Source organism: Pseudomonas fluorescens Q2-87, assembly GCF_000281895.1.
Lineage (GTDB): Bacteria > Pseudomonadota > Gammaproteobacteria > Pseudomonadales > Pseudomonadaceae > Aquipseudomonas > Aquipseudomonas fluorescens_S.
The window spans coordinates 6136184-6193854 of sequence record NZ_CM001558.1; the positions used below are offsets into that span (position 1 = coordinate 6136184).

The 57671-nt window shown below is 61.3% G+C and carries 41 protein-coding genes, 1 tRNA gene and 3 pseudogenes (1 of these 45 cut by a window edge); 17 read left to right on the forward strand and 28 right to left on the reverse strand.

Annotation, left to right across the window (positions count from 1 at the left end):
- Positions 1 to 6811, forward strand: a pseudogene (locus PFLQ2_RS30780) (LapA family giant adhesin); the annotation flags it as partial.
- A gap of 120 nt (positions 6812 to 6931) precedes the next feature.
- Positions 6932 to 7270: a hypothetical protein gene (locus PFLQ2_RS00900; RefSeq protein WP_003186932.1), complete on the forward strand. Its 339-nt coding sequence runs from the start codon at positions 6932 to 6934 to the stop codon at positions 7268 to 7270.
- A gap of 194 nt (positions 7271 to 7464) precedes the next feature.
- Here the strand turns inward: PFLQ2_RS00900 and PFLQ2_RS28285 are convergent.
- From PFLQ2_RS28285 to lapG, 3 genes and pseudogenes are all read right to left on the reverse strand, one after another.
- A pseudogene (locus PFLQ2_RS28285) lies at positions 7465 to 7808 on the reverse strand (DUF6124 family protein).
- 1304 nt (positions 7809 to 9112) lie between these two features.
- Entirely contained in the window at positions 9113 to 11059 is a 1947-nt protein-coding gene (gene lapD / locus PFLQ2_RS00895) for a cyclic di-GMP receptor LapD (RefSeq protein WP_003186938.1), read from the reverse strand.
- A gap of 14 nt (positions 11060 to 11073) precedes the next feature.
- Positions 11074 to 11697, reverse strand: coding sequence for a cysteine protease LapG (gene lapG, locus PFLQ2_RS00890; protein ID WP_371261253.1), 624 nt, complete (start codon positions 11695 to 11697; stop codon positions 11074 to 11076).
- Positions 11698 to 11966: 269 nt separating this feature from the next.
- On the opposite strand from lapG, the gene PFLQ2_RS00885 reads away from it, so the two are divergent.
- The 5 genes from PFLQ2_RS00885 (at position 11967) to PFLQ2_RS00865 (ending at position 18986) form a co-directional block, all read left to right on the forward strand.
- On the forward strand, positions 11967 to 12659 hold the full coding sequence (locus PFLQ2_RS00885) for a GntR family transcriptional regulator (protein WP_003186941.1): 693 nt from the start codon (positions 11967 to 11969) through the stop codon (positions 12657 to 12659).
- Positions 12660 to 13348: 689 nt separating this feature from the next.
- Positions 13349 to 14125 (forward strand): DUF3050 domain-containing protein, encoded by a 777-nt coding sequence (locus PFLQ2_RS00880; protein ID WP_003186943.1) that lies wholly within the window; start codon positions 13349 to 13351, stop codon positions 14123 to 14125.
- Entirely contained in the window at positions 14122 to 15054 is a 933-nt protein-coding gene (locus tag PFLQ2_RS00875; RefSeq protein WP_003186946.1) for a diiron oxygenase, read from the forward strand. Before PFLQ2_RS00880 ends, PFLQ2_RS00875 begins: the two co-directional genes overlap by 4 nt.
- A 10-nt stretch (positions 15055 to 15064) precedes the next feature.
- Entirely contained in the window at positions 15065 to 18490 is a 3426-nt protein-coding gene (locus tag PFLQ2_RS00870) for a non-ribosomal peptide synthetase (RefSeq protein WP_003186948.1), read from the forward strand.
- Positions 18491 to 18521: 31 nt separating this feature from the next.
- Positions 18522 to 18986 (forward strand): SRPBCC family protein, encoded by a 465-nt coding sequence (locus tag PFLQ2_RS00865; protein ID WP_003186950.1) that lies wholly within the window; start codon positions 18522 to 18524, stop codon positions 18984 to 18986.
- Between the two features lie 203 nt (positions 18987 to 19189).
- Here the strand turns inward: PFLQ2_RS00865 and PFLQ2_RS28290 are convergent.
- Together PFLQ2_RS28290 and PFLQ2_RS00860 are read right to left on the reverse strand one after the other, a co-directional pair.
- Positions 19190 to 21069, reverse strand: a pseudogene (locus PFLQ2_RS28290) (methyl-accepting chemotaxis protein).
- A 179-nt stretch (positions 21070 to 21248) separates the two neighbouring features.
- On the reverse strand, positions 21249 to 22322 hold the full coding sequence (locus tag PFLQ2_RS00860; protein ID WP_003186957.1) for a fatty acid desaturase: 1074 nt from the start codon (positions 22320 to 22322) through the stop codon (positions 21249 to 21251).
- 100 nt (positions 22323 to 22422) lie between these two features.
- On the opposite strand from PFLQ2_RS00860, the gene PFLQ2_RS00855 reads away from it, so the two are divergent.
- Complete coding sequence (locus tag PFLQ2_RS00855; RefSeq protein ID WP_003186958.1) at positions 22423 to 23427, forward strand: AraC family transcriptional regulator; 1005 nt, start codon at positions 22423 to 22425, stop codon at positions 23425 to 23427.
- Between the two features lie 112 nt (positions 23428 to 23539).
- On the opposite strand, the gene PFLQ2_RS00850 is transcribed toward PFLQ2_RS00855, so the two are convergent.
- A complete protein-coding gene (locus PFLQ2_RS00850) occupies positions 23540 to 24226 on the reverse strand; it encodes a Crp/Fnr family transcriptional regulator (protein ID WP_003186960.1) in 687 nt (228 codons plus the stop codon).
- An 87-nt stretch (positions 24227 to 24313) separates the two neighbouring features.
- Between PFLQ2_RS00850 and PFLQ2_RS00845 the strand changes: the two genes are divergently transcribed.
- Positions 24314 to 24838, forward strand: a complete 525-nt coding sequence (locus tag PFLQ2_RS00845; RefSeq protein WP_003186961.1) for a DUF962 domain-containing protein — start codon at positions 24314 to 24316, stop codon at positions 24836 to 24838.
- Positions 24839 to 24940: 102 nt separating this feature from the next.
- Here the strand turns inward: PFLQ2_RS00845 and PFLQ2_RS00840 are convergent, their stop codons facing one another.
- The 5 genes from PFLQ2_RS00840 to oscA form a co-directional block, all read right to left on the reverse strand.
- A complete protein-coding gene (locus tag PFLQ2_RS00840) occupies positions 24941 to 25930 on the reverse strand; it encodes a sulfate/molybdate ABC transporter ATP-binding protein (RefSeq protein WP_003186962.1) in 990 nt (329 codons plus the stop codon).
- A 3-nt stretch (positions 25931 to 25933) separates the two neighbouring features.
- Entirely contained in the window at positions 25934 to 26806 is an 873-nt protein-coding gene (gene cysW / locus PFLQ2_RS00835; protein WP_003186963.1) for a sulfate ABC transporter permease subunit CysW, read from the reverse strand.
- Positions 26807 to 26818: 12 nt separating this feature from the next.
- Positions 26819 to 27637 (reverse strand): sulfate ABC transporter permease subunit CysT, encoded by an 819-nt coding sequence (gene cysT, locus PFLQ2_RS00830; protein WP_003186964.1) that lies wholly within the window; start codon positions 27635 to 27637, stop codon positions 26819 to 26821.
- 230 nt (positions 27638 to 27867) lie between these two features.
- Positions 27868 to 28881 (reverse strand): sulfate ABC transporter substrate-binding protein, encoded by a 1014-nt coding sequence (locus PFLQ2_RS00825; RefSeq protein ID WP_003186966.1) that lies wholly within the window; start codon positions 28879 to 28881, stop codon positions 27868 to 27870.
- 130 nt (positions 28882 to 29011) lie between these two features.
- On the reverse strand, positions 29012 to 29194 hold the full coding sequence (oscA, locus tag PFLQ2_RS00820; protein ID WP_003186967.1) for a sulfur starvation response protein OscA: 183 nt from the start codon (positions 29192 to 29194) through the stop codon (positions 29012 to 29014).
- Between the two features lie 485 nt (positions 29195 to 29679).
- Between oscA and PFLQ2_RS00815 the strand changes: the two genes are divergently transcribed.
- Positions 29680 to 30063, forward strand: coding sequence for a DUF6124 family protein (locus PFLQ2_RS00815; RefSeq protein ID WP_003186969.1), 384 nt, complete (start codon positions 29680 to 29682; stop codon positions 30061 to 30063).
- Positions 30064 to 30221: 158 nt separating this feature from the next.
- Here PFLQ2_RS00815 and dibA read toward each other — a convergent pair whose 3' ends face one another.
- Positions 30222 to 32123, reverse strand: coding sequence for a phosphodiesterase DibA (gene dibA / locus PFLQ2_RS00810; RefSeq protein ID WP_003186971.1), 1902 nt, complete (start codon positions 32121 to 32123; stop codon positions 30222 to 30224).
- A 146-nt stretch (positions 32124 to 32269) separates the two neighbouring features.
- Here dibA and desA point away from each other — a divergent pair, with 146 nt between their 5' ends.
- Both desA and PFLQ2_RS00800 read left to right on the forward strand, forming a co-directional pair.
- Positions 32270 to 33454, forward strand: a complete 1185-nt coding sequence (gene desA, locus PFLQ2_RS00805) for a delta-9 fatty acid desaturase DesA (protein WP_003186972.1) — start codon at positions 32270 to 32272, stop codon at positions 33452 to 33454.
- A gap of 320 nt (positions 33455 to 33774) precedes the next feature.
- Positions 33775 to 34764 carry a GGDEF domain-containing protein gene (locus PFLQ2_RS00800; RefSeq protein ID WP_003186973.1) on the forward strand — a complete coding sequence of 330 codons (990 nt, stop codon included), beginning with the start codon at positions 33775 to 33777 and terminating at the stop codon, positions 34762 to 34764.
- Between the two features lie 130 nt (positions 34765 to 34894).
- On the opposite strand, the gene PFLQ2_RS00795 is transcribed toward PFLQ2_RS00800, so the two are convergent.
- From PFLQ2_RS00795 to gabD, 3 genes are all read right to left on the reverse strand, one after another.
- Positions 34895 to 36112: an HDOD domain-containing protein gene (locus PFLQ2_RS00795; RefSeq protein WP_003186975.1), complete on the reverse strand. Its 1218-nt coding sequence runs from the start codon at positions 36110 to 36112 to the stop codon at positions 34895 to 34897.
- A gap of 140 nt (positions 36113 to 36252) precedes the next feature.
- Positions 36253 to 37530, reverse strand: coding sequence for a 4-aminobutyrate--2-oxoglutarate transaminase (gene gabT / locus PFLQ2_RS00790; protein WP_003186977.1), 1278 nt, complete (start codon positions 37528 to 37530; stop codon positions 36253 to 36255).
- A gap of 172 nt (positions 37531 to 37702) precedes the next feature.
- On the reverse strand, positions 37703 to 39145 hold the full coding sequence (gene gabD / locus PFLQ2_RS00785; protein WP_003186978.1) for an NADP-dependent succinate-semialdehyde dehydrogenase: 1443 nt from the start codon (positions 39143 to 39145) through the stop codon (positions 37703 to 37705).
- Positions 39146 to 39494: 349 nt separating this feature from the next.
- Between gabD and PFLQ2_RS00780 the strand changes: the two genes are divergently transcribed.
- Positions 39495 to 39571 (forward strand) — tRNA-Arg (locus PFLQ2_RS00780).
- A 94-nt stretch (positions 39572 to 39665) separates the two neighbouring features.
- Here PFLQ2_RS00780 and PFLQ2_RS28295 read toward each other — a convergent pair.
- From PFLQ2_RS28295 to PFLQ2_RS00760, 5 genes are all read right to left on the reverse strand, one after another.
- On the reverse strand, positions 39666 to 40190 hold the full coding sequence (locus PFLQ2_RS28295) for a type II toxin-antitoxin system VapC family toxin (protein ID WP_033046350.1): 525 nt from the start codon (positions 40188 to 40190) through the stop codon (positions 39666 to 39668).
- Between the two features lies 1 nt (position 40191).
- Positions 40192 to 40926, reverse strand: coding sequence for a hypothetical protein (locus tag PFLQ2_RS00775; protein WP_003186980.1), 735 nt, complete (start codon positions 40924 to 40926; stop codon positions 40192 to 40194).
- 135 nt (positions 40927 to 41061) lie between these two features.
- Positions 41062 to 41679, reverse strand: coding sequence for a hypothetical protein (locus tag PFLQ2_RS00770; protein ID WP_003186982.1), 618 nt, complete (start codon positions 41677 to 41679; stop codon positions 41062 to 41064).
- Positions 41676 to 42248 carry an RNA polymerase sigma factor gene (locus PFLQ2_RS00765; RefSeq protein ID WP_003186983.1) on the reverse strand — a complete coding sequence of 191 codons (573 nt, stop codon included), beginning with the start codon at positions 42246 to 42248 and terminating at the stop codon, positions 41676 to 41678. Before PFLQ2_RS00765 ends, PFLQ2_RS00770 begins: the two co-directional genes overlap by 4 nt.
- Positions 42249 to 42418: 170 nt before the next feature.
- Entirely contained in the window at positions 42419 to 44095 is a 1677-nt protein-coding gene (locus PFLQ2_RS00760; protein WP_003186985.1) for a vWA domain-containing protein, read from the reverse strand.
- 236 nt (positions 44096 to 44331) lie between these two features.
- Here PFLQ2_RS00760 and PFLQ2_RS00755 point away from each other — a divergent pair, with 236 nt between their 5' ends.
- On the forward strand, positions 44332 to 44895 hold the full coding sequence (locus tag PFLQ2_RS00755) for a hypothetical protein (RefSeq protein ID WP_371261254.1): 564 nt from the start codon (positions 44332 to 44334) through the stop codon (positions 44893 to 44895).
- 16 nt (positions 44896 to 44911) lie between these two features.
- Positions 44912 to 45499, forward strand: coding sequence for a hypothetical protein (locus PFLQ2_RS00750; RefSeq protein ID WP_003186988.1), 588 nt, complete (start codon positions 44912 to 44914; stop codon positions 45497 to 45499).
- 158 nt (positions 45500 to 45657) lie between these two features.
- On the opposite strand, the gene PFLQ2_RS00745 is transcribed toward PFLQ2_RS00750, so the two are convergent.
- Positions 45658 to 46659, reverse strand: a complete 1002-nt coding sequence (locus PFLQ2_RS00745; RefSeq protein ID WP_033046351.1) for a zinc-dependent alcohol dehydrogenase family protein — start codon at positions 46657 to 46659, stop codon at positions 45658 to 45660.
- 107 nt (positions 46660 to 46766) lie between these two features.
- Here PFLQ2_RS00745 and PFLQ2_RS00740 point away from each other — a divergent pair, with 107 nt between their 5' ends.
- Positions 46767 to 47645, forward strand: coding sequence for a LysR family transcriptional regulator (locus PFLQ2_RS00740; protein WP_003186991.1), 879 nt, complete (start codon positions 46767 to 46769; stop codon positions 47643 to 47645).
- A 32-nt stretch (positions 47646 to 47677) separates the two neighbouring features.
- Here the strand turns inward: PFLQ2_RS00740 and PFLQ2_RS00735 are convergent, their stop codons facing one another.
- The 3 genes from PFLQ2_RS00735 to PFLQ2_RS00730 all read right to left on the reverse strand — a co-directional run bounded on the left by PFLQ2_RS00735 (position 47678) and on the right by PFLQ2_RS00730 (position 49879).
- Positions 47678 to 48991, reverse strand: coding sequence for an MFS transporter (locus PFLQ2_RS00735; protein ID WP_003186992.1), 1314 nt, complete (start codon positions 48989 to 48991; stop codon positions 47678 to 47680).
- A 39-nt stretch (positions 48992 to 49030) separates the two neighbouring features.
- A complete protein-coding gene (locus PFLQ2_RS30520; protein WP_003186993.1) occupies positions 49031 to 49204 on the reverse strand; it encodes a hypothetical protein in 174 nt (57 codons plus the stop codon).
- 114 nt (positions 49205 to 49318) lie between these two features.
- On the reverse strand, positions 49319 to 49879 hold the full coding sequence (locus tag PFLQ2_RS00730; RefSeq protein ID WP_003186994.1) for a YbhB/YbcL family Raf kinase inhibitor-like protein: 561 nt from the start codon (positions 49877 to 49879) through the stop codon (positions 49319 to 49321).
- A gap of 138 nt (positions 49880 to 50017) precedes the next feature.
- Between PFLQ2_RS00730 and PFLQ2_RS00725 the strand changes: the two genes are divergently transcribed.
- A complete protein-coding gene (locus PFLQ2_RS00725) occupies positions 50018 to 51550 on the forward strand; it encodes an FAD-dependent oxidoreductase (protein ID WP_003186996.1) in 1533 nt (510 codons plus the stop codon).
- 132 nt (positions 51551 to 51682) lie between these two features.
- Here the strand turns inward: PFLQ2_RS00725 and pgaD are convergent, their stop codons facing one another.
- The 4 genes in view from pgaD to pgaA are tightly spaced (at most 12 nt apart) and all read right to left on the reverse strand, a layout consistent with a single transcriptional unit that may run on beyond the window.
- Positions 51683 to 52189, reverse strand: coding sequence for a poly-beta-1,6-N-acetyl-D-glucosamine biosynthesis protein PgaD (gene pgaD / locus PFLQ2_RS00720; RefSeq protein WP_003186997.1), 507 nt, complete (start codon positions 52187 to 52189; stop codon positions 51683 to 51685).
- Complete coding sequence (gene pgaC / locus PFLQ2_RS00715) at positions 52186 to 53541, reverse strand: poly-beta-1,6-N-acetyl-D-glucosamine synthase (protein ID WP_003186999.1); 1356 nt, start codon at positions 53539 to 53541, stop codon at positions 52186 to 52188. The genes pgaD and pgaC overlap by 4 nt, the downstream gene beginning before the upstream one ends.
- Position 53542: 1 nt before the next feature.
- Positions 53543 to 55540 carry a poly-beta-1,6-N-acetyl-D-glucosamine N-deacetylase PgaB gene (pgaB, locus tag PFLQ2_RS00710; RefSeq protein WP_003187000.1) on the reverse strand — a complete coding sequence of 666 codons (1998 nt, stop codon included), beginning with the start codon at positions 55538 to 55540 and terminating at the stop codon, positions 53543 to 53545.
- A gap of 12 nt (positions 55541 to 55552) precedes the next feature.
- On the reverse strand, positions 55553 to 57671 hold the 3' portion of the coding sequence (gene pgaA / locus PFLQ2_RS00705) for a poly-beta-1,6 N-acetyl-D-glucosamine export porin PgaA (protein ID WP_003187001.1). Its footprint extends 362 nt past the window's final position; only the last 2119 of its 2481 coding nucleotides appear in the window; its start codon lies beyond the right edge, outside the window; the stop codon is at positions 55553 to 55555.

Consider the following 57671-nt stretch of genomic DNA (forward strand, 5'->3'; position numbering starts at 1 on the left):
GTCTACAAGACGCCGGCAGGTGGAAGTCAGCATTGATAAAGCTGCCGGTGGCAACTTCGAGAACCTGGTTCCGAGTACCACTCCAGCTGTTACTGACGTAACCGATACCATCGACACTTCGACTGTCAGCCTGAGCGCAACGTCGACCGTTGCCGAAGGCGGTACCGTGGTTTACACCGCTTCGGTCAACGCCCCGGTTACTGGCGCTCCGCTCGTTGTGACATTGAGCAACGGCCAGACCATCACCATCCCAGTGGGCGAAAGCTCCGGCTCGGTGAACTTCGTCACGCAGGACAACGCCCTGGTAGGCGGCGATAACCTGAGCGTCAAAATTGACGATGCCAAAGGTGGTAACTACGAGAAGTTGGCTATCGATGAAAAACCGGCTGACACGTCGGTGACCGATACCCAAGACACCACCGGCCTCACTTTGAGTGCGACTGACACCGTTACCGAAGGCGGTTCGATTGTTTACACCGCCACCCTGACCAACGCCGCTGGTTCGCCCGTCACCGTGACCCTGAGCAACGGCGCGGTGATCAACATCGCAGCCGGCGCCACCACCGGCACCGTGACCGTCGACGCACCGAAGGACGACGTCTACAAAGACGCCGGCAAGGTGGAAGTCACCATTGATAAAGCTGCCGGGGGCAATTTCGAGAACCTTGTTCCGAGCACCGCCCCAGCTGTCACTGACGTAACCGACACCATCGACACTTCGACTGTCAGCCTGAGCGCAACGTCGACTGTGGCCGAAGGCGGCACTGTGGTTTACACCGCTTCGGTCAACGCACCGGTTACTGGCGCTCCGCTCGTTGTCACATTGAGCAACGGCCAAACCATCACCATCCCAGTCGGCGAAAGCTCCGGCTCAGTGAACTTCGCCACGCAGGACAACGCCCTCGCAGGCGGCGATAACCTGAGCGTCAAAATTGACGATGCCAAAGGTGGCAACTACGAGAAGTTGGCTATCGACGGCAAGACCGCCGACACCTCGGTGACCGATACCCAGGACACCACCGGCCTCACTTTGACCGCGACCGACACCGTTACGGAAGGCGGTTCGATTGTTTACACCGCCACCCTGACCAACGCCGCCGGTTCGCCCGTCACCGTGTCCCTGAGCAACGGCGCCGTGATCAACATCGCAGCCGGCGCCACCACCGGCACCGTGACCGTCGACGCGCCAAAAGACGACGTCTACAAGGACGCCGGCAAGGTTGAAGTCAGCATCGACAAAGCTGCCGGCGGTAACTTCGAGAATCTGGTGCCAAGCACGACTCCTGCGGTTACGGATGTCACAGACACCATCGACACTTCGACTGTCAGCCTGAGCGCAACATCGACCGTTGCCGAAGGCGGCACCGTGGTTTACACCGCCTCGGTGAACGCTCCAGTGACCGGCGCTCCGCTGGTCGTCACCCTGTCGAACGGCCAAACCATCACCATCCCGGTTGGCGAAAGCTCCGGCTCGGTGAACTTCGTCACGCAAGACAACGCCCTGGCAGGCGGAGACAACCTGAGCGTCAAAATTGACGACGCCAAGGGCGGTAACTACGAAAAACTGGCTATCGACGGCAAACCGGCTGACACGTCGGTGACCGATACCCAGGACACCACCGGTCTGACGCTCTCGGCGACCGACACTGTCGCTGAAGGCGGTTCGATTGTTTACACCGCGACCCTGACCAACGCTGCCGGTTCGCCCGTCACCGTTACGCTGAGCAATGGCGCGGTCATCAACATCGCAGCTGGCGCCACCACCGGCACCGTCACTGTCGACGCGCCAAAAGACGACGTCTACAAGGACGCCGGCAAGGTGGAAGTCACCATTGATAAAACTGCCGGCGGCAATTTCGAGAACCTGGTGCCGAGCACGGCTCCTGCGGTTACGGATGTCACAGACACCATCGACACTTCGACTGTCAGCCTGAGCGCAACGTCGACCGTTGCTGAAGGCGGCACCGTGGTTTACACCGCTTCGGTCAACGCTCCAGTGACCGGCGCTCCGTTGGTTGTCACATTGAGCAACGGCCAGACCATCACCATTCCGGTCGGCGAAAGCTCCGGCTCGGTGAACTTCGTCACGCAGGACAACGCCCTGGCAGGCGGAGACAACCTGAGCGTCAAAATTGACGATGCCAAAGGTGGCAACTACGAGAAGTTGGCTATCGACGGCAAGACCGCTGACACGTCGGTGACCGATACCCAGGACACTACCGGCCTCACTTTGAGTGCGACTGACACCGTTACCGAAGGCGGCCAGATCACGTACACCGCAACACTGACCAACGCTGCTGGTTCGCCGGTCACCGTGACCCTGAGCAACGGCGCTGTGATCAACATCGCAGCTGGCGCCACCACCGGCACCGTCACTGTCGACGCGCCAAAAGACGACGTCTACAAAGACGCCGGCAAGGTCGAAGTCAGCATTGATAAAACAACTGGCGGTAACTTCGAGAACCTCGTTCCGAGCACCACCCCAGCCGTCACCGACGTCACCGACACCATCGACACCAGCACTGTTTCGCTCTCAGCGACTTCGACCGTCGCTGAAGGCGGCACCGTGGTTTACACCGCTTCGGTCAACGCTCCAGTGACCGGCGCTCCGCTCGTTGTGACATTGAGCAACGGCCAGACCATCACCATCCCAGTCGGCGAAAGCTCCGGCTCGGTGAACTTCGTCACGCAGGACAACGCCCTCGCAGGCGGCGACCACCTGAGCGTCAAAATCGACGACACCAAGGGCGGCAACTACGAAAAACTGGCTATCGACGGCAAGACCGCCGACACCTCAGTCACCGACACCCAAGACACCACCAGCCTGAACCTGAGCGCCACCGGCACGGTCGCCGAGGGTGGCCAGATCACCTACACCGCCACCCTGACCAACGCCGCCGGCTCGCCGGTCACCGTGACCTTGAGCAACGGCGCAGTCATCACTATTGACGCCGGCAAGACCACCGGCACGGTGAGCGTCGATGCACCAAAAGATGACGTCTACCTGGACTCCGGCAATGTCGCCACAACCATCAAGACCGCCACCGGCGGCGGCTTCGAGAACCTCGTTCCGAACACCGCTGCGGCAGTTACCACCGTAACCGACACCGTCGACAACACCACCGTCAGCATCACCGGCAGCACATCGGTGACCGAAGGCCAGACCGCCACGTACACCGTCAGCCTGACCAACCCGGCGCAGACTGAAGTCACGCTCAAAATCGTCTACAGCGGCACCGCCGCAGACGGCACGGACTTCACCGGTGTCTACACCGTGAAAATCCCGGCCAACGCCACCAGCGCCACCTTCAACGTGGCGACGCTGGACGACAAGATCACCGAAGGCACCGAGAACATCGTGGTCAGGATCGACTCGGCCACGGGCGGCAACTTCGAGCACCTGGCAGTCAGCGGCACCAACGGCAGCGTCAGCACTTCGATCATCGACAACGACGCATCGCCGGTGCTCGACCTGGACGCCAACAACTCCAGCGGCAAGACCGGCGCCGATTACCAGGTGACCTTCACCGAAGGCACCACCGGACCGGGTGTGTCCATCGGCGACACGGACCTGAAAATCACCGACCCGGACAGCACGATGCTGACCGGCGCTACCATCGTGCTGACCAACCGTCAGCCCGGCGATGCGCTGAACCTGGGCAACAGCGTCAACGGCATCAGCATCAACGCCAACAGCACCGACGGCAAAGTCGTCCTGACACTGTCGGGCAACGCGACGCTGGCCGACTACATGCAGCAAATCAAGAACATCACCTTCATCAACACCAGTGAAGACCCGAGCACCGTACCGCGCATCATCACCGTGACGGTGACCGATGGCACCAGCTATTCCAACACCGCCACCACCACCGTGAACGTGGTCGGCGTCAACGATGCACCGGTGGCCACCGGCGGCGCGGTCACCGGCACCGAAGACACCGCGCTGGTTCTTGGCTGGTCGACTTTCGGCGTCAGCGACGTGGACAACTCCGCCGCCAGCCTGGGCGTAAAAATCACCGGGCTGCCGAGTGACGGCAAGCTGCAGTATCTGGACGGTGCAACCTGGAAGGACGTGGCCAACAACCAGACCTTCACCAAGGCTGACATCGACGCCGGCAAGCTGCGCTTCACCCCGGATGCCAACGAGTCCGGCGCCAATGGCAACCCGGCCGGCGTCGGCGATCAAAAGGCCGATTACGCACAGATCAGCTTCCAGCCAACCGATGGGCAGGCGCTGGGCAGTACCGGCACCGTGAAAATCGACATCACCCCGGTTGCCGATGCACCGAGCCTCAACGTCGCTGGCAACAACGTCACCTCCACCGGCCTGATCAAGGAAGTCTGGACCGGCCTTTCCGGCCTGGGCACCGATGGCAGCGGCGCGCCATCCGGCACGCTCAAGTCGGTGATCGATGCCGCCGGCGCGCCGAATAGCAGCACCAACGTGACCAACGTGCAGTCCGACAGCAACGTCAATCCTGGCACCGCATCGAAAACCTCGGGCCTGATTTTCCTCGAAGCCGGCAAGACCTACACCTTCAGTGGTGCCGGCGATGACAGCCTGTTGGTCACCATCGGAGGCAAGACTGCCGCGGCAACCACTTGGGGTGCGGGCGGCCAGTTGAACGGTTCGTTCACGCCGACCACCAGCGGCTACTACACGCTGGACATCTACCACCACAACCAGACCGGCCCGGGCAGCTACGACGTGAACCTGTCGGTCAACGGCAGCACCCCGGTCGACCTGAGCAGCGCCGGCGTGCCGCTGTACACCGGCGTGACCGACCTGGCGAATGCCGGCGTGACGGTTTCCGACCTGCACGGCACCAATGGCGAAGGTTACTACGACGGCTTCAAGCTCAACGAAGCCGCCGAAGGTACCAGCGTGCACCTGTCCAAGATCACCACCGGCCTGACCGACACCGACGGTTCGGAAAGCCTGAGCGTGAAGATCGGCGGCATTCCGGAAGGCAGCGTCCTGACCGACGGCGCCGGCCACACCGCGACCGTGGGCGCCAACGGCGAAGCCTTGGTCAGCGGCTGGAACCTGGGCAGCCTGACGCTGACGCCACCGACCTACTACAACGGCCAATTCAACCTGACCGTGACGTCCACCTCCACCGAAGCCCTCGGCGGCTCGGCAGTCACCACAGCGCAGATCCCGGTCACTGTGTACCCGGCGACCTACAACGCAATCACTGCCACCTCAGGCAATGACAACGTCACCGGCACCGATGGCAACGACATCGTGGTCGCTGACATCGGCGGGCTGACCGTGGTGCCGGGCGTCAACTACAACATCGCCTTCATGGTCGACAGCTCCGGCAGCATGAGTTCGTCGTCCATCACTGCGGCCAAGAACTCGTTGACCTCGGTGTTCGCCACCCTCAAGCAGAGCCTGGGCAGCAACTCCGGCACCGTGAACATCTTCCTGGCGGATTTCGACACGCAGGTGAACAAGAGCGTGTCGGTAAACCTCAACGACTCGAACGCGCTGACAATTCTGAAAAGCGTGCTCGATTCGATGGTTTCGGGCGGCAACACCAACTACGAAGACGTGTTCAAGACCACGGCGAACTTCTTCAATAGCACCCAGGCCCTGACCAACGCCGGTGCGAAGAACCTGACGTACTTCATCACCGACGGCCAGCCGAACCTTTACCAGTCCGGCGAACAGACGAACCCGACGTTGTACGGCACTGTGAAGCTCGATTCGGTTTTGAGCGCGGCCAACTACACCGTGGGCAAGTTCTACACCCAGACGATCGACAGCACGCACAAATACACCATCTATGAAGACGGTGAGATGTACCTGTCGACTAAAAACGGCAAGAACTGGAATGACAGTTATGTCGGCACGGTGCATGCCGAGGGCAACGGTACGTTTGAACTCTCCTATACGGACGGTGGGTATTGGGACGCGGCAGCTGGCTCGACCGCCAGCTTCACCCTACTCAAAGGGCTGAGCAACGTCGAAGCCATCGGCCTGAACAACGGCGTGACGCTGAGCGATCTCTCGCCGTACGACTCCGATGGCAAACCACAGACCAACATCGATCCCAAGGACCTGGCCAACTCGATCATCGGTCACACCGAAGCCACCCTGCCGGGCGCCGACACGGTCAACGGCGGTGAAGGCAACGATATTCTGTTTGGCGATCTGGTGAGCTTCAACGGCGTTGCCGGCGAGGGCTACCAGGCCATTCAGGCCTTCGTCGCCCAACAGAGCGGCGTGGACGTGAGCAAGGTCACCACCAGCAACGTGCACCAGTACATCACCGAACACTACACCGCGTTCGATGTGTCCGGTGCCCACGATGGCAATGACACCCTGCTCGGCGGCGGCGGCAATGACATCATTTTCGGCCAGGGCGGTAACGACTCACTCGACGGCGGCAAGGGCAACGACATCCTCCTGGGTGGCACGGGTAATGACACGTTGATTGGCGGTCTGGGCAACGACACCCTGATCGGCGGCCTGGGCGGCGATACCTTTGTCTGGAAATCCGGTGACACCGGCAACGATGTGATCAAGGACTTCAAGGCCAGCGAGGGTGACCGGATCGACTTGCGGGATCTGTTGCAGGGCGAAACCGGGAGCACCATCGACCACTTCCTGAAAATCAGCACGGTCGATGGCGTGTCCTCCTTGCAAGTCAGCACCACTGGCCAGTTCAACGGGGCCAATGGTGCAGCGGCCACGCCGGACGTGACGATCAAGCTGGAAGGCAACAACTGGTCGAACGTCAACCTGAACTCGTTGATCGCCGGCAGTGACCCGACCATCAAGGTCGATCACAACAACAGCTGAGCCTGACACGAACCCGTGGCAAGGGAGCAAGCTCCCTCGCTGCGGGATAAGTGTGCATACTCCCGCGCAGTTGGCCTATGCTGCCCAGCATGACGCCGCTTCATACATGAGGGATGCCCGATGTTTTATGTGCAACGCGATGCACAAGGCCTGCTGGTGCGCGTGGAAGCTGCCGCTTACGCCGAAGCCACCGAAACCCTGCCAGCCGACAACCACGAAATCCAGGATTGGTTCGCCAATCAAGCGGTAGAAAACAGCCTCAAGCAGCTCAAGCAGAGCGACCTGGAAATGATCCGGGTACTGGACGACCTGATCCAGGTGCTCACCACCAAAGGCGTAATCCGCGTCACCGACCTGCCACCGGCGGCCCAGGCCAAGCTGATGGACCGCAACCAGGCCCGGGAAGCGTTGGGCGGGTTGAGCCGGCTGATCGATGATGATGAGAAGGGGTTGATCTAGGCTGTACACAGCCTCCGTGGTGAAGGAGCTTGCTCCCGCTCGGCTGCGCAGCAGTCGCAAAACCAGGCAACGCGGTCTGCTTGAAGAACTGCTGGGGGCCTGCTGCGCAGGCCAGCGGGAGCAAGCTCCCTCGCCACGGGTCTTTGGTTGCCTGGGCTGCTCGCGATCGCGATCCTCAGTTCGTTACGGGCCTGTCAGCTCGGCGCTTGAACCTCCAGCCGATCCATCGCCCGCTCCACCAACAACTGCACCCCATCGGCCATCCGGCTGATCGCCAGGATCACACTGCGACGCGAGCCGTCGACGTCGTCAGCCAGGTCGGCGGCGATGGCGCTATGGACAGCAAGTCTTCGGAGGCGTTGGCCAGTAGGGTTTCGGTGTCGATGTCTGGGGAGACCATGAAGAGCTGGGCGGTTGGGGTTTTTCCCGGGGCTTCATCGGTTGGTTTGGGATTGAGGTAGTAGTCGAGGGCGCGCTCGGCGGCTTCGTCGAGTGTGTTGGAACTGTGTGAAGTGTGTTTCGTTTCCGCTGTTGTCATTGGGAACTCCTAAACGACTAGTAAGGAGCCTTTGCTACACAGCGAATCCAAAAATGAGATCGCTGAATGGCATGGGCCGTTTCGCCCTAAACAGATATTTCGGACTTGCACGTCCGTGTCACCGTTTTTTCGGTGACAAACCCAGACTAGCCACGAGGCAGATGCCGAACAAGTTCACTAAGTTCGCTACAACTCGAAGGAAATCTCCTAGGACCTTACTTTTAGAGGGGGGTGTATATCCGTTTCTGCGGTAACGGCCACTTAGGGTTCCGCCCTTACGGCGGCTCACTTTTGAGAAGCCTGCGCGGCCCGGCGAAAAGTAAGCAAAACGCTCTTGCCCCACCACTCGGCACCTCGCCTAGGCTCGGTGTGCCCTCACTCCGGCATTGCTCCGTGGGCCCGCCGCGAAGGGCCATCCATGGCCCAGCGCGGCTACCTCGGCATCCATGCCGAGGCGCCCACTGCGCAATGCCTGCGTTCGGCCAGCGTGGTTTAACGGGGCGCCCAAGATCAAAAGCCAGCGCGAGGCGGCCTGATAGCCGACCTGTTTCTTGGAGGGACCACGTTTCCCCTGTGGGAGCGGGCTTGCTCGCGAAAAGGCCGGCAAACCCAGCATCCATGTGACTGAACTACCGCTATCGCGAGCAGGCTCGTTCCCACATAGGTTTTTGGCCGTTTATAAGATCAGTGTTCACCGCCGGTCCCTGTGGGAGCCGAGCTTGCTCGCGATAGCGGTGGGTCTGCTTGTATCAATGCTGAATGTACCGCCGTCTTCGCGAGCAAGCCCGCTCCCACATGGTTTTTGGTCGTTTACAAGATCAGTGTCCACCGCCGATTACTGTGGGAGCCGAGCTTGCTCGCGATAGCGGTGGGTCTGCTTGCATCAATGCTGAATGTACCGCCGTCTTCGCGAGCAAGCCCGCTCCCACAGGGAAACGCGGTCCCCATCAAGAGCCAGGTCGGCTATAAGGCCGCCTCGCCGTGGACGTTGATCTCGGCGCCCCGTTAACCACGCTGGCCGAACGCAGGCATTGCGCAGTGGGCATCCCGGCATGGATGCCGGGATAGCTGCGCTGGGCCATGGATGGCCCTTCGCAGCGGGCCCACGGAGCAATGCCGGAGTGAGGGCACACCGAGCCTAGGCGAGGTGCCGAGTGGTGGGGCATAAAGCGTTGCTTACTTTTGCGCTTCTCAAAAGTGAGCCGCCGTAAGGGCGGAACCATAAGTCGCCGTTACGAAAAGAACGGATATGTACTCGGTCAACAACATCCAGGCCGGCTACCAGGCCGCCTCGTCAACAAGCCTCACCTCCAACGCCTAGGCTCCCCAACCAACTGCCCCTGCACCCCAAACAACCCCATCTCCCGAATCACCGCCAACTCCCCCTCAGTCTCCACCCGCTCAGCAATCAAAGGCAGGTCAATACTGTGAGCAGCACGCTGGATCGCCTCGATAAACAAACGCTTATCGCTTTCCTGATCAATGGCCCGGATGTAACTGCCATCAATTTTCAAATAGGCCAGCCCCAGCCGAGACAAGTTGCCGATCATGCTGAAACGCCCACCAAAGCGCTGCAGGCTCAAGGAGAATCCAAGCTCGCGCAGACGACGGGTCAACTGCTCCAAAACCGCTTGCTCCGGCAGTTGTTCCTCGCCAATTTCCAAGGTCAGGCGCGGCCCAAGGTTGGAATGAGCACGCAGGATTTCGAAGATTTTGTTCAGCGCCTGCGGATCGGCCAAGGTCGCCGAGGACAGGTTGAGCGCGAGGGATTGGTCGTGCCCGACCATTTGCTTGAGCACCTGTTCAAGCATCAAGCGGTCCAGGCGCGCAGTCCAGCCGAAGCGCTCCAGCCAGGGCAGGAAGCGGCCGGCGGGAATGGTCTGGCCCTGATCGTCCAGCAGCCGCGACAGAACCTTGTAGTGCAGCACCACTTGGGTGTCCTGGGCGGCCACCACCGGTTGGAAGTACAGCTCAAATCGCTGATGACTCAAGGCCTGGTCGAGCAGCGTGTGCCAGGCATGGTGATCATCGCCAAAACTGGACACTGCGGCATGGTCCAGGCAGGCCCAGCTTGGCTCCCCCTGGCTTTCGGCCTGGGCCAGGGCCTGGTCGGCAAGCTGGAGCACCGATTGCGGCGAGTCGCCATGAACGAACGGTGCCAGTCCGATGGAAGCCACCGAGGCCACGTCGGTTGCGCCCGTGGCGTGCAGGCTCGCCAACGCGCTTTCAAGGTTCTGCGCCAGCTGCAGCGCTTCCTCGCGCACCAGGCCTGGCGCCAGTACGGCGAACTCGCCGCCACGGATGCGCGTCACCAGATTCTGGGTTTCGGGGTATCGGGCACTTTCACGCAGCAATTGCTCGCCGACCGCTTTGAGCAATTGATCGGTCCGCTGGCCGCCCAACCGCTGGTTCAGGCCGGCCAGGTCCTTGACCCGCAGCAACAGCAGATAACCGGAACTGGCCTGCTCCGTGTTGCTCACCCGGGCATTGAGTTGCATCTCGAAATAGCGTCGGTTGGCCAGGCCCGTGAGGTTGTCCTGGTAGGACTCGGCCCGCAGCTTCTCGCTGCGCTCGGCCTGCTCCTGGAACAATGCCTTGAGCTTTTCGACCATCTGGTTCATCGCCTGCACCACACGGCGCAGTTCCGGGGTGCGCGGCAGTTCCGGCAGGCTGAGGAACTCGCGTCGGGCGATGGCGTGGGACTGATGCACCATGTAGTCCAGCGGCTTGAGCTGGCGACGCAGCAGCAAGGCCCCCAGCACCGCGCTCACGGCGCCGCACAGCAGCAACCAGCCCAGGCTGCCCAATGCGCTCTGCCACAGCTTGGCGAGGGCGAACATCGGGTGGCTGACCACCTCCACCCGCGCTGCCTGCTCCCAACCGCGACTGACGATGGCATCGCCGCCGGCCGGTTCCAGGCCGATCAGCTTGACGAACCATTGCGGCACGGTGCCCGCGTCCGGCGTGCCCGTGCGCTCGACGAGGGTTTTGTCGGTGGCCACGTCCACCACGCGAATGCTCGCGTAGTAACCGCTGTCGAAGATCGAACTGACCATCAGTTCCACCATCGCCGGGTCGTCGATGTTCGGCGTCAGCGACAGCGCCAGCGCCGTGGCCGCGTCCTGGGCGTGGGAACGCAACTGGTTGACGTACTGGGCCCGCGAACTCTCCAGGCTGACCATGAAGCTGCCGCTGAAGGCAACCACCAGGAACAGACAGATAGCGATCAACAGCTGTTTGAACAAGGACATCTGAGCGCGCGCTCCTAGTTAGTCGTCTCGACCGGAAAACCTTCGGCCTGCATTTTTTTCAACACATCCTGCCACCGGGACAGGCGCTTGGTGTCACCCACTTTCTTGTTGCCCTTGGCACCCGGCAGCCACAACCCTTCGGCGTTGAAAGAGTAGACCGGCAGCAGGTCGGTTCGCTGGCTGGCCGGCTGGATGCCGTCGATCAGGCTGTCGAGCACCAGCGGCATCGCCTCGGGCGTGGCGTAATAGGTCAGCACCATGTGCGCACGGTTCTGTCGCAGGGCCTTGACGTAGGTGATGCGCAGCTTGTCACTGGAGACCCCGAGATGACGCAGGCTGAAGTACTTGGCGATGGCGTAATCCTCGCAATCGCCGGCGCCCTTCCACAGGGCCTGGATCGGCGTTTCCCAGTAGTCGACCTCATGCCACAGGTCGATGTCTTCCACGTAGCGCACCTGCTTGTTGAAGAACAGGTTCACCACCTTGAGCTGCTCCAGCTCCGGCGTCTGCTTCTGGGTCGCCAACAAGTGCTGCCAGGCGTCGATCCGCTGTTGCCCTTCGCCCAGCGGGCCATATAACGCCTGCGCCCGCCGGCTGATCTGCGTAAAGTCCCAATCCGCCCGCAACCCGCCCAGCATGAGGCCGGCCAGCAACAATGCCGAACACAGCCAGCGCAAGGACCTGGAAACGGGGAAAGGTGCAGCCAAGGGAATACGTCCGAAAGAGGCCGTTGGAAATTCGTTGGATGGTGAAGCCTGGGCAGGCAAAAAACAATGGCAAGGTGCAATCACCCTAGGCACGCTAAACTTTAGTTCAGCCCCAGGGCCGCGAGACTTTGACGGCGAGATAATCTGTAACTAATGTTCGCCTGGATCCAATTCGTTACTACCAGTCAGGATGCGCTGTCGTGACAAAGAAGCCCTCACCGTTAAGCACTATCCCGGTCAACGGGCCGATTCCCGCAGCCCAGGCACGCGCGATCATCGAAGAATCCCTGCGCGCGGCCATTCTCGACGGACGCCTGCCCTGCGGCACCGCCCTGCGCCAGCAGGAAATCGCGGATCTGTTCGGCGTCAGTCGCATGCCGGTGCGCGAAGCATTGCGCCAGCTTGAGGCGCAGTCATTGCTTAATGTGGTCCAGCACAAGGGTGCCGTGGTTGCCCCGCTGATCACCAGCAATGCGCTCGAGACCTATGCCCTGCGGTCGGTACTGGAAACCTTCGCCTTGCGCCTGTCCATCCCGCTACTCGATGACAACGACCTGGCAATGGCTGCCGGATATATCGAACAGCTGGAAACAGAAACCAACCATGCCGAGATCGGTAAGCTCAACCGGCTGTACCACATGTCGCTTTATCACAAGGCGCCCAATGGCAAACTGCTGGACCTGATCGAACGTGAGCTCAACGAAGAGGAGCGCTTCTTGCGCTTCCATCTGTCGTCCATGGGCTTGGGCAAGTTGAGCCAGGACGACCATCGTGCACTGCTCGACGCCGCACGAGCGAAAGACATCGATACAGCGGTTGTCTTGCTCGAGCGTCATTTGGAAAAAGCCTCCGTCACCATGCGCCGCTATCTGGAACAGCAGTCGCATCAGTGATCCGACGCCGGCCGCCCGGCCGGCGTAAAACCTTCTTACATATCCTTCCTGGCCGCTTCTCGCCGACCCGGCGCGGCCAAGCAGCCGCTGCGACTCGCCGCCACAATCAGTTCAATGGCACTGCCATCGATTTGGGCTCACTCTTGCGTTTATCGATTCAAAAACAGACCTGAAGAAGTCAGCGCCGAGCTGCACAGCCCGGCGAATCGAAGCCAATAAGCAGGAGCTTGCGCACCGGCGGGATGATCGGACGTCCGACCGATCTCTCACCCATAAAAACATCCACACCCTAACTCCCCGTCCCTTGAAGTGCTCCGAGTGAGGCATTCACTCGAACTATTCGATTCTGATATCACCCAGTCGGAAGGAGCCTCTTCGCCTGAATAAAACTTATATTAAAAGTTTTAAAGAACCTCTTCGCGCCCAATAAAAGCCGCACTTTAAATAATTAAAAAATGACTTGCCGCTTAGTTGCCAGGTGTATTAGTTTTTTATTCGTCGAGTGGTTATCGACCGCTTATGACTTTCGTAGACCCACCAAAATTCGGCACTTCGCGCCGAAAAGTGGGTACTTATAAGCGCATCTTAGAGTGACTTTGCACTTCATGGATTCCGGTTCAGGCGCCCGCTCGCCTTCCTAAAAAAGCGGGCAACTATCCGGGCACAACATCATTGATGAGGACGTTCCAATGCAGCCAACCAAAGAACAACTATTTCTGAAGAAACATGAACTTGGCCACCATCCGGTTTTTTCCGAAATTACATCAATTGATCTGTTACGCCGGTTTATGGAAAGCCATGTCTTTGCCGTCTGGGACTTCATGTCCCTGACCAAGCGGCTGCAACGCGAGCTCACTTGTGTCCACCTGCCCTGGCTGCCACCGGCCGATCCGCACGCGGCACGCTTGATCAATGAAATCGTCCTGGGCGAAGAGTCGGACGATCGTCCCGGAGCCGGTTATTGCAGCCATTTCGAACTGTACTTGGACGCCATGCGCGAGGTCGGTGCGGACACCCGCGCCATCGAGCAATTCATCACCCTGCAACAGGAAGGCGTCAGCCCCGAAACGGCACTGGAAAGCGTCGAGGTGGAACCGGCGGCGGCGCGCTTCGTTCGCCAGACCCTGCACACCGCCCTGCACGCCCCGGCCCACAGCGTGGCTGCGGCGTTCGTACACGGTCGCGAGAGCGTCATCCCGCAGATGTTCCAACGCATGCTAGACGCCTGGGGCATTGGCCTGGATCAGGCTCCGACCTTTCGCTACTACCTGCAGCGGCACATCGAAGTCGATTCCGAAGACCACGGTCCCGCCGCGGAAAAACTGCTGGCCCGGCTGATCGACGGCGACCCGCAGCGCGAAACCGAGGTGCTGGCCGCCGCCCTCGCCGCCGTCCACAGCCGCGCGGCCCTGTGGGACGGCTTGCGCGAGAGCATGGCCCAGCCGGTTGCGCAGGTGATGCCATGAACGCCATCCACTACCAGTCTTTCGCCGATGCCTGGGAAAGTCGCGCCACCATCCGCACCCGGCCACGGCGCCGGGTCGAAAACGACGACAAGCTGATCTTCCCCATGAGCCGCCAGCCGTTGGTGCACAGCCAGACCTTTCTCAGCCACTGCCCGCAACTGCGCGATTTCGTGTTGGTGCAGAGCCTCTACAAGTTCATCAACGACGTGGTGATCTTCGAGACCGAACTGGTGGACCACACCGCTCGGCGCATCGCCAAGAACCGCTTCGGCATCGAGTTCCCGTTCGCCTGCCGCTACGACGCGATGACCGTGGTGGTGGACGAGGACTACCACGCCCTGGTGGCGATGGACTTCATGCAGCAGACCATCGACATGACCGGCATCGAGCCGATCCCGTTGCCGGCGCAAATCGAACTCAGCCGCGCGATACCGGCCACCTTGGCCCAGGCACCGACACATTTGCTCAGCGCCGTGGAGCTGATCTGCATCGCCATTGCCGAAAACACCGTGACCAACGAAGTGGCCGCCTTCGCCCGGGACGACTCGGTCAAGGCCTCGATCAAGGGGCTGATGGCCGACCACTTGCTGGACGAGGGACGGCATTCCGGTTTCTGGACGCGGCTGGTGCAGATCTACTGGCGCACCGCACCCGAGGAAGACCAGGAAACCATCGCCCGACTGATGCCCGGATTCATCGCCCAGTACCTGGCCAGCGACCTGCAGCAGGCGTTCGATTTCGAGCTGATCGCGCACCTGCCCGTCGACGAACCGGTGCGCCAGTCGCTGCGCGAAGACGCCAATGCGCTGGCCTACCCCATCAATCGTTTCCACCCGTTGGTGGGCAATATCACGCGTTTCTTTCGCAGCAGCTCAATGCTTGCGTCCCCCTGCGTGCGCGATGCCCTCGCCGATTACCTGACCCCATGAGGACCTTGCGATGAGACGCCTCGAAATTGCAGTGCCTGGCACCAGCCAGGCAATGGTCGAACTGGCCCGGGAACTGGAACTGCACGGCCATGGAGTCGTGAACTTTCAGTCCCCGGCCGATCACCCGGCGGTCGACTTGTTGATCGATGACGGTACGACGCCATGGGCCATTGACGCCCACACACGCCTACAGATTCGCGTGACGCTGCGCCCGGTGCCCGGTGAAGCACTGCCGCAACCGATGCTGTTTTTTCACGATGGCCCACAGCGGCTCCTGGCCCGGGAGGTTATCCCCCAGCAAAGCTGCGGTAACGGCCAATCCTTGCGCCTGCGAACACTGGCGGCGGTGGTGGAGATCGGCGCGCGGCTGGTCAGCGAGCTGTCACGGGATGAACACTGTTTCGAAAATTGGCATTCGCCACCGGCCAATCTCATCGAACAGCCGCTGCTCGGGCTCGACGTGCTGGAGCCGCTGGCCTTTGCACACCGCTTCAATCGGCCACCGGTGCCCTGGCTCCTGGCCGCTGCGGAAGTGCCGATCATGCACAGCATCGAACAGCGCATGCTGGATGACGCTGCGCAACCGGCCCTGTGGGTGGATGGGCAACTGACCGACTACAAAGCCTTGCGCAACCTGACCCTGAGGTTGCAACAAGCAATGCTGGAAAAACTCCAGGATGCAAGCGACCGCCCAACGGTGATCGGCGTATGCCTGCCCAAATCCGCGCAGCTGTATGCGGCGATCCTGGCAGTGCTGGGCTGCGGCGCGGTGTACCTGCCGCTGGACCCGCAGCATCCGGCGCAACGTCGGCGTTTCATCCTCGAAAATGCCCAGGCCGACCTGCTGCTGCACGACGGCGACAGCGACCTCGGCGACCTTCTGTTGCCGAGCGTGAATGTGCATCGGCTGCCGCCGTCCACGCCGGGCATTCCAGTCTCGTTGATCCGCCGCGTGCTGGACATCGACGAACCGGCCGTGGCGATCTACACCTCCGGCACCACCGGCCAGCCCAAAGGCGTATTGCTCAGCCATCGCAACCTCAGCCATTTCTGCGCCTGGTATGGCAACTACGTTGGCTTACAGCGCGACAGCCGGGCGTTGCAGTTTTCCACCATCAACTTTGACGCATCACTGCTGGACGTCCTGCCGACCTTCATTCATGGCGCCCTGCTGGTGGTGCCCAGCGAAGACCAGCGCCGCGATCCACAGCAATTGGTGGCGTTGATTCGCCAACAGAAGGTCACGCACGCCTTCCTGCCGCCCGCCCTGCTAAGCGTGATGCCGTTGGATACGCCGTTGGGCCTGGCGCACCTGATCACCGGCGGAGACGTCTGCGAGCCCTTCGTGATCGAACAGCTCGCGCCACAATGCCGGTTCCATAACATCTACGGCCCGACCGAAACCACGGTGCTGGCGACCACTCGGCTGTTCGGCGTCGGCGACAGCAATCGCAACCTCGGCGTCCCCATCACCAACGGCCAAGTGTTGATTCTGGATGAACAACAGCAACCGGTGCCCCAAGGCGCGCCCGGCGAGTTATACATCGCTGGGCCGGGGGTTGGCCTGGGCTATCTGAACGATCCGGCGCTGACCGCCAGCCGCTACCTCAACCTGACGTTGCCCACCGGGCAAACGCTGCGCGTCTATCGCACCGGTGATATCGGCCAGTGGACCGACAGCGGCATCGAGCTGAGCGGACGGCGTGATAACCAAGTGAAAATCCGCGGCTTCCGGGTCGAGCCGGAGGAAATCGAACATTGCCTGCGCGAAAGCCAGTTGTTTCGCCAGGTGGCGGTGGGTGTCGATGAGCGGCGGCGGATCCTGGCGTTCCTGGTTCATCCCGAGCAGGACCTGCCCGGCGCCGCGCTCCAGGCGTTGCGCGAGCACGTGCAGAACACGTTGCCCAGCTACATGCACCCGGTGGCCTACGTCGAGTTGCCCGCGCTGCCCTACACCAGTAACGGCAAGGTGGATCGTCGGGCGTTGCTGGCAACGGCGGTGCAGGTCCACATCGGCAGCCAGCGACGCCAGCCGCAAAACGCTCTGGAAACACAGCTGCAGCAACTGTGGGCCGAACTGCTGGAACTGCCAGTCGAAGACATCGCCACCGACGAAAGCTTCTTCAACCTGGGCGGGCATTCGATCCTGCTGTCGCGACTGCTGTTGAGCATTCGCCAGACGTTCGGTCGCAGCCTGTCGATCAATCGCTTCATTGAAGCGCCCACCTTGATCACCCTGGCGAAGTTGCTGGGCGATCCGGAGCAAGACAGTGCCCCAACCCTCAGTCCCCAGGCCTTCATCGATGCCGAGGCCGAACTCAACCTCGAGCCGTTGCCCATCAGCCAGTGCGGCGATGTGCACAAGGTAGTCGTGACGGGCGCCAACAGTTTTCTTGGGGTGCACATCGTCGAAGCCTTGCTGGCCTGGGGCGCCACCGAAGTCGCCTGCCTGGTGCGCGCCAGCGCCGGGCAGAGCGCGGCCGAGCGTTTCTCCCAGGCCCTCCAGGACAATCACCTGACCCACCTGGACCTGGACCGCGTCAGCGTTTACGCCGCCGACATCACCCAACACCAATTGGGCTTGCCGGACGAGGTCTACGCCCGCATCGACAGCACCTTCGGCGCGCTGGTGCACAACGCGGCCCACGTCAACCATGTGCTCGACTACGAGTCCCTGGCGCGGGACAACGTCGAGCCGATCTTCGAGTGCCTGCGCCTGTGCGAGGGGCGCAGCAAGAAGATTTTCAATTTCGTTTCCACGCTTTCCGCCTCCAGCGCCATGGACGCCGCTGGCCAGGTGCTGGAACAGCCCGCCGCGCCGACACCGCCGATCTACATCAAGAACGGCTACAACCTGTCCAAATGGGTCGGCGAACGGATCTTGCAACGGGCCCGGGATCGTGGGGTGTGGGTCAATCTGTTTCGCCCGGGCAACATCAGCTTCAACAGCCTGACCGGGGTCTGCCAGCCCCATAAGAATCGTCTGATGCTGATGCTCAAAGGCTCGATCCAGCTCGGCCAGGTGCCGGAACTGTCGCTCAATTTCGACCTGATGCCGGTGGACTTTCTGGCTCGCTTCATCGCCTTCCACGCCAGCCGTTACCAGCCGACGCAAGCGGTGTTCAACCTGCATAACCCCCAGCCGTTGAGCTGGGACGCTTACGTGGCGTCGTTTCGCGACAGCGGCCGGGAGTTTTCCCTGGTCAGTATCGCCGAGTGGCAGCGGCAATTGGCCCGGGTCGATGCCGACAATGCGCTGTTTGGCGTGCTGGGTTTCTACCTCAACGGCTTCGAGGAAGACATTGGCGACATCTCGCTGATCAGCCACGACAACGCCCGCGCCGGCGTGCGGCAAATGGGCGCCAGTTACCCGGAAAAATCCCCGGCCCTGCTACGCCGCGGCGCCGACTACCTCAAAGCCATCGACTTCATTTGAACCAACTCAACCCCAAGCAAGGAGCAAGACCATGAGTGCTTTTCAACCCGACACCCTGATCAAAAATCCCCACGCCTGCCAAGTCGAAACCTCGGTGGAAGTAGCCGCCGACGCGGCAAGCGTCTGGGACGTGGTGGGAAACTTTGGCCGATTCGATCGATTCATTCCGGCGCTTGAGCACATCGAAATGACGGGGGATGGGGTGAGGTCCCTGCGCAAGAAATTCTTCCGTGACGGCCAGAACCTGGTGGTGGAACAGCTCAACAGCCGGGACGACCAAGCCATGCATATGACCTGGACACTGATCTACAACACCCTGGGCATCGACAACCTGTGGGCGGCCATGCGCGTCGAACCCCTGGCGGACAACCGCTGCCGCGCCACCTGGACCATCATCGCCGACCACACCGATGCCCACACACCCTCGGGCTTCAGGGATTTCCTCCAGGGCTTCGCCGATGAAGCAATGGCGAATGTGCAAGTGATGTTCGCTTAAGGCATAGCCCATCCACGGTGTGGGAGCGGGCTTGCTCGCGAAAGCGGTGGTCCTGTGCCGGTGATGTTGGCTGGGCTGACGCCATCGCGAGCAAGCTCGCTCCCACAATGGTTCCTGGGTGGGCCCGAGATCCAGGGTCACCGCCAATCCCCTGTGGGAGCGAGCTTGCTCGCGATGGCGGTGGGTCGGTTGGCGGCTGAGCGTCAGATTTTGAAGCTGTCTACCAGTTGCTTCAGCCGGTTGGCCTGTTGCGACAAGGCATCGCAGTCCTTCAGGGTTTCATTGAGGTTGGCCACGCTTTGCTGGTTCAGCAGGTTGATGTGGCTGACGTCCATGTTGAGGGTTTCCACCACGGCGGTCTGTTCTTCGGTTGCGGCGGCCACCGACTGGTTCATGCCGTCGATCTCGCCGATGCGCTGGGTCACGCTGACCAATCGCAAGCCGGCCTGGTTGGCGACTTCCACGCTTTCTTCGCTGGAGGTCTGGCTGGCGTTCATCGTGGTCACCGCTTCACGGGAGCCGACCTGGAGCGAGGTGATCATCTTGTGGATTTCTTCCGCCGATTCCTGGGTGCGGTGCGCCAGGTTGCGCACTTCATCGGCCACCACCGCAAAACCACGTCCTGCTTCCCCAGCACGGGCCGCTTCGATGGCCGCGTTGAGGGCCAGCAGGTTGGTTTGCTGGGAGATGCCCTTGATCACATCCAGAATGTGCCCGATGTTATCGGTGCTGGCATTCAGGGTTTCGATCTGAGTGCACGAAAGACTGATTTTCTGCGACAACTCGGTCATGGCCTGGATGGTTTTTCCACCACCTGGCGACCATCATCGGCCTGCTCGCTGGCGCCGCTGGCATGTTGCGAAGCATCGGCGGCATTGCGGGCGATTTCCTGGGTAGCAGCGCCCAATTGGTTGATCGCCGCGGCGACGCTGTTGGTGCGAGCACTCTGTTCATCGGAGCCAACCAGCGAAGCGTTGGACGAGCTCATCACCCGCTGCGAAAGGTCATGCACTTGGCGGGTAGCGGAAGACACTTCCGAAATCGACGCGTGAATCCGCTCTACGAACTGGTTGAACGAACCACCCAACACAGCGAACTCGTCCTTGCCCTGCACGACCAGGCGACGGGTCAGGTCGCCTTCACCCTGGGCAATGTCCTGCATGGCACGGCCCATGGTGGTCAACGGACGCATCAGCACTTGGATCAACAAGCTCAGCAGCAACGCAATGGCGGCGACCGCGACAAACATGGCAATCAGCGCAGACGTGCGGAACTGGCTCAGCGGCGCGTAGGCCTTGTCCTTGTCGATCGACAGGCCGATGTGCCACTCAGCGTTCGGCAAGCCAGTGACCGGGGTGAAGGAAAGAATGCGGTCCTGCCCGTTCAGCTCGACCTCCTGGATGCCTTTGCCAATGCGTACCGGCGTTCCAGGATAGATGTCCTTGAGGTTTTTCATCACTTGGTCTTTGTCCGGGCTGACAATCACCTGACCGTCGCCGCTGACCAGGAACGCATGGCCAATACCACCGAAGTCCACGGAGTTGATGATTTTCACCAGGGTCTCCAGGCTCAGGTCACCGCCCACCACACCCAGCAATTCCCCGTTGTGCTTCACCGGCAGGGCGATGGTCACGACCAGGCCACCGACTGCTGCCGAGTAAGGCGGGGTCAGCATGGTTTTATCGGCACTGACCGCCTGCTTGTACCAAGGACGCTGGCGTGGGTCATAGCCGTCGGGCATTTTCGCGTCAGGGCGCTGAGTGAAGACCCCATTGGCCTGGCCCACGTAAGTGAACTGGAAATTCGACGTCAACGCCGGCTGGTCGACCAGCCCCGGCAGATCGGCACCGGAGCCCTGGTGCGCGATGTTCTGCGCAAGGTTTTCCAGCACCAATATCCGGCCACTCATCCAGTTCTGGACGCTACTGGCCGTCAGGTCGCCGGACTGTTCAATCGACGACTCGAGGCTGCGAGCAATAGTGTTGCGCTGCAGGTAGTCGTTGTAGAGCGTAAACAAGGCGAAAGCCAAAACCACCACACCAGAGGCGGCCAGAAGGATTTTATGACTGAATTTTAGATTCATCGACGGGACTTCTTATGCAGGGAGTGGGGGTGCATTCCGGTTGCAACATTCCATGTAACAGCGCGGGCGAGACGCGAGGTCTGCTCCACTTTGGTGCACGCTTACCACTCTGTCGGCCAGTCCCCAAAAAAATGAGCATTTTGTAGGACAAGTCGACGAGGGGTCCCCCAGCAGCTTTCTCAACCCCTTACCGTATCCCCCCTATCGCGCACCCTCTCTTCTTGGCGCACGAACCGATTCGCCCGGGCAAAGGTGCCAAAATCATTGAACCGCACGCCCATCTCCCGCATCACTTTGTGCGCCACCGGCACCGTCAATTGGCGAATATAGAACGGCTCCTTCACCACGAAATGATGAATCCCGTGGCTGCTGCCGAAGTTGAAGCAGAACGCCTGCAACGGCCACAACCACCAAGGGTTGAGCACCTGGGTTTGCTGGATGACATTGCCCGGCTCGATGTCGCCGTAGTAATGCATGTTCGAGCTGATGAAGTGCAGGCAAAAGGTGCGTAAAACATTCGGCCCGATGATCACCACCGCCGCGATATCGATCATCTGCATCATGGACAGCGTGCTCGCCGACCAGTCGATCGACGTACCCAGTAGGCTCGCGACGCCGTTCGCCCCGTGGAAACCGAGGAACACATACCAGGCGCCCCAATGCAGCAGCGCCAGCGGGAAGTACACCTTCAGCGTGCGCTTGAGGATGCTGCGCTTGTGGGCCCAGGTCTTGGCCCGCAACAGGCGAATGAACGCGGACATGACGTTGTCGCCGACCATCAGCAACCGCGCCGGCCCCCAGGGTTCGCCGTTGGTGATGGCTCGCTCCTCCATGTCGGCTTCGCTGCCGGACACCTTGTGATGGTTGAGGTGCAAATGGCGACGGATCCACGGATTGATGGTGCTCGGCCGCGCCAGCCAGACCAGGCCCATCATCAGGTTGTGGGGCAGGCGTTGCTTGCGAAAATACATACTGTGGATCAGGTCGTGTTCCAGCTCGTGGGTCAGGGACGCGAAAAAAGCGTTGAGCAGCAGGCACGCCCACCCGGGCATGTCACCGTTGATATACAGCCATGCCGAACCGAACATCCCGGCCAGGGCGAACGCCAGGATGCCCGCGCCCAGCGCATCCTGGTGGCGCAAGATCGGATAGCGCTGGCGCAGTTCTTCGCCTTGCGCCAATACCACTTGGCGAATATGGGCGGATCGCTGTTGTGCATTCAATCGCTCGGGGCTTGCGCAAGTGCCGTGCATGGCTTACATCCTCTGTTAGAGATGTGCTCATCCTGCCGGGCGTTGTCCCATGGGGTGGTAGCCGTAAACGCCAACCTGTTGACCGCAAGCGCCAATCGTCATGACTGAACCGACTTCCCTCGCCAGCTGGACCCGCGCCCTGCGCAAACAGCTCGATGCGCTGGGCCTGGACAGCCATGCCCTGTGCGTCGAGGCCGGCCTCGATCCGCAGTGGATGGACGACCCGAACGCCCGCTACCCGCTGTCGGCCACCACGCGCCTGTGGACATTGGCGGTGCAGGCCAGTGGCGATGCGGCTATCGGCTTGCGGGTGTCGCGCTTCGTCAGCCCCACCACCTTTCACGCGCTGGGTTATGCCTTGGTCGCCAGCGGCAGCCTTCGCGAAGTGTTCGAACGCATCGTGCGTTACCACCCGGTGGTCAGCGATGCGCTGACGCTGCAACTGAGCCGCGGCGAAGATCGCTACCGCTTCAGCCTGGATGTACCTGTGGGCCGTCCGGCGCCGGCCTTCGAAGCCATCGATGCATTCGCGGCAATTTACGTGCGCACCTGTCGCAACCGGCTGGGTCGCGACTACGCACCGCTGGCCGTATACCTGCGACGCCCGGAACCGTCTGACCCAAGCCCCTGGCACAAAGTGTTCCGCTCGCCGGTGTATTTCAGCGCCGGGCAGGACTGCCTGGAGTTTGACCTCACGGATTTCGACAGTCACTTGGACGACGCCAACCCGGAGCTGGCCGAACACAACGAAACGGTGCTCAAGCGCACCCTCGCGCAGCTCCAACCGCTGACATGGGAGCGCAAGGTACGAGCCGCCATCGAGGCTCAACTGCCCGAAGGCGAACCCAGCGCCGAGCGCATCGCCCAAGCCATGCACCTGAGCCTGCGCAGCCTGCAGCGGCACCTCGCCGACGAAGGCTGCCGCTTCGACGCGCTGCTCAATGAATGCCGGGAAAACCTCGCGCTGCTGCACCTGCGTGACCCGCAATGCTCGCTGAGCGAAGTCAGTTATCTACTGGGGTTTGCCGATACCAGCAGCTTCAGCCGCGCATTCAAGCGCTGGACCGGAATGACCCCGGGGCAGTTTCGGGATGGGTTGGGTTAAGGACCTGCGGCGGCTATGCGGGCCTCTTCGCGAGCAAGCTCGCTCCCACATTGGGAGCGGTGTGACCGCGCTATCTGCGGCAACACTCGCTCCCACAGGGTTCAGGTCGGTTTCAGATTGTGGTCAAGGTTCGCAGCCGCTCGATATCCAGGATTTCGATCTCGCCATAACCAAGGTGGAGAATGCCCTGGGCCTGCAGCTCCTTGAGGATCTGGTTGGTGGTCTGGCGCGACAGCGAGAGCATCAGCGCCAGCTGCTCCTGGGGCAGTTGCAAGCTGCGGCGTGCCGGTTCGATTTCGCCGTAGCCTTCGGCGATCTGGAGCAAGCGGTGGGCCACGCGTGCCGGGGCGGGCATCAGGCTCAGGTGTTCGAGGTTGATGAAGGTCAGGCGCAGTTTTTGGCTCATGAGCAACGCAAGATGCCGCCAGTAAAGCGGTTGTTCTTCCAGCAATGTCAGCAACGGCAGCTGTGGCACGTGCAGCAGCGTACATTGGCCCACCGCCACCGCATCGTGGGTACGCGGCTGGCCATCGAACAGGCAAATTTCGCCGAACCAGTGGGGAGCTTCCACCACGCTCAGCAGCGCCTCCTTGCCCTGTTCGTTCACCGAACCGACTCGTACCGCGCCTTCCAGCACGGCGTACATGCCGCAGGGAGGGTCGCCGCGCTGGAACAGCCGATGACCCGGCGGCAGGCGGCGCACCCGCGCCATCGCCAGCAGACTATTCTGTAACTCAACAGGCAAATGGCTGTACCAGTGGCCGGCCGTCAGGTGCGAGTGCCAGGGATGCGCATTCATGGAAACTCCGGGACAAATGTCGGCTAGCTGACAGAACACCGTGTAGAACCTGGGCATCATGCAGGCATCACCTCAGGAGGAACAACAATGAAAAGCCTCGTCGATCATCTCAGTCAATACGCCGCGTACCACCGTGATCCACGCAATATCGCCAGCCATTTCATCGGCATTCCGCTGATCTTCGTCGCTGTCGCCGTACTGCTCTCACGGCCGGGCTGGCCGGTGGGCGCGCTCCTGGTGTCGCCAGCGCTGCTGGTCGCCGTGGCCAGTGCCTGGTTCTATCTGCGCCTGGAAGTGCGCCTGGGTGTGCTGATGACGGTACTGCTGGGCCTGGCGGTCTGGCTGGGCCAGACACTGGCGGCGCAAAGCACGGCGGTTTGGCTGGGCAGTGGCCTGGGCATGTTTGTGGTGGGTTGGGTGATCCAGTTTGTCGGTCACTATTACGAAGGTCGCAAACCGGCGTTCGTCGATGACCTTACCGGCCTGATCGTCGGGCCGCTGTTTGTGGTGGTCGAGGCGGGGTTTCTGTTGGGGCTTCGCGGCGAACTCAAGCGCGTCATTGAAGAACGCGCGGGACCGGTGGCCCTGCGCAACCAACGCTCGGCGGCCTGAACACAACGCAACGCCAGCAGCCCCCTCTGTGGGGGCCTAGGCGACCGGAAAGATCAGGTTTAACCCCAATCTCCTGTGGGAGCGAGCTTGCTCGCGATGCTTTTACAGGTTGGAAACCTTCTGCCAGACCTTCGGCTTGAAGAACAACGTCTCGCCCTTCGCCAGGCCCACCAGGCTGTCGTGATCCTTGACCACTTCAGCTTCGATCAGCTCGCTCTGGCCTTCTACCTTCAGGGTCACCCGAGTGGTGGCGCCCAGCGGACGAATGTCCCGCACTTCGGCAGCGTGGTGATCTTCCAGCTCCGAACGTGACAGTGAAACTTCATGGGGGCGGAACAGCACGTGCCGATCCTCGCCCAAGTGCAGGCGGTTCGAGTCGCCGAGGAAGTGATAGACAAAATCGCTGGCCGGGTTCTCGTAAACGTCGCCCGGAGAGCCGATCTGCTCGATCACGCCTTTGTTCATCACCACGATCCGGTCGGCGACTTCCATGGCTTCTTCCTGGTCGTGGGTCACGAACACCGACGTCAGGTTGATGTCTTCGTGCAGCCGCGCCAGCCAGCGGCGCAGTTCCTTGCGAACCTTGGCGTCGAGGGCGCCGAAGGGTTCGTCGAGCAGCAGTACCTTGGGCTCTACCGCCAGTGCGCGAGCCAGGGCGATACGCTGGCGCTGGCCGCCGGACAACTGCTCCGGGTAACGGTCGGCGAGCCAATCCAGTTGCACCATGTTCAGCAGTTCGTGAACCTTGGTCGCGATCTGGCTTTCGTTCGGGCGCTGGTTCTTGGGCTTCATGCGCAAGCCGAAGGCGACGTTGTCGAACACCGTCATATGGCGGAACAAGGCGTAGTGCTGGAACACAAAACCTACGTTGCGATCGCGCACGTCGTGGCCGGACACGTCCTCGCCGTGGAACACGATGTTGCCCTGGTCCGGGGTTTCGAGGCCGGCGATGATCCGCAGCAAGGTGGTCTTGCCGCAGCCCGACGGGCCCAGCAGCGCCACCAGCTCGCCGCTCTGGATGTCCAGGCTGATGTCGTCCAGGGCCCTGAAGGCATTGAAATTCTTACTGACGTTACGGACTTCGATCGACATGACTTATTCCTCCGCGGCGCTGGCGCGCAGGCGGTTGATTCGGTTTTCGCTCCACTGCTTGAGCAGCAGGATGAAGAGCGCCAGGATCAGCAACAGGCTCGCCACGGCGAACGCGGCCACGTGGTTGTATTCGTTGTAGAGGATCTCGACGTGCAGCGGCAGAGTGTTGGTGACTCCGCGGATGTGCCCGGACACCACCGACACGGCGCCGAACTCACCCATGGCCCGGGCGGTACACAGCACCACACCGTAGATCAGGCCCCACTTGATGTTCGGCACGGTGACATGCCAGAACATCTGCCAGCCATTGGCGCCCAACAGGCGCGCCGCCTCTTCTTCCTGGGTACCCTGCTCCTGCATCAGCGGGATCAGTTCCCGGGCCACGAACGGCACAGTCACGAAAATCGTCGCCAGGACGATGCCCGGCAGCGCAAACACAATCTGGATGTCGTGATCCGACAGCCACGGCCCGAACAGGCCCTGGGCGCCAAACATTAGCACGTAGACCAGGCCGGCAATGACCGGCGACACCGAGAACGGCAGGTCGATCAGCGTTACCAGCATGCTCTTGCCACGGAATGAATACTTGCTCACGCACCACGCGGCGCTGACACCGAACACCAGGTTCAACGGCACCGAGATCAGCACGGCGATCACCGTGAGCTTGAGCGCCGACAGGGCGTCGGGTTCGAAGATCGCAGTGAAGAATGCGCCCAGCCCGGACTTCAGCCCCTGGGACACCACGATGAACAGCGGCAACAGCAAAAACAACGCAAAAACCAGCCAGCCGAGGCCGATCAGCACGCGCCGCGACGTCGCACTGCCACGGCGGGCGGCGTTGCTGGCGGAGGCTGCGGAAATAGACGATTGGGACATGTTCGCGCCTCCTTATGGGGTTTCGATGCGCCGCTGCAGCAAGTTGATCAGCAGCAACAGGACGAAGGAAACCACCAGCATCAGCACGCCAATGGAAGTGGCGCCGGTGTAATCGTATTGGTCGAGCTTGACCATGATCAGCAGCGGCAGGATTTCGGTTTTCATCGGCATGTTGCCAGCGATGAAAATCACCGAGCCGTACTCGCCCACACCTCGGGCAAACGCCAGGGCGAAGCCGGTCAGCCAGGCCGGTAGCAGGGCTGGCACGAGGATGTGGCGAAACACTTGCCAAGGCTTGGCGCCGAGGCAGGCGGCAGCCTCTTCGACCTCACGGGGAATATCAGCCAATACTGGCTGCACCGTGCGCACCACGAACGGCAGCGTCACGAAGGTCAGCGCCAGGGTGATGCCCAGCGGCGTGTAGGCAATCTTGAAGCCCAGGTCGGTGGCGAACTGGCCCACCAGGCCGGTCGGCGCATACAACGCCGTCAGGGCGATGCCGGCCACGGCGGTGGGCAGCGCGAAGGGCAGGTCGATCATCGCGTCGATGATCTTGCGCCCGGGGAAGGTGTACCGCACCAGCACCCAGGCCAGCAGCGTGCCGATCACGCCGTTGATGACTGCGGCGTACAGCGCGGTGCCGAAACTGAGCTTCAGGGCCGCCAGCACCCTGGGTGCCGAGATGATCGCCCAGAACTGTTCCCAGGTGAGTTGGGCGGCATGCACGAACATCGCCGCCAGGGGGATGAGCACAATCAGACTGAGGTACACCAGGGTGTAGCCCAGCGTCAGCCCGAAGCCGGGTATGACGGGGGATATGCGACGCGACATAGGAGTCCTTGGTTGAGAACAGCAAAGCTCCGACGGTCATTGCGATGTGGTTCGCTGGCGAGTGAATCCGTGGCGAGGGAGCTTGCTCCCGCTGGGCTGCGCAGCAGCCCCGTTTTTGTGAGCGCTTCGCACTCAAGCGGGAGCAAGCTCCCTCGCCACAAAGAATCCTTCAAGCCTTGAGTAAACAACATTGCAACAGCAGTCAGAGCCCATTTTATGGCCTGTCCAGCTTACTGCGCCTGATAGATCTGGTCGAACACGCCGCCATCATTGAAGAATTTCGGCTGGGCGGCTTTCCAGCCACCGAAGTCCTTGTCGATGGTCACCAAGTCCAGTTTCGGGAACTGCCGGGAGTATTTGGCAGCCACGTCCTTGTCACGAGGGCGATAGAAGTTCTTCGCGGCGATTTCCTGGCCGGCCGGGCTGTACAGGTGCTTGAGGTAGGCTTCGGCGATCTCGGCGTTACCCTTTTTCTCGGCATTCTTGTCCACCACCGCCACCGGCGGTTCAGCGAGGATCGACAGCGACGGCACGACGATGTCGAACTTGTCGGCGCCACCGTCTTCCTTCAGCGCCAGGAAGGCTTCGTTTTCCCAGGCCAGCAGCACGTCACCCTGACCGTTGTTGACGAAGGTAATGGTCGAGCCACGGGCACCGGTGTCGAGGATCGGCACGTGCTTGAACAGCGCTTGCACGTATTCCTTGGCCTTGGCTTCGTCACCACCGTTGGCCTTCAGGCCATAGGCCCAGGCCGCGAGGAAGTTCCAGCGAGCGCCACCGGAGGTTTTCGGGTTGGGGGTGATGACCGACACGTCATTCTTGATCAGGTCGCCCCAATCCTTGATGCCCTTGGGGTTGCCCTTGCGTACCAGGAACACGATGGTGGAGGTGTAAGGCGTGCTGGCATCCGGCAGGCGTGTCTGCCAATCCGCCGGCAAGGATTTGCCCAGCTTGGCGATTTCATCGATGTCACCGGCCAGGGCCAGGGTTACCACGTCGGCCCGCAGACCGTCGATCACTGCTCGGCCTTGCTTGCCCGAGCCACCGTGGGACTGTTGGATTTTCACGTTGTCGTCCGGATGCGCTTTCTTCCAGAAGCTGGCGAATTCGGCGTTGTAATCCTGATACAGCTCGCGGGTCGGGTCGTAGGACACGTTGAGCAGCTCGTAGTCCTTGGCAACGGCGGAACCTGCAAAAACGGCGCTGGCCAAGGCGGCCAAGGCATAACGGCGAATTGACGACATGGTGAAAGCTCCTGGAATTCTGTTTTTAGTATGGCTTCGAAATCGTGTGCCCTGAAAACATCGCAGCCTTCGGCAGCGCCTAAACCAAGCTCCCCTTAGGCGCTGCCGAAGACTGCGATCTACTGCGTTTTCAAGACGGCTTATGGCTCGGTTGCTGCAGTCGGAATTTTTCCTTGCGTTCGATCTGGACCACCTGCGCGTTGTGCACGGTGATTTCCACGGCCCCAAAGCGCAGATCGCGCAATGCGCTCTGGATCTCGCGCAAGATGGTTGCTTCGTCCTGGCCGTCAACGCTACGTAGGGATGCGCTCATGCTGCTGCTCCTTTGAATGAATGCCTGGCAGTGGGCGGCACTGCTTGCGGCGTGGGAGCAATACTAGATAAAGCGGGATATTCTTAAAAAGACTATTTAAGAATTTTTATATAACTAAATCAGCGGTAGCGGAACAAAGTCCTACGGAAGGTGCTAACGCTGGGCTTTTCCTTGCCAATTCCTCGGATATTTCCTTCAAGACGCCGGGCTGTTCATGAACTAGGCACACTGGTTTTGCACCGTTAACCTTTGTTCGTCATCGCAAAAAACGATGACGCGGACGTGCAAGTCCGATCTCAGGTGCATTCGGTTATGGCTATTCGTCGAGCATTTTTCTATGCTCGCCGATCGTTATGGCGGCTGCGCGTGGGAGACCTTCGGGTCTGCCGGGTTCCTGAGACCGGTCTTGCACACCTACGTACAGCTGCCACCTTTTTTCGAAGTGCAATCGAGGGGTGTCGGTCCCAACTCTCAGGATCTTCACTATGTTCAAAGTAACTCCTAATCCGCCGCAAAACGGCCACAAATCCCGTGTCCAAGCGCAGGAAGAAAAAAAGCTCGATGACGCCGCCACCCGCGCCCTCGACTACTACCTCAACCCCAAGCCCGCCTCACCGCCAGAGCCCGACAAAAACCAGCTCTTTATCGTGTCCCCCCACATAGACACCGAAACCCTGCTCGCCAACGCCTCCGAAGACCTGCTATCCATCAGCATCATCGCCGCCGACCTGGCCGACGACGTCGACGAATCACGCCGCCGCGTAGCCCTGGCGATCAGTCGCATGGCCGATGGGGTGCAGTTGTTGGTCGAGCGGGCGTTGGATCATCTGGAGACAAAGGAGACGGTGACGCCTGGCGCCAAGGTGTAGCGCTTTGCATTGATGCAGGCTGAACCGGCGCCATCGCGAGCAAGCTCGCTCCCACAGGGTTCTGTGTCGAACCGAATCCCAAGTTCAACGCCAATCCACTGTGGGAGCGAGCTTGCTCGCGAAGGCAGAGTGTCAGTCAACATCAATGCCACTGACGATCAAGCAATGACTGGCGCGCAGTCCCAATCCAACTGCGCCGCCGCCACCGGCCGGCCAAACCAGTAGCCCTGCCCCAACTCACAAGCCTGTTCCAGTAAAAATGCCGCCTGTTCGCGCTGTTCAATGCCTTCGGCATGCACTTGCATACCCATGCTCCGGGCCAGGGCGATAATCACCCGGACAATCGCCGCGTCGTCCTCATCCCACGGCAACCCAGCAACAAACCCCTGATCGATCTTGAGCTTCTGCACTGGCAAGCGCTTAAGCCGCAACAGCGACGAATAGCCCGTGCCGAAATCGTCGATGGCCAGGCGCACACCCAACTCGCGCAGGCGGTGCATCTGTTCCAGCGCCACTTCCGGGTCTTCCATTACCGCGCTTTCGGTGACTTCCAGCTCCAGGCAAGCCGGGGCCAGGCCCGTGTCGTGCAACACCTTGGCAACCTGTTCGTACAGCTCTCGATGGGCAAACAACCGGCTCGATACGTTGACGGCGACGAACGACAACACCACGCCTGTCTGTTGCCACAAGCACATCTGCCGACAGGCCTGGTCCATGACCCAGGCATCGACTTGGGCAATCAGACCGGTACGCTCGGCGATGGGAATGAACTCCGCCGGCGACACCAGCCCTCGCGTGGGATGCTGCCAGCGCACTAGCGCCTCGACACCGATCAGGCGGCTGGTCGCCAAGTCGTGGACCGGTTGGTAGTGCACCCGCAGCTCCTGCTGTTCGAGGGCACGGCGCAGTTCGGTGGCGATCTCGACCCGCTGCTGAGCGTGAGCAGTCAGTTCTTCGGTGTACAGGGCATAGCCGTCGCGCCCGGCGCTCTTGGCCTTGAACAACGCCGAATCGGCATTGCGCAGCAGTTGCCCGGCGTTAAGGGCATCGCCAGGAAACAGGCTGATACCGACGCTGGCATTGATGAACAATGCGCGACCGTCGAAGCGCAGCGGCTCTTGCAACGCATCGAGGATGCGCCGGGCCAGTGCCGCCGCCTGCCCAGGCTGCGAGCAGTTTTCCACCAGCACCGCGAATTCGTCGCCTCCCAGCCGAGCCAGGGTGATGCCCGGCGCGAACAGCCCGCGAAACCGTTCGGCCACGCCTTTGAGCAATTCGTCGCCTACGTTGTGGCCCAGGCTGTCATTAATATTTTTGAAATGATCGAGGTCCACCAGCAGCAACGCGCAGCCGCGCTTGTGCAACTGCGCAGAAGCCAGGGCTTGTTCGGCGCGGTCAGAAAACAGCAGGCGGTTGGGCAAGCCGGTCAAGGGGTCGTGATGGGCCAGGTGCGCCAGTTCATGCTCGGAGTCCTTGATGGCGCTGATATCGGAAAACACGGCAACGTACTGGCTGACCTGACCGCTGTCATCGCGAATGACGCGGATCGTCTGCCATTGAGGGAAGATCTCACCGCTTTTGCGCCGGTTCCAGATCTCACCGCTCCATTCGCCACGGCTGCCCAGCGACGCGAACATGTCCCGGTAGAATTGCGCCCCGTGTCGGCCGGACTTGAACAGGTTGGGTCGCTGGCCCAGCACTTCGTCCCGCCCATAGCCGGTGATCGTCATGAAGGCGCGGTTGACGTGCACGATCAGGCCGTCGCGGTCCGTCACCAATACGCCTTCGCGGGTGCAATCGAAAACGGCGGCGGCCTGGCGCAGGCGCTCGCGATCGGCACCGTGATCGCCCCTGACGAAAAACCTGGCCTTGCGTGCCAGGAAGATCAGCAAGGCGCTGATCAGGACCCAGGCGTAACCGTTGATCAGCAGCCAGCGAAGCCGGTCGGCAGATTGATCGAAGAAACTGCTCGATAAATAACCAACAAGCTGTAACCAGACGACTGACAGCCCCAGATAAAGCAACGCTGCACGCATGGCATTGCGGTGATGAACAGTCATTCGGTCGTCCATGTCCTTACCCATTGGGGGGAATTATAGAGGAAGAAACATCCAGGCACTCTTATCTGAAAGGCCGACTGGTTTTATCTGTCGGGCCGGTGATAATGCAACGGCAGTTTTCATCTTTATCGAGGGCCCTACAGCCTATGTGGTACGAAGGTTTTCTTGGCTTGTCACCCTGGTCGCTGGTGGCAGTCACCCTGCTGATGACCCATGTCACGATCATTGGCGTCACGGTCTACCTGCACCGTTATTCGGCTCATCGCTCCCTGGAGCTCAACGCCGGCCTCAAGCATTTCTTCCGTTTCTGGTTGTGGCTGACCACGGCACAGAACACCCGCGAATGGACCGCCATCCACCGCAAGCACCACGCCAAATGCGAAACCGTCGACGATCCCCACAGCCCGGTCATCAAGGGCTTGTCCACCGTGTTGCGCAAGGGCGCCGAACTGTATCGCGCCGAGGCGGAAAACCCGGAAACCCTGCGCATCTACGGCAAGAACTGCCCCGATGACTGGATCGAGCGCAACCTCTACAGCCGCTTCCCGCTGCTGGGCGTAGCGATCATGGGCGTCATCGACCTGCTGCTGTTCGGCACCATCGGCATCACCATCTGGGCCATCCAGATGATGTGGATTCCGGTTTGGGCCGCTGGCGTGGTCAATGGGTTGGGCCATGCGGTGGGCTATCGCAACTTCGAATGCCGTGACGCGGCGACCAATCTGGTGCCGTGGGGCATCCTGATCGGTGGCGAAGAACTGCATAACAACCACCACACCTACCCCAACTCGGCCAAGCTGTCGGTTCGCAAATGGGAATTCGACCTGGGGTGGGCCTGGATCCAGGTGTTCAGCTTCCTGCGCCTGGCCAAGGTCCAGCGGGTCGCGCCGATTGCCCACCGGGTCGAAGGCAAGGGCCACCTGGACATGGACACGGCCATGGCGATCCTCAACAACCGCTTCCAGATCATGGCGCAGTATCGTCGGCTGGTTATCGCGCCGCTGGTCAAGCAGGAACTGGAAAAGGTCGATCACTCGGTACGCCACCAGTTCCACCGTGCCAAACGCCTGCTGTCGCGGGAAACCAGCCTGCTGGACGACCGCCACCATGTACGCATCCAGAACATGCTCGAACACAGCCAGGCGCTGAAGGTGATCTACGAAAAACGCCTGGCCCTGCAGCAGATCTGGGTCAAGACCAGCAGTAATGGTCACGACATGCTCGCCGCCATCAAGGAATGGGTCCACGAAGCCGAAGCCAGTGGCATCCAGTCCCTGCGCGATTTCGCTGACCAGCTCAAGACCTACTCGCTGCGGCCCGCCACTGCCTGACAGGGCAACGCCGTAGAAGGGCTTTTGTGGCGAGGGCGCGTGCTCCCGCCAGGCTGCCCAGCAGCCTTCAACCCGCTGGCCCAGAGCCTCAGGATCCATCGGATTTGTCCTGGGGCTGCTTCGCAGCCCAGCGGGAGCAAGCTCCCTCGCCACGGGGTTCAACCTTCAGTTTTGGACTGGCTAAATCCCCCGCCCTTCGTCGCCTGAAAAGGAACTTCGCCCCGAATCCCTTATCTCAAAGAGCACTTCGCCATCCAGGCGGGCTTTGGAGTAAGCGCGTGCGAACCAACAGCTGTGCACGCTCTTTGAGATTTGTGCCGATGGTCGACAAGAACCTGCAGGATTCATCCCTACCTCATTGGCCCGAGGCGGCTCAGACGCTCATGGCGTTGATGCACGCCCAAGGCGAAGTGGCGCGCCTGAGCGAGCGTGAGCAGCTGTTCAGCTCGTTGCTGGTCAGCGTCAACGCCGTGCTTTGGGCGTTCAATTGGGAAACCCGGCAAGTGCTCTATGTCAGCCCCGCCTACGAGCGCATCTTCGGTCGCCCCGCCGGGCTGGTGCTGGCGGACTTCAACGAATGGCGCGACGCAATCTATCCCGACGACCTGGAATACGCCGAACGAAGCCTGGCCGAAGTGCTGGTCAAAGGCGCCGTCGAGGACCGTGAGTACCGCATCATTGCCGCCGATGGCCAAGTTCGCTGGCTGAGCGATAAATGCTTCATCAACCGCAAGGACGAGCCGGGGCAACCGGTCATCGTGGTCGGGATCGCCGAGGACATCACCGAAAAGAAGCTGCTGGAAAGCGAACTGCAGCGACTGGCAACCACCGATGTGCTGACCCAAAGCAGCAATCGCCGCCATTTTTTCGAATGCGCCCACCGCGAGTTCGAACAGGCTCGGCTACAAGGGATTCCCATGGCGTTCCTGTTGCTGGACATCGATGATTTCAAGCTGATCAACGACACCTACGGTCACCAGGAAGGCGACACCGTGTTGCAGAAGATCGCCGAAAGCGGCCGGTCGGTGCTCAGGCGCGGCGATCTGTTCGGGCGCATCGGTGGTGAGGAATTCGCCGCCGTATTCCCCGGCTGTGCCCCAGACATGGCCTTGCAAGTGGCCGAGCGGTTGCAGCGGGAAATCCAGCGTCTGATGTTTCGCTGCGGCGAGAAGAGCTTCGGCATCACCGTCAGCCAGGGCTTGACCAGCATCACCGCCGAGGACCAAAGCCTCGACAGCTTGTTCGCCCGCGCCGACGCCGCCATGTACGAAGCCAAGCGCCAGGGTAAAAACCGCATAATCGCCGCCTGAAAGAAAGATCCCCGTCATAGATTGACTGTGACAAGCGGGCTTGCTCGCGAATGCGGTTTCCCAGTGAAGCAGATGTCGACTGATATGCCGATTCGCGAGCAAACCCGCTCCACAGAGGTAGGCGGTGCCCTTACTTGCGGCGCAACCGCATCAGCTCCGGCAAGCCGATCTTCAGCAGACGTGCCGTGCGACCACGGGCCAGTTCTTCCAGCCCTTCATGGGCCGGCAGATGCGCCATCTGCGCCGCCATGTTCATGACCAGCGCTTCACGGGAATAAACCCCGCCGCCAAGGCCATAGACCGCCGCGATCAATTCTCGCAGCTCCAACGGCAGGCGCCAGCGGGCACGTAACGCCGAGCCGAAACTGGCGCCGAACTTGTCCAGCGAATCCCCCACCTCCTGCGGCTCATCCAGTTCGCCACCGGCCTGTTTCCACTCCTCCAGGCAGCGCAACAGCGCCAGGTCGCCCAAGCGATGCAGCAGGCCGGCGCAATAGCAGCGCTCTTGCTCCAGATCCAGCAGCCGGGCCATCGTCCGGGCATATTCGGCGGTGTGCAGCGACAGTTCCCAATAGCGCTCGGCATAGTCCGCCAGGCTGGGGACGCTGAGCCGAGCACAACGTTTGAGGGTCAGGCCGAGGATCAGGTTCATGCTTTGCCCGGTACCGAGCTGATGCAGCGCCTGGGCCACGGTCTGGACAGCGCCGCCGCCCTGATGCTGGGCAGCACTGCTGGCCGCTGCGATCAGGACGGCGGTGATTTGCGGGTCGGTGCGGATCTCTTCTTCCAGCAGCTTCAGGTCCAGGCCGCCGGGGTTGAGGCTGCGTTTGACGGCAATTTGCACGTCGGTCATCAACGGCGCGCCTTCGGAGACATCGCGCCGCCGCTCCAGGAACGTGGCCAAGGTCAGGCCCGGTCCCGGGCTCGGCGCTTCGTTAGACGCTCGCTCACCGCCACCCAATAACAACCCCTGCAAACGCTGGATCAGGTTTTCCCGGCTCAGGGGTTTGGTCAAATATGCGGTCGGCGCCAGCGGCAAGATTTCGCGCACACTGGCGCTGTCGTTGCGCCGGCTCATCAGGATGAACGGCATCGGTGGGGTGCGATGCTGCTGGCGAAGGCCGCGCAGGATCGCCAGGCCATCGACACCTGGCAGTTCCCAATCGGCGATCACCAGGTCGTAAGGGTTGTTTGCCAGCAAATCCAAAGCCTGCTTGCCCTCGCCGCACGTATCCACCCGGGCATCACAACGCACAATCGACAACACCTGCTCAAGCAGCTCACAGGACGCCGGATCGGCCTCGGCGATCAACACGCGGGGTACAGCGGGTAAATCCACAGCAGCCATGCAGGACACTCCCTTGCGATACTTGCACCTTAGACCTTGCCGGCCGTTCCAGACAGCTCGAAATCCGCAGGGCAGCTTCGCGAATATGAAAAAACCCGCCAAAAGGCGGGTTTTTGTGGATCAGCGCACAGCCCAGGGGCTTAGAGCTCGGAGAAGCACTCTTCGATAATCGCCAGGCCCTTGTCCAGTTGCTCGTCCGGCGAGGTCAGCGGCACCAGCACCCGCAGAACGTTGCCGTAGGTGCCGCAGGACAGCAGGATCAGACCCTTGTCGCGAGCCTTGGCCACGACCTGGGCCACTGCTGCGGCGTTCGGCTTGTGGGAGTCACCGTTTTCGAACAGTTCGACGGCAATCATCGCGCCCAGGGCTCGAACTTCACCGATGACCGGGTACTTTTTCTGGATGGCCTTGAGGCCAGTCACCAAGCGCTCGCCTACAGCCTTGCAGCGATCCAGCAGATGCTCTTCTTCGAACACTTCCATCACCGCCAGCGCAGCCGCGCAAGCGATCGGGCTGCCCGCGTAGGTGCCGCCCAGGCCACCCGGAGCAATGGCATCCATGTATTCAGCCTTGCCGCAGACACCGGCCAACGGGAAGCCGCCGGCGATGGATTTGGCGAAGGTGGTCAGGTCCGCCGCAACGCCCATCTGCTCCATGGCGAAGAACGTGCCGGTACGGCCGGCGCCGGTCTGTACTTCGTCAGCGATCAGCAAGATGCCGTGCTGGTCGCACAGGGCGCGAAGGCGCTTCATGAATTCCTTGGGCGCCACATAGAAACCACCCTCGCCCTGTACCGGCTCGATGATGATTGCCGCGATGTCACGCGGTTCGGCGTCGTTCTTGAAGATGCGTTCAATGCTGGCAATGGAATCGTCGATGCTCACGCCGTGCAGTTCGTTCGGGTACAGCGCACGGAAGATACCGCCGGGCATCAGGCCCATGCCGGCCGAGTACGGCACGACTTTACCGGTCAGGCCCAGGGTCATCATGGTGCGACCGTGATAGGCACCAGTAAAGGCGATTACACCGGCACGGCCCGTAGCGGCGCGGGCGATCTTCACGGCGTTTTCCACCGCTTCGGAACCGGTGGTTACCAGCAGGGTTTTCTTGGCGAAGTCACCTGGTACCTTGGCGTTGATTTTTTCGCACAGTTCCACGTAGGGCTCGTAGGCCAGGACTTGGAAGCAGGTGTGGGTCAGCTTGTTCAGCTGTTCGGTCACGGCAGCGATGATTTTCGGGTGCACGTGGCCGGTGTTCAGCACGGCGATGCCGCCGGCGAAGTCGATGAATTCACGACCTTCAACGTCGGTTACCGTGGCGTTCTTCGCCGATTCGGCAAAGATCGGGTGGATCTGGCCGACACCGCGGGGTACGGCGGCTTCGCGGCGTTTCATCAGGGAAGCGTTGGTCTTGCTCATCAAATAGGTCCTCATTCGCAGCTCAGGGCGGCGTGGCGCAAGGAATACATGGCGGGGAGGCAACTGCGACAGCATGCGATGATCGACTGTCGCAGCGTTCCGGCCACAAGAAACAGAACGGTTGAAACACGCAAAGGGACAGCGCTCTCGTGCCCTTTGCGCTTGAAGCCAATCAGATACCCAGGCAGAGGTATTTGATTTCCAGGTAGTCCTCGATGCCGTACTTGGAGCCTTCACGGCCCAGGCCCGACGCCTTGATACCGCCAAACGGCGCGACTTCGTTGGAGATCAAACCGGTGTTGACGCCGACCATGCCGTATTCCAGGGCCTCGGCCACACGGAACACACGGCCCAGGTCGCGGGCATAAAAGTACGAGGCCAGGCCGAACTCGGTGTCGTTGGACATCGCGATCACTTCGGCTTCGTCTTTGAAGCGGAACAGCGGCGCCAGCGGGCCGAAGGTTTCTTCCTTCGCCACGGCAGCGTTCTTCGGCACGTTGGTCAGGATGGTCGGTTCGAAGAAGTTGCCTTCCATCGCCTTGCCGCCCGACAGGATGGTTGCGCCTTTGCTGACGGCATCCGCGATGTGTTCCTGCACCTTGGCGACCGCTTTCTCATCGATCAGGGGACCGGTGGTGGTGCCGTCATCCAGACCGTTGCCGATCTTGAGCTTGGCCACTGCGGCCTTGAGTTTTTCAGCGAACGCGTCGTACACCGAATCCTGGATGTACAGACGGTTGGCGCAGACGCAGGTCTGGCCATTGTTGCGGTATTTGGAAATGATCGCGCCTTCGACGGCCTTATCCAGGTCTGCGTCGTCGAACACGATGAACGGCGCGTTGCCGCCCAGTTCCAGGGAGACCTTCTTGATGTCCTTGGCGCATTCGGCCATCAGTTGACGACCGATTTCGGTCGAGCCGGTGAAAGACAGTTTGCGCACGATCGGGTTACTGGTCAGCTCTCCACCGATGTCGCCGGCGCTGCCGGTGACTACGCTCAGTACGCCTTGCGGAATGCCGGCACGGTGCGCCAATTCCACCAAGGCCAGGGCCGAGAATGGGGTTTGCGATGCAGGCTTGATGACCATGGTGCAGCCGGCAGCCAAGGCCGGACCGGCCTTGCGGGTGATCATCGCGGCCGGGAAGTTCCATGGGGTAATGGCCGCGGTCACGCCGATCGGCTGCTTGATCACGATCAGGCGCTTGTCGGGCTGGTGGCCGGGGATCACATCGCCGTAGATGCGCTTGGCTTCCTCAGCGAACCATTCGATGAACGACGCCGCATAAACGATTTCGCCCTTGGCTTCGGCCAGCGGCTTGCCCTGTTCCAGCGTCATCAGGCGACCGAGGTCGTCCTGGTTTTCGATCAGCAATTCGTACCAGCGGCGCAGCTTGTTGGCGCGCTCCTTGGCGGTCAGCGCACGCCAGGCCGGCAACGCCTTGTCGGCGGCTTCAATGGCCCGACGGGTTTCGGCAGCGCCCATTTTCGGTACCGTGCCCAATACTTCGCCCGTGGCCGGGTTGGTGACCTTGATCGTCTGACCATTGTCCGCATCGACCCAAGCGCCATCGATAAAGGCTTGCTGGCGGAACAATTGGGTGTCTTTAAGCTGCATGTCGGCTTTCCTTAACAGCACCGCGCGCACGCGGAGCGAATTAGAGTTGTAGAAAGGCGCCTCGAGGGCTGCCGTCAGGGAAATCATTCACCGGGCTGAAGCACAGAAATAACGCACATAAGCACAGACGTGCGGTTCAGCACCCAGACAAGAGCGTTTGAAATCTCAAACGAATCCTAGGGCCGATAGGGGTGAAGGACAATAGGCTGTTCGAAAAAAAGAACAAAAAAGCCCCATTTGCCCGTTTTTTCTGATCAGCGTAGCCGATACCCGCGCAACGCCTGGAAAACAACGGCAAATCAGCAGCATGGACGCCCGCCATGCATATGAGTATCATGACGCCCGCATTGCACCAGTAGCTCAGCTGGATAGAGTACTGCCCTCCGAAGGCAGGGGTCGTGGGTTCGAATCCCGCCTGGTGCACCACACATGGAAAATCAAAAGCCCCAGTCCTCACGGATTGGGGCTTTTTTTATGGAACTGTTTATTTCATAGGAACTTGTCCGCCTCCGGCAGACACTCAGTGGTCGAGATCGGCCTCGAGTTGTTCAGGAGCCGGCTCAATATCTCCTAAGGACTTCACCACAAGTCCGCATTTCTGAGCTTTGGAGTAAAGACCCACGTCATGAGTCCAGACCTCATCAGCGTTGGTTGCAAGGGCGGTCGCAATTATCTGGCGATCAAAACGTAACTTGGCTTTCGTTGCTGTCGGGTCAAGCACCTTCAGCTCGTTGTCATCTACCATACGAGCACATTCGACCGCAGCAATCTGATCGAACGATATGATTTCAAAACACGAAAAGCCGTTTATGACATCCAGATGGCTCTGGTGGAAATTCCGATCAATACCCACTAGATATTCAGCCAATGCAGGTGTTGGTATCAGCACCGTCCCACCTCTTGCGTCGACCATTTCGATTAGGGCCTCAGCCCTAGCCTCCGCCCTATCAACGTTATGTCCAGTGGCCGGATCAACCAAAACGATTCCGTCCTTTGCGTTTCCCAAGGCTTGGACGAGAACGTTGGTATCGAGAACTATGCGCACCTCATCCCCTTAGGTTCTGAATCGTTCCATGGGGATCATCCATCTCGCTCCAAGCGATACCACCCAATTCCTTGAGCTGGGTAACCGCACTACGCAAAGAGGTTTTTTCAAGCCTCTCGTAAGACTGAATGAACATTTTTCTCAGCCGCCAGCCACCATGCGGTCGACTTTCCCACTCACCCTTTCCATGAACGCGAACATACTTGAACAAGAGCTTGCCCAATTGCTCAGCCAATGCCGTATCGGCTTCACAAAGAAGAGTTTCGCCACCAGCACCCTCAAGCCGAACAGGAACCGTCTCGTCCTTTCCGCCAACGACATACAGCCGCCCCTGAACGCTCCCTTGCTTGATGACGACCATGGGAGGAGGAGCGGTCTTTGCTTTGGGGAATTGGAGAATGTTCGCATCTGCGGCTTGCAAGACACCGTCCACCCGATCTTGCTCCATTAACGCAGAGAGTTGCAGGTACGCCTTCCTTGCGCGCTTGGGACCAACTCCTTGAGCGGCTTCACGCACTCTGTTCAGGACGTGTGGGTACTTGTCGTCTTCCACCCAAGTATTCAGGCAAACACAACCTTCGGTGACAGAGTCGAAATGAACATTATCTTGCGAGCCGAAAAGCTCTGCGAGCTCGCACAGATAATCCGTCAAGCGAGCCATAGAGAGCTTGCTTGGGTCGGTTCCGTCGAGTTCGAGCATCAGCTTTTTCATGCTGGCGAGTATAGTTGCGCTCATGTAATCCTGCTATGCCCGCATTTGTAACGCCACTCCCGAATGTCGCCGCCTGGCCAGTGATTTTCCAGCCTTTGGATCAGTGGCGTTCCAATACCCAACCTTTATGTCCGAAGTTTCTATTTTGCGTTGGTTCGATCAACGTTTTTGCAACGCCTCCAACCGCGCCGGCAAGTCCTCTTTGGGGAAGCGCTGGTGCAGGATAAGCAGCTTTTCGTCAGCAGCCTTGGTCTGCCCCGCCTCACGCAAACGCAGGATTTCCATCAAGCCCTGCTCAAGCGATGGCGGTGCGGCGGGCGCGGATTTGCTCATTTTTGCCGCTGACTTCTCCGCCAGGGACTGCATCGGGCTTGCCGGGGCCCGGGCCAGTTCGCCTTGGGGTGCCATGCGGGTGGTCGGTGCGGGGGCGGGCATGGCCGGTGGCGGTGCAGCGGCAACGGCGGGCTCTTGCCGATCGGCGGAAAAATCCATCGAGGCGGGTGAGGACAGCTCCTCTGGGGGCACAGGTGAGCGCAGCACCAGGCCAATCATCAGCGCCACACCGGCGACCGTGGCGAATGCCATCTGCCAGCGCGGCCGTTGGCAGGCCTGGAGCCAGCGCCGCCACAAGCTTGGCACGGGCGCCGGGGCTTCGCGGTGGGCAGCGGCCAGGATGAAAGCGTCGAGGGAGGCTGGCGGCTCGCCGCTGGCGTGTTGGCGGAAATGCTCGACCAGCAATTCGTCGTTGGGGTCCGGGGTGTGTTGGGAATCGATCATGCGGGTACCTCCTCGGCCAACAGTCGATGCAATTTCTGTTGGGCGTAACGCAAGCGGCTCTTGACCGTCTCCAGCGGGGCGCCGGTCAGGGCGGCGATTTGCGGCAACTCCAGGTCGCCATGCAGGCGCAGCAGGAAGACTTCGCGCTGATCCTCGGGCAAGACCTGCAACGCAGCGTCCAAGCGAGCCTGATCGCGGCTCAGGCTCAACTGCTGCTCGGGGCTGGCGCTGTCGTCGGGCTGGACGTGAAGGCGCTCATCGTAACTGTCGTGCAACGGGTTGTGGACGCCGTGCTTGCGCCAATGGTCGATCAAGCGGTTGCGGGCAATCTGGAACAACCAGGTACGAAAACTCGCTCGGCCTTGTGGCTGGCTGGCGCTGCGGATCAGGCTGAGCCAGGTTTCCTGGAAGACTTCCTCGGCCAGCTCGGCCTTGTTGCTCAAGGCCACGAGAAAACGATAAAGCCCCAGCCGATGACGGGCGTACAGGACTTCGAAAGAAGCCCCGTCACCGTTGCGGTAGCGGGCCAGCAGCGATTCATCGCTGGGAGGATCAAGCGCAGCGGGCATGTCGGTGACGAGCTCCTTTCGATGTTGAACACGGTCTTGCCGATTGCAAAGGATTCTGTGGGAGCCGGGCTTGCTCGCGAAGGCGGCGTGTCAGACGAAACTTTCCTACCTGACACATCGCCTTCGCAGGCAAGCCAGCTCCCACATTTTTATCCTCGTCGTGGTCAGAATCAGCGTTTAGCCGCAGGCTGAAGACTCTGGGCAAGCTCCACCAACTGCACAAACTCCGCCCGCAACCCGAACGGATCATCACCGCGGGCCGAGCGTGCCAATTGCGCGGTGTCCTTCAAACTCATCGCGCCAGTGTAACGCCCATCGCCCTTGAGCTGCTGGGCGAAAGCCGCCACGGCAGCCGAGAAGCGCAAGTCATCGCTGGTCTTGCCTTCGCCCTGCGTGCTGGCGATAGGATGTTCGATCAATCGGCTACTGCCGCCCTCAGCGGGCTTGTAGCGTACGCGCAACATCGCCAATTCCCCCGCCTTGCCGTCCTGCTTCGGCGTGCTGGCGTAGCGCAGCGGCTCCAACCAGCCCTTCTCGCCCGCAGGGACAATTTCATACAATGCCGTCACCGTATGCCCGGCGCCGATTTCGCCCGCATCGACCTTGTCGTTGTTGAAATCCTCACGCTTGAGCGCGCGGTTCTCGTAACCCAACAGACGATACTCGCTGACCTGTGCGGGGTTGAATTCCACCTGCAATTTCACGTCCTGCGCCACCGTTGCCAGAGTAGAGCTGAGCTGGTCCACCAAAACCTTGCGCGCTTCGAGCAGGTTGTCGATGTAGGCATAGTTGCCGTTACCGGCATCGGCCAGTTGCTCCATCAGGTGTTCGTTGTAGTTATCCACGCCGAAGCCCAGCGTCGTCAGGGATACGCCGCTTTTGCGCTGGTCCACCGCCATCTGCTTGAGGCTGTCGAAATCACTGGTGCCGACGTTGAAGTCGCCGTCGGTGGCCAGCAGGATGCGGTTGATGCCTTTGTCGATAAAGCTCTCCCGGGCCATCTGATAAGCCAATTCGATACCCGACGCCCCAGCGGTGGAGCCTCCGGCATCGAGTTGGTCGATGGCGTTGCGGATCTTCACCTTGTCACGGCCCGAAGTGGGCTTGAGCACCACCCGGGATTCGCCGGCATAAACCACCAGGGATACGCGGTCCTGATCGCGCAATTGGTCCACCAGCAGTTTCAGCGTGCTCTTTACCAGTGGCAGGCCTTCGCGGCGGTCCATGGAGCCGGAAACGTCCACCAGGAATACCAGGTTGGCCGGGGCCAGGTCCGCCACGGCGCGGTCGCTCGCCTTGATGCCTATGCGCAACAAGCGGGTGTGGGGGTTCCACGGCGTCGGGGCCAGCTCGGTGGTCACGCCAAAGGGCGAGCCGTCAGTAGGTAGGGCGTAGTTGTACGAAAAGTAATTGACCATTTCCTCCAGCCTCACAGCCCCTTCGGGCGGCAGGCTGCCTTGAATGAGGAAACGGCGCACGTTGGCATAGCTGCCGGTATCGACATCTGCGCTGAAGGTGGAAACCGGCGTTTCGGCAACGCTATGGATGGGGTTGTCCGCCAGCTTGTCGTATAGCTCGCGCGATTCGGCACGGTCGTTCGCCGCAACAGCATCGTTCGCCACGCCAGGGGCGGGCATCGCGGCCGGCTTCAGGAGCATGCGCTTGGTCGTCGACTGGCGCACTTCGGCAATCTCGCCTTGCGGCACGACGCTGGGCGCCACCGCCAACGGTTCGGACGGCTCGGCAGCGTCCCGGGACGAAGACATTCCACAACCGGCCAGCGCCACCAGCAAAGTCACGGCGAAGCCCTGGGCAGCAGGACGCATAAAGGGAACTGGACGGAACATGGGCTGAACCTCGTGAATGAATGATTCGTACACAAGCTCAGACGTACCCTGTCCGGCGTTCGGGTTAACCCTCAGAGAATATTTTTGCGAAGGGATCAGGCAAGGCGCTGACTACCCACTTTTTTGCCTCAAGTTACCGCCACCGAGGTCGAGACACTAAAGTGCCATCAATCCTATAAGGACATTCCGTGTTCAAAACATTCCTCAAGGCCACCGCCTTCGTCGCCACTCTGTCGATGACCGGTTGCGTGTCCTACACCGTCACCGGCCCAGTGGGCGCACCGCAGCACCCGGCTCCCGTCAGCAGCCCGCGCACCGCCCAAATCGCCGATGTCGCCGTGACCGCACCTGATGTCAACGATGCCAATCGCACCGCCATCAGCCGCTCGCTGACGGCCCAGCTCAATCAGTACGTGCAGACCGGCGGTTACTTCAAGCAGGTCACCGAGTACCCGACCCGTCTGGGCGAGAACGACGTGCTGTTGAAGTTCAACATGACCTCGCTCAAAGGCCATCGCGGCGTGCATCCAGGCTATGTGCCTGGCGCACTGCTGACACTGACTCTCTGGATCTGGGTAAACGGCCCTATCAATGTCGACAGCTACGACGTCGCCGGGAACCTGACCATCGTCGACCGTGACGGCAAAGAACTGGCCGCAGCCAAGGAAGAGATCAAACTCGAGCGCAACGTAGGCCTGTACGGTCGCGAATATTGGGCCCCGACCATGGGCGCCAAGGAACTGAATCAGCTGGTGGCGCAACTTCTGGACAACGCTACCGCGCGCTTGGCGAAACAATAATTTTCAGGAGCAACACATGATGGGTTTCATCAAACACAGCCTGGTGCTTGCCGCCGTCCTGCTGACCGGTTGCGTGTCCTATTCGCAACATGAATTGCCCGACGTGAAGACCTGGCCGCCGGTCGCCGCCGCACCCACGGCAAAACCCAGCGCCTTCCTGCGCACGACCGCACAGAACCAGGTCAACAGTGGCCCAGCCGTTGCCGCCTCGGGCGCCCAGGCCACCGCGTGGGAAACGTCGGTGCTTGAGACCTTCCGCGACTCCGGACGCTTCGCCCGAGTCAGCACCGCCAAGGTCGACTCGGATATCTACGCCGAAGCCACCCTGCGCAACAACGAACAGTTCAGCATGGCCTCGGCCATCATCACCGGGGCGACCTTCTTCGTGATCCCGTCCACGAGCGAGAACACCTTTACCCTCGAAACGGTGTTCAAGGACAAGGATGGCAAGGAGCTGGGGCGCGTGCAGAAGAGTGAATCGGTTCGCACCTGGATGCACTTGGTGCTGATCTTTGGCATTCCGTTCCAGCAGGACACCCGCGACGTAGTGCAGGCGCTGACGCGCAGTACGCTGGATGAGGCGGTACAGCGGCAGTTGCTGTAACCGATTGCTCCCGCAACGGCGCAGGCATCGTGGCGAGGGACCTTGCTCCCGATTGAGTGCGAAGCACTCATATAAATGGGGTCTGCTGCGCAGCCCAGCGGGAGCAAGCTCCCTCGCCACGGGGTCATTCCAATCTTGGAGCGTATTGCGGCCGGGCTTTACTGAGCCTCAATTTCCACCACTGTTTTGCCTTTCCCCCGCCCCTCGGCTACCTGCGCAAAGGCCTCATTGACATCGCCCAGGCCAAACCGGGCTGGATCGACCTTGATCCGCAACGCTCCGGCTTCGACCAACGCCGCTGCCTCCCGCAAAATGTGGCCGTGGTGCTCGCGCCCCTTGCCGGTCAGCAGCGGCATCAAGGTGAACACTCCGGAATAGCTCGCTCCTCGAAACGACAGCGGCGCCAGACTGTGTTGCCCCCAGCCGAGGCAACTGAGCACATGGCCGGTGTAGGTTTTCACCGCGTTGAACGATGCATCCAGGGTCGGTCCACCGACGGTGTCGTAGACGATGTCGAAGCCCTCGCCATCGGTATGCAGGCGTACATAGCTTTCGACATCCTGGGTGCGGTAGTCGATGGGGGTTGCGCCCAGTTCGCGAATGAAGTCCAGACTGCTGGCCGAGCCGGTGGCGTAGACCTCGGCGCCACGGGCCTTGGCGATTTGCACGGCCATTTGGCCGACACCGCCCGCGCCGCCGTGGATCAACACTTGCTGGCCCTCCCGGACATTGGCACGGTCAACCAACCCTTCCCAAGCGGTGATGAAGACCAGTGGCAACGCCGCCGCTTCACGCATGCTCAATGCCTGGGGCTTGAGCGCAATCAGGCGGGCATCGACGACGATGTATTCAGCCAGGGCACCTTGGACGCCGCCGATTCCGCCAGCCATCCCGAATACCTCATCGCCAAGGGCGAAATCGTTCACACCTTCCCCCAGCTCGATCACTGTGCCGGCCAGGTCGATGCCCAGTACGGCGGGCAATGGCTGGCGGGCATGAGCACCGCCGCCCATCGCGATCTTGGTGTCCAGCGGGTTGATACCTACAGCATGAACCTTGATCGATACCTGCCCCTTGCCGGGCACGGGGCGAGGCATGTGGCGAACGGCCAGAGGGGCTTGGGCGGTTTCGGCAACGGCGGCGAGCATGGTGTTGTTCATGACGGTGAACCTCCAATGAGTGGGTGAGTTCATATTGCGGTCGCCGTTGCATTCCGATAAGTAAGCAACAATGAATAGAATTTATTCCACGAAGAGGCCAAATCCTTATGGATCTGTTCGAGGCAATGCAAATGTTCGTGCGGGTGGTGGAGCGCGGCTCGTTCTCGGCCGTCGCCAGGGAGCTGAACCTGGGCCAACCAGCGGTGAGCAAACAGATCCGCGCGTTGGAACAGTATCTGGGCGGAGCGTTGCTTGCCCGCAGCACCCGCCAGCTCTCGCTGACCGACCAGGGCCAGCGCTTCTACATCGAGAGCAAGGAAATACTCGCCAGCCTGGACAGCGCCCGACTCAGTTTCGCCAACGGGCAGGAACAGATCGCCGGGCCCCTGCGCGTGGCGGCGCCGGTAAGTTTCGGGAGGCTGTGCATCGCACCTTTGGTCGGCGAGTTCCTGGCGCGTCATCCGCAGGTGCGTATCGACCTGAGGCTGAGCGATCAAAACGAGGATGTGCTCAAGGAAAACATCGACCTCGCCATTCGCATCGGCGTGGTGAAGAGCGAAGGGCTGGTGGCCGTGTCACTCGGCGACAGCCCACGCCGCGTCTACGCCTCCCCCGCGTATCTGCAACAGCAGGGCACGCCCCTCGAACCCGCCGACCTGGCCCGCCATAACTGCTTGGCTTTCACGCTGCTGGAACACTACGACGTCTGGCGATTCGACCAGGATGGCAAACAGCACAGCGTGACGATTGGGGGCAACATAACCAGCAACAGCAGCGAGGCCATCCGGGAAATGGTGCTATCGGGGCTGGGTGTTTCGCTTTCCCCCCAGTGGTTGTTCGCCGCCGACATTCGCCAGGGAACCGTGTCGGAACTGCTTGCCGACTACCAGCCAATGCCGCTGCCCATCAGCGCGGTATTCAGCCACGACCGCCGCCGCTCGGCACGAACCCGCGCGTTTGTGGATTTTCTGCGGGAGCGGCTTTAAAGCCCGACTCGCAGGGCGCGCCTCAAGCAAGCTCAGGACTCACACACCAAGGACGACCGCGCCGACTTGGTGTCCCGCGCCGGAAAATACATCGCCGCCGCCATCCCAACGCCCCCCATCACAGCGCAATACCCCACGCACACCCACGGGCTCCACGGCACCAGCGCAATCAGCAACAACGGAGTCATGCTGGCCCACAGCGCGTAGGCGATGTTGTAGGTGAACGAGATGCCCGACACGCGGATTTTGGGTGGGAACAGGCTGACCATCACCGAAGGCACCGCGCCAACCACGCCGCAACCCAGGCCGGCCACGGCGTAGGCCAGGCCCAGCCAGGCGCCGCCACTGATCAGGCTGGCGTAGAGCACGCCGATGCCCAGGGGCAGTAACAGACTGTAGAGCATGACGGTGCGCCACGCGCCGATGCGGTCGACGACAAGGCCGGCCAGGACACAGCCGATGTTCAGGAAGACGATGCCCAGGCTGCTCAGGGCGAAGGTGTGGCCGGGGGTCATGCCGAAGCTCTTTTGCATCACGGTCGGGGTGATGACCACGAACACCACTACGGCGGAGGTCAGCACGCAAGTCAGGATGACGGCGGGGAGCAAGGCCTGCCGGTGGTCCCGCAGAACCGTGCGCAGCGGCAATTCCGCCGCGTCTTCGCGATTGGCTTGCAGGGCCACGAAGATTGGCGTTTCGCTCAGCCAGCGGCGCAGCCAGACGCCAAGCACGCCGAAGACACCGCCCAGCAGAAAAGGCAGGCGCCAGGCGTAATCGAGAATCTCCTGCGGCGTGTAGATCCGCGCCAGCGCCGTGGCAGTCAAGGCGCCCAGCAAGTAGCCGAACGTGAGGCCGGCCTGGAGGAAGCCCAGGGCGTAGCCGCGGTGATGCAGCGGCGCATGCTCGGCCACGAACACCCAGGCACTGGGCACTTCACCGCCCACCGCGGCGCCCTGCAGGATGCGCAACGCCAGCAACAGCAACGGGGCGAAATATCCGATTTGCGCGTAGGTCGGCATCACGCCGATGAGCAGGCATGGCAAGGCCATCATCAGGATGCTCAGGCTGAACACCCGTTTGCGCCCCAGGCGATCGGCAAAGTGCGCCATCAAGATGCCGCCCAGCGGCCGGGCCAGGTAACCCGTGGCGAAAATCCCGAAGCTTTGCAGCAAGCGCAGCCAATCAGGCATTTGCGGCGGGAAGAACAACTGGCTGAGGGTCAGCGCGAAGAATACGAAGACGATGAAGTCGTAGATCTCCAGCGCGCCGCCCAAGGCCGCGAGGCCCAGGGTCCTGTAGTCGGATCGGCTGAAGCGTTCGCCTGGTAGATGAGTGGTGGCAGTCATAGGCAGATTTTGAACAAAAGGTTGTGAAAGGGAGATAACTCAGTCGTCACGACCGTTATCCAAAGGCTCAGCCGGCGGTTGGCCTGGCGCGGCGTCTTCGGCCTCGTCGGCAGGCAAGAAGTCCTTGCGGCTCTGGGCGATAGCCCGGCGTATTTCGTCACCCTTGGTGGGGCAGTTCAGGAGGCGGGCGATGCCGTCGGGTTTCTGCGTCATCGCCTTCCTCCGGCATGAGTGGACAGGGGCTCGATAGTGCTCGCTTTTGGCCCATCATGCCAATTTTGTAGTTAGGGCTGCCTTGCAGCCCAGCAGGAGTTTGCGTTGCCTGGCTTAGCGGTGGTAGCGGCGCACTACGCTGCTGTTGCGCAGGACATGGCCGTTGATCTTTTCCATCAGCTGAGCGCGTGTCAGGCCGGCAGGCAGCGCATCCGGCGGCAGGTCCAAGGCAAAGAGCTGGATCAAGTAATGATGGGCGCTGTCGCCGATGGGCGGGCAAGGACCGATGTAGCCGTGGGTGTTCTTGCTGTTGATACCGGTCATGCCTTCCAGCGCAGGCTTGGTGCCCGCACCTGCCGGAATCTGCCGCGTGGAGGCCTTGATGCCGTAATAGACCCAGTGGTCGACGCCCTGCCCCCTTTGGCCGTCCGGGTCCAACATGACGATGGCATAGCTCAGGGTACCGGGCGGCCCGGCGTTCCAGCTCAGGGCCGGGGAAATATTCTTGCCGCCACAATTGTTGGCATCGCTGGCCGCCGCAGCGGTGAACAGGCGGTCGTCCGACACGCCGGGGATGTTAAGGGTGAAACGCTCCTCGGCCTGGGCAACCCCTTGTGCGCACAGCACCAGGGCGACGGCCGCCAGCCAGGAAGTTGGGGAGTTCAATCGGGTCATACCGGGCACCTTGTGCGGATCAGGCCATGGACGGCATGCGAACTATAGCCGCAGCGCCCGAAAGGTTGCAGTGACAATTATGCTGAACCTCACGGCGTTGCGCCGACTCCAACGGGAAACGCCTGCCGGAGACCGACCATGCCACTGCATCAAGTCGCCCGCCTCGCCGATGTGCGCGAAGATCGCGGCCTGGAAGTCAGCATCGACGACAAGCCTATCCTGCTGCTGCGCTCAGGCGGCCAGGTGCGCGCCTTCCAGGGCAAATGCCCACATGCCGGCGCGCCCCTGGCCAAGGGCGCGGTATGCCATGGGCGGTTGATCTGCCCTTGGCACAAGGCTGCGTTCCGGGCCGAAGACGGCGCCCTGTGCGAGCCGCCGGCCCTCGACAGCCTGGAGCGCTATCACGTAGAGATACGCGACAGCGAAGTCTGGGTCGATGACCAACCGTTGCCGTCCGAACGAATCCCGCCGGCCGATGATCCACGGACCTTCGCCATCATCGGGGCCGGGGCAGCCGGCACGGCTTGCGCGGCGGCGTTGCGCGAGAAGGGTTTTGGCGGGCGCATCCAGCTGATCGACCGTGAAGCCGAGGCCGGATACGACCGCACGGTGCTGAGCAAATACGTGTTGGCCGGCGACATGGCACTCGACAAGACCCCGCCGCTGCGCGATGAAACGTATTACACCCAGCAACGCATCGAGAGAATTCGCGCAGAGGTCACGCATCTGGATTCCAAGACCCGACAGATCCAGCTCGGCGATGGTCAGCGCTTGGGCTATGACGCGGTGCTCATTGCTACAGGTGGGGTTCCCAAGACACCAGACCTGCCCGGTATCGATTTACCGCAGGTCTTCGTGCTGCGCTCGATAGACCATACCCGGCAGATCCTCGACAGCGCTCAGCCGGGACAACGAGCGGTGATCATCGGCGACAGTTTTATCGCCATGGAAGTCGCCTCGTCACTGCGCAAGCGCGAGCTGAGCGTCACCGTGCTGGCCCGGCATGCGGTGCCGTTCGCCGCGCAGCTGGGGGACAGCATCGGCAAGGCAATATTGGCCCGACATCGGGCCAACGGCGTGGTGTACCACAGCGATGGCGAAGCAGTGCGGATCGAGGGCACGGACAAAGTCGAAGCCGTGGTGCTGGATAACGGCCAGCGCTTTGCCACAGACCTGGTCATCATCGGCGTCGGCGTGCGACCCGCCACCGAGCCGTTTTCGGGCTTGCCACGGGAACAGGATCAGTCACTGACCGTGGATGCCGGCATGCGCGTCACCGACGGTGTATGGGCGGTCGGCGATATCGCGACGTTTCCCCTCAGCGGCCAGCCGCAGCGCATCGAACATTGGCGCCTGGCCCAGCAACAGGCGCGCATCGCCGCAGCGAACATGCTCGGTGGCGAGGAACACTACCTGGATGTGCCGTTTTTCTGGACCTATCACTTCGGCAAGCGCTACGACTACCTCGGCCATGCCGAGCAATGGGATGAAGTGGAGTTCAAGGGCACGCCCGAACATCCACCCTTTATCGCGCTGCTGGGCAAAAACGGCCTGGTCGCCGCCGCGGTGGCCTGCGATGAAGGCCGGGCCATGGCCGCGCTGGCACAGCGCATGAAACAACCGCTGCCGCTGGACGAGGCGTGGCGCTTGGTGCGGGATTTTTCGTCTTAGTATTGCTGTTGGCTGACCACCGCAATCGCGAGCAAGCTCGCTCCCACATTGGCTCTGGTTGGCCACGATATCCGCGACTAATCAGTTCTCTGGGGAGCGAGCTTGCTCGCGATGGCGTCCGCTCAGCGTGCCTCAATGCACGGACTGATCAGCCGGCAAGTGGATCACCCGTGGCCGTTCCAGCGGTGCCAGGGGCGGTGGCTGCAACTCAGGGCCGAGCAGATGGAAATGCGGCACGACATGGCTGATGTCGCCATCCTGATTGTTATGGATGATCTTCGAGCCAGGTTGGCGCAACGTATCCAGGCGTCCATCGGTCAATTTGAAACTGTCGCTGAGGCCTTGGTCGTCCACCACCGGAGCCGGCAGTCGACGCTGGGCGAAGCTGCGGCTTTTACGCTGCTGATAACGCGCCCAGGCGATCAGGACGACCGCGTTGACCAACGCAATCCAGCCGTAGATTTGCAGCGTCCCGAGGGTGTCGAAGGCCGAGCCGCCGAGTCGCGGGCCGGCGTGGCTGTCGAACAGCGGCCACAATCCACTAACCAGCAGGTACAGCAACCCAACCCACGCCAACACCGTAAACAGCACATCGATGACCACCAGGAAGGGCCGTTGCCGGGTCCGGATAATTTTCATCGGATGACTTCCTCTTCCTGATCGTCGAACGGTTTGATCCCGCGGTCCGGGCTGACCCAACGCGCACGCTTCTGATGCTGCCCGAACAGCACTTTTGGAAAGCTCACCAGGGTGGTGAACAGGCTGATCAGCCAGAACACCAATGGGTACCAGACCACCCAGAACATGATGTGCCACAAGCCTTTTTCGTAGCGCCGATCGATCAGGATGCTTACCGCGAACTGCAACAGGCACACCACTGCCAGCAACAGCCCGGTGAAGGCCGGCGGCATGAGGTGATCCACCGCGATAGCGGCCGGCATCTCGACGAATTTACCGGCACCCCAGAAGATCACCGACAGCAGGAAGGTGAATGCCCAGCCGGTGGACAGGCAATATTCGAACAGCAGCGGCCACAGATAGCGGTGGCGGTATTGCCAGATGCCTCGGATGTTCTTGAACAGCACCTCGGCGCCACCCTGGGCCCAACGTAGCCGCTGCCGCCACAAGCCACGCAGGGTTTCGGGCATGAGAATCCAGCACAGCGCCCGAGGCTCGTAGAAAATGCTCCAGTGGTCCAGCTGCAGCTTCCAACTGATGTCGATGTCTTCGGTGATCATGTCCGGACTCCAGTAGCCAACCCGGTGCAGGGCCGTGCGACGGAACGCGACGATGACGCCGGAGACGGTAAAGATCCGTCCGAAAACCCGCTGGGTGCGCTTGATCAGGCCGATGATCGAGGAGAATTCGCCGACCTGGACCCGGCCCACCAAAGTAGAACGGGTGCGAATGCGCGGGTTGCCGGTCACCGCGCCGAGGCGGGCGTTGTCGAGCATCGGCGCCACCAGATAGGCGCACGTGTTGGGTGCCAGCAATGCGTCCCCATCGATGCACACCAAATATTCACTGCGCGCAGCGATGGCGCCCATACGCAGGGCCACGGCTTTGCCCTGGTTTTCTGCCAAGTGCAGCACCCGCAGGCGCGGATCCTCGGCGGCCAGTTGGTCGAGCATCTGGGCGGTGTTGTCCTTCGAGCCGTCGTTGATTGCGATGACTTCGATGTTCGGGTAGTGCTGGCCCAGCGCCGCGTGGATGGTGTCGACGACGTTGTCACCTTCGTTGAAGCAAGGAACCAGGATGCTGATCAGCGGCTCGCCGGCCAACGGCGGTGGCAAGGTGTCGTCCTTCCATGGCCAATGGCGCTCCCAGTGCAGCCAGAAATACAGGCCGCCGGCGATCCACAGCCCGGACATGAACAATGGGTAAAAGAACACGAAGTCCATCAGGAATTGCCCGGTGACCAGGAAGATCAGGCCCAGGGGCACCCCAAGGACGATCGCCAGCACCAGCAGGGCGAGCAGTCTGTCGAGCATGTCAAGGATTCCACTTGTTGGAGAGCGCCGGCCGCACGGTTTTCACAGGGGGCTGGTCTTCGATGAAGTTGTCCGGGTAGTAGCCAAAACTGGTCACGCCTTTGCGCTTGAGCCGCCCCATCCAGTCGGCCAATTGTTCGCCGTCGATGTCGCTGACCGGCTTGCTGTCCCAGTCACGAGCCTGCAGTTCGAACACCGTGCGCTTGAGCGCGCCGGGGCGAGCCTTGACGGTGTCCACCAAGCGCTCGAGCCAGGGGCCTGACTGCTTGCGGGTCTGCTTCTCCATCAGCGGCATGGCCATCGGTGCAGTCCAGTCGTAGGCGCCGAGGAAGTCGTCGAGGTTCTGGGCGAACCAGGCTTCGCTTTGCGGATTGAGCATCGGCTCGGCAAAGATATTGCGCGCCGTCAGTACCTGCGGGCCGCGAATCGCCCGGACCTTGGCGGTCAGCTCCTGAGTGAAGTCGATCAGGTAGCGGCTCTTGAAGCGGGTCCAGCGCTGCATCGCCGCCGGATCGTCCCGCAGGGCAGCGATGGACGCCGGCAAGCCGTTGGCGCCGTAGACTTTCAAGGCCGCCGGGCCGGCATCCTCAAAGTCGGAGAACACCGCGTCGTCGTGGTACAGGACGCCGTCCAGGGAACTCATCCGCGCCAGGTCTTCATAGATTTCGCCGATGACCTTGCGCACCGCCGGGTCGAACGGCGACAAGCGCACATACTGATCCGGGGCAACACCGGTCTTGCCCGTTTCCGGATCCCAGCGTTGTACCCGTTGCAGTTTCGCGTCCAGGGCGAAACTGAGCACCGGCATCCAGGCATAGACCTTGGCATTGGCCCGGGTGCGCAATTGCCAGGCAACCCGGTCGAACAAGTCGGCCCGTACCGGCAGGTGGCGGTTGGGGAAGTACAGTGAGTGCACCAGACCGTCGCCTTTCGGATCGGCAAAGGCTTGCAGGAATACCGTGTTGGCGCCGAGGTCGGAAATGCGTTGGATCAACCTGCCGACGTTGGCTTCCTGCTGCACGGGATCCGGGTCGTAAACGTAATCCAAATCGACATGCACCACGCGCATCGGCTCAAGCGTCTGCACGGATACGACGCTTTCGGCGAAATGAGCGCCATCCGGATCGGACGACACCAGAAAGCGCGGGCCACTCATCAAGTTATCGAGGCTGTCGAGACCATCCTCCAGGGTCAGGGCCATTTCATAACCCTCGCTGCCAATCACCTGTAGCGCGGTGCCGTCGGCTTCCCCATAAGGCCAGACCCAGACGCGTGGGCTGTAGCCGGTGACCTTACGAATTTTTTCGGAAATGGCGGCGACGTCCTTACGCAGGCGTGCCTGGAAATCGGCTTCGGTTTCATAGTTTCCGGTGGCCGGATCGTAGCGCCGTGTCGTCGCCGCAGGCTGTTGGTTGCCTTGCGGGTTGGCGAGTACACCTTTGTGATTGGCGTCGGTGTGGGCGGCGATTTCCACCAGGCCCGACTTTGAAACTTCGCGAATCTGCTCCCAGGTCAAGAACTCGGAACGCTTGCGCGGGACGCCGGCGAAATCCACCGGCTGGTTCAACGGCGTGTCCACCCAGCTGCCGACCGGAGCCAGGATCGCCGGCCAGTTATAGGCACGCAGAATAGGCATGACGCGGGTGTAGAAGCTCGAATAGCCATCGTCGAAGCTCAGCAGCACCGCACGGGGCGGCAGTTCGGGGCCGCCATTGCGGGCGGTAATGATCTGGTCGACGGTGACCGGCTGATAGTTGTTTTCCCGCAGCCATGCCAGTTGCTCGATCAGCCGCTCGGTACGCACGGCCACCAGCGCCTGGTCCGGGTCAAGGTCCTCGACGTCGTGGTAGGCGATGCCGAGCACATGGTTCTTGGGCCATGGCGCATCGTTGGCGGCCAGCGGACGCAGCGAGGGCGGCGTGAACGCCGGGGCTTGCTGGGCACAAGCGCTGATCAGCAAGACCCCCAGCAGAAGGATGAATCGCGAAATAACGGGCATCTTCAAACTCTTCTAGAAGCGGTAGGTGAGGTCGACAAGCAGGCGCAGGTCGCTTTCGCGATCGCCGTCGTAAGGGCGGTTGAGCCAGCTCAGCGTGGCGCCGGCCTCGACCACATCGTTCCAGAGGAAACGCTGGCCATAGCTGAGCAACCCCATGGCAGCGGTGCTGTAGTCGCGTTGGCTGTAAGTACCGGCACCGACCTGGAACTGCTGGCTCCAGGTGGTTTCGTAGCGGCGATACAACACGTGATTGGCGCTCACGGTCGGCATGACGCTGAAGTCCGACTTGGGATTGAAGTAAGGCACTTCGTTGGAACCGCTGTTGCGGCTGGCCGCCACGTCCAGCCCCAGCTGAACTTGCAGGCGCGGCGTGCTGTAGACGCCTTCGCGACCGGTCAACTGGGTCTCCAGACGGTGATTGCCATCGCTGAAGTGCGATGGGCTGACAGCCAACCGCCACTCACGGCTTTCATTGGCTCGCCATCGAACGAAACCACTCCCACCGTTGGCGCGTACGCCACTGTTGAGCGCCCGCAGCGGAGTGTTGGCCGAGAGGTAATCCAGGCTACCGCCGTACTGCCAGTGATCATCGATGTCCCGGGCCACGGCCAGGCGCGCGCCCTGCTTGTCGCCGGAACCGTAGGAATGACTGGAAACCTCGGCTTCCAATGTCATGTCCCGGGTGCGGCGCTCCACACCCAGGCGCTGCCAACGATGGTGCCCGGTGCCTTCCTCGAAATCACCGGTGGCGTAGCCGGCGCCGCCGAATAACCGCCAGTCCTCGTCGATGGGCGGGCTGTAGAGCAGGGTTTCGATACCAAAGTCACGGCTGCCAGTGACCGCACCGGCGTCGCCGTTACCGCCGCCATAACTCTTGCCGGTGTAGGCTTCGATGCGCAGTTCGGCCATGTCGTGCACGTCGCGCTGGCGTTGCAGGCGTTTGACGTGGGCATTTTCTGAATAGCGGGCGACCACGTCGTCGGTCAGCGCATCCAACTGTCGCCACTCCTGCAAGTCCATGGCGGCACGGGCCTGGGCGATTTCCAGGTCACGGTTGCGCGGGATCGTGGCCTCAACTTCCTTGAGCAAGCTTTCCGAGCGGCGCGGCCAATCACGGGCCTGATAAAGATCGGCCTGGGCCAGGCGCATGCCGGTGTTGCCAGGGCCCTGAATGACCAATTCTTCCAGGCGCGCCTCGGCAGAGGGCAAGTCGGCGCCGTAGGTCCCCGCCTGGGCGGCGAGCTGTTGGGCGTCCATCCATTCATCGTTGGGGTTGCCGATCGGCAGGCCCTTGAGCTCGATGCGTGGACGCTGGGATTTCGCCATGTCTTCGGCCAGCGCACGGGCCTCTTCGGATTGTTCGCCTTCCAGCAGCGCGTAGTAGAGCGCGGTATTGTCTTCGAAACGGTCCGCCGGATCGGCGTCAGGCGCCGCCAGCACGCGACGGTAAAGGTCGATAGCGATTTCCGGCTGGCGCTGTTCCAGGTACGAAGACGCTACCCAGCGCAAGGCATAAGTCGGAATGCTCACGCCTTCTGCGATGAGCTTTTGATATTCGGTGATCACTTCAGCCCGACGGGCGCGGGCGTTGAGCGCCCCCATGCGATCGATGCGCCAACGGAGCACGTCGTCATGGGCCTGCGCCACGGGCGTCCAGGTGGCGAGTAGCTTGTCGTAGTCGGCCAGGGCACGGTCAGCAATGACGAAACGCTCCGACTCGCTGCGGCTCGTCATGTCGGACAGGCGTACCCGCTCAGCCGCTACGTCGCCCTCCAAACGTCGTTGCACGCCACGGTCAATCAGCCCCGGCTGTAGACGTGCCAGACGCAGCGCCGGTTCGGGCAGCCGGGCACGTTGCAGGGCAATGATGTATTCACGCGCCACTTCCGGCTTGTTGCCAGCGCGAGTGAAGGCCTGATCGTATTCGAACAGCGCTTCATGAGGGTTGTTTGCGCGGCTCAGAGCGTAGCCTAGCGCCAATCGACGCATGGGGTCTGTCGGCTTGGCGGCGACCATGGCCCGGGCCCGACTGACGGCTTCGTCGGGCTTGCCACCGTCGGCTTGGGTCAGGGCGAGGCCCAGTTGCAGATCGGCACTTTGAGGGTCGATCACCAAGGCCTGGCGATAGAGC

Coding starts and splice junctions, on each gene's coding strand:
- lapG (WP_371261253.1), bottom strand. CDS start 11,697: ATGCTGGGCGGGTTGCGGGCGGATTGGGACTTTACGCAGATCAGCCGG.
- dibA (WP_003186971.1), bottom strand. CDS start 32,123: ATGACTGTTCATCACCGCAATGCCATGCGTGCAGCGTTGCTTTATCTG.
- PFLQ2_RS00845 (WP_003186961.1), top strand. CDS start 24,314: ATGAAAAGCCTCGTCGATCATCTCAGTCAATACGCCGCGTACCACCGT.
- PFLQ2_RS00730 (WP_003186994.1), bottom strand. CDS start 49,879: ATGACCCGATTGAACTCCCCAACTTCCTGGCTGGCGGCCGTCGCCCTG.
- PFLQ2_RS00850 (WP_003186960.1), bottom strand. CDS start 24,226: ATGAATGCGCATCCCTGGCACTCGCACCTGACGGCCGGCCACTGGTAC.
- PFLQ2_RS00795 (WP_003186975.1), bottom strand. CDS start 36,112: ATGGCTGCTGTGGATTTACCCGCTGTACCCCGCGTGTTGATCGCCGAG.
- desA (WP_003186972.1), top strand. CDS start 32,270: ATGTGGTACGAAGGTTTTCTTGGCTTGTCACCCTGGTCGCTGGTGGCA.
- PFLQ2_RS00775 (WP_003186980.1), bottom strand. CDS start 40,926: ATGAGCGCAACTATACTCGCCAGCATGAAAAAGCTGATGCTCGAACTC.
- PFLQ2_RS00735 (WP_003186992.1), bottom strand. CDS start 48,991: ATGACTGCCACCACTCATCTACCAGGCGAACGCTTCAGCCGATCCGAC.
- pgaB (WP_003187000.1), bottom strand. CDS start 55,540: ATGCCCGTTATTTCGCGATTCATCCTTCTGCTGGGGGTCTTGCTGATC.
- PFLQ2_RS00815 (WP_003186969.1), top strand. CDS start 29,680: ATGTTCAAAGTAACTCCTAATCCGCCGCAAAACGGCCACAAATCCCGT.
- PFLQ2_RS00765 (WP_003186983.1), bottom strand. CDS start 42,248: ATGCCCGCTGCGCTTGATCCTCCCAGCGATGAATCGCTGCTGGCCCGC.
- PFLQ2_RS00860 (WP_003186957.1), bottom strand. CDS start 22,322: ATGCACGGCACTTGCGCAAGCCCCGAGCGATTGAATGCACAACAGCGA.
- oscA (WP_003186967.1), bottom strand. CDS start 29,194: ATGAGCGCATCCCTACGTAGCGTTGACGGCCAGGACGAAGCAACCATC.
- cysW (WP_003186963.1), bottom strand. CDS start 26,806: ATGTCCCAATCGTCTATTTCCGCAGCCTCCGCCAGCAACGCCGCCCGC.
- PFLQ2_RS00855 (WP_003186958.1), top strand. CDS start 22,423: ATGACTGAACCGACTTCCCTCGCCAGCTGGACCCGCGCCCTGCGCAAA.
- PFLQ2_RS00825 (WP_003186966.1), bottom strand. CDS start 28,881: ATGTCGTCAATTCGCCGTTATGCCTTGGCCGCCTTGGCCAGCGCCGTT.
- pgaC (WP_003186999.1), bottom strand. CDS start 53,541: ATGCTCGACAGACTGCTCGCCCTGCTGGTGCTGGCGATCGTCCTTGGG.
- pgaD (WP_003186997.1), bottom strand. CDS start 52,189: ATGAAAATTATCCGGACCCGGCAACGGCCCTTCCTGGTGGTCATCGAT.
- PFLQ2_RS00840 (WP_003186962.1), bottom strand. CDS start 25,930: ATGTCGATCGAAGTCCGTAACGTCAGTAAGAATTTCAATGCCTTCAGG.
- PFLQ2_RS00745 (WP_033046351.1), bottom strand. CDS start 46,659: ATGAACAACACCATGCTCGCCGCCGTTGCCGAAACCGCCCAAGCCCCT.
- PFLQ2_RS00880 (WP_003186943.1), top strand. CDS start 13,349: ATGCAGCCAACCAAAGAACAACTATTTCTGAAGAAACATGAACTTGGC.
- PFLQ2_RS30520 (WP_003186993.1), bottom strand. CDS start 49,204: ATGACGCAGAAACCCGACGGCATCGCCCGCCTCCTGAACTGCCCCACC.
- PFLQ2_RS00770 (WP_003186982.1), bottom strand. CDS start 41,679: ATGATCGATTCCCAACACACCCCGGACCCCAACGACGAATTGCTGGTC.
- PFLQ2_RS00740 (WP_003186991.1), top strand. CDS start 46,767: ATGGATCTGTTCGAGGCAATGCAAATGTTCGTGCGGGTGGTGGAGCGC.
- PFLQ2_RS00725 (WP_003186996.1), top strand. CDS start 50,018: ATGCCACTGCATCAAGTCGCCCGCCTCGCCGATGTGCGCGAAGATCGC.
- gabD (WP_003186978.1), bottom strand. CDS start 39,145: ATGCAGCTTAAAGACACCCAATTGTTCCGCCAGCAAGCCTTTATCGAT.
- PFLQ2_RS00900 (WP_003186932.1), top strand. CDS start 6,932: ATGTTTTATGTGCAACGCGATGCACAAGGCCTGCTGGTGCGCGTGGAA.
- cysT (WP_003186964.1), bottom strand. CDS start 27,637: ATGTCGCGTCGCATATCCCCCGTCATACCCGGCTTCGGGCTGACGCTG.
- PFLQ2_RS00875 (WP_003186946.1), top strand. CDS start 14,122: ATGAACGCCATCCACTACCAGTCTTTCGCCGATGCCTGGGAAAGTCGC.
- PFLQ2_RS00800 (WP_003186973.1), top strand. CDS start 33,775: ATGGTCGACAAGAACCTGCAGGATTCATCCCTACCTCATTGGCCCGAG.
- PFLQ2_RS00750 (WP_003186988.1), top strand. CDS start 44,912: ATGATGGGTTTCATCAAACACAGCCTGGTGCTTGCCGCCGTCCTGCTG.
- PFLQ2_RS00865 (WP_003186950.1), top strand. CDS start 18,522: ATGAGTGCTTTTCAACCCGACACCCTGATCAAAAATCCCCACGCCTGC.
- PFLQ2_RS00755 (WP_371261254.1), top strand. CDS start 44,332: ATGACCGGTTGCGTGTCCTACACCGTCACCGGCCCAGTGGGCGCACCG.
- PFLQ2_RS00870 (WP_003186948.1), top strand. CDS start 15,065: ATGAGACGCCTCGAAATTGCAGTGCCTGGCACCAGCCAGGCAATGGTC.
- lapD (WP_003186938.1), bottom strand. CDS start 11,059: ATGTCCTTGTTCAAACAGCTGTTGATCGCTATCTGTCTGTTCCTGGTG.
- PFLQ2_RS00760 (WP_003186985.1), bottom strand. CDS start 44,095: ATGTTCCGTCCAGTTCCCTTTATGCGTCCTGCTGCCCAGGGCTTCGCC.
- gabT (WP_003186977.1), bottom strand. CDS start 37,530: ATGAGCAAGACCAACGCTTCCCTGATGAAACGCCGCGAAGCCGCCGTA.